General features: G+C 61.4%; 48 protein-coding genes and 1 tRNA gene (2 of these 49 running past the window's edge). 19 read left to right on the top strand and 30 right to left on the bottom strand.

The annotated features are described in order from the left end of the window. Positions 1-544, top strand: partial view of a phosphoglycerate dehydrogenase gene (serA, locus tag RHE_RS17650; RefSeq protein WP_011426679.1) — the 3' portion only. It extends 1,052 nt beyond the left edge of the window; 544 of the gene's 1,596 nt are visible here — the last part of the coding sequence; the start codon falls outside the window, past its left edge; the stop codon is at positions 542-544. Positions 545-624: 80 nt separating this feature from the next. On the opposite strand, the gene RHE_RS17645 is transcribed toward serA, so the two are convergent. Next, entirely contained in the window at positions 625-891 is a 267-nt protein-coding gene (locus tag RHE_RS17645; protein ID WP_011426678.1) for a hypothetical protein, read from the bottom strand. A 496-nt stretch (positions 892-1,387) separates the two neighbouring features. Here RHE_RS17645 and mnmA point away from each other — a divergent pair, with 496 nt between their 5' ends. Together mnmA and RHE_RS17635 are read left to right on the top strand one after the other, a co-directional pair. Then, the gene (mnmA, locus tag RHE_RS17640) at positions 1,388-2,587 is read left to right on the top strand and encodes a tRNA 2-thiouridine(34) synthase MnmA (protein ID WP_042118981.1); all 1,200 of its coding nucleotides are present in this window, start codon (positions 1,388-1,390) and stop codon (positions 2,585-2,587) included. Positions 2,588-2,723: 136 nt separating this feature from the next. After that, positions 2,724-2,800: transfer RNA gene (locus RHE_RS17635), tRNA-Met, on the top strand. A gap of 426 nt (positions 2,801-3,226) precedes the next feature. On the opposite strand, the gene RHE_RS17630 is transcribed toward RHE_RS17635, so the two are convergent. The 7 genes from RHE_RS17630 to pobA all read right to left on the bottom strand — a co-directional run bounded on the left by RHE_RS17630 (position 3,227) and on the right by pobA (position 10,306). Beyond that, a complete protein-coding gene (locus RHE_RS17630; RefSeq protein WP_011426676.1) occupies positions 3,227-4,054 on the bottom strand; it encodes a VCBS domain-containing protein in 828 nt (275 codons plus the stop codon). A 330-nt stretch (positions 4,055-4,384) separates the two neighbouring features. Then, a complete protein-coding gene (locus RHE_RS17625; RefSeq protein ID WP_011426675.1) occupies positions 4,385-5,101 on the bottom strand; it encodes an ABC transporter ATP-binding protein in 717 nt (238 codons plus the stop codon). Further along, positions 5,082-5,846, bottom strand: coding sequence for an ABC transporter ATP-binding protein (locus RHE_RS17620; RefSeq protein ID WP_011426674.1), 765 nt, complete (start codon positions 5,844-5,846; stop codon positions 5,082-5,084). The genes RHE_RS17625 and RHE_RS17620 overlap by 20 nt, the downstream gene beginning before the upstream one ends. Further along, positions 5,843-6,847, bottom strand: coding sequence for a branched-chain amino acid ABC transporter permease (locus tag RHE_RS17615; RefSeq protein ID WP_011426673.1), 1,005 nt, complete (start codon positions 6,845-6,847; stop codon positions 5,843-5,845). The genes RHE_RS17620 and RHE_RS17615 overlap by 4 nt, the downstream gene beginning before the upstream one ends. A gap of 1 nt (position 6,848) precedes the next feature. After that, complete coding sequence (locus tag RHE_RS17610) at positions 6,849-7,712, bottom strand: branched-chain amino acid ABC transporter permease (protein ID WP_042118979.1); 864 nt, start codon at positions 7,710-7,712, stop codon at positions 6,849-6,851. Positions 7,713-7,778: 66 nt separating this feature from the next. Next, positions 7,779-8,951: an ABC transporter substrate-binding protein gene (locus RHE_RS17605; RefSeq protein ID WP_011426671.1), complete on the bottom strand. Its 1,173-nt coding sequence runs from the start codon at positions 8,949-8,951 to the stop codon at positions 7,779-7,781. 185 nt (positions 8,952-9,136) lie between these two features. Beyond that, positions 9,137-10,306 (bottom strand): 4-hydroxybenzoate 3-monooxygenase, encoded by a 1,170-nt coding sequence (gene pobA / locus RHE_RS17600; RefSeq protein WP_042118977.1) that lies wholly within the window; start codon positions 10,304-10,306, stop codon positions 9,137-9,139. A 118-nt stretch (positions 10,307-10,424) separates the two neighbouring features. Here pobA and RHE_RS17595 point away from each other — a divergent pair, with 118 nt between their 5' ends. Continuing rightward, positions 10,425-11,315: a helix-turn-helix domain-containing protein gene (locus RHE_RS17595; RefSeq protein ID WP_011426669.1), complete on the top strand. Its 891-nt coding sequence runs from the start codon at positions 10,425-10,427 to the stop codon at positions 11,313-11,315. Positions 11,316-11,363: 48 nt separating this feature from the next. On the opposite strand, the gene RHE_RS17590 is transcribed toward RHE_RS17595, so the two are convergent. The 4 genes from RHE_RS17590 to RHE_RS17575 form a co-directional block, all read right to left on the bottom strand. After that, positions 11,364-13,751, bottom strand: a complete 2,388-nt coding sequence (locus tag RHE_RS17590; RefSeq protein ID WP_011426668.1) for a phosphoketolase family protein — start codon at positions 13,749-13,751, stop codon at positions 11,364-11,366. A 71-nt stretch (positions 13,752-13,822) separates the two neighbouring features. After that, entirely contained in the window at positions 13,823-15,001 is a 1,179-nt protein-coding gene (locus RHE_RS17585; RefSeq protein WP_011426667.1) for an acetate/propionate family kinase, read from the bottom strand. Positions 15,002-15,155: 154 nt separating this feature from the next. Beyond that, on the bottom strand, positions 15,156-16,727 hold the full coding sequence (locus RHE_RS17580; RefSeq protein ID WP_011426666.1) for a putative bifunctional diguanylate cyclase/phosphodiesterase: 1,572 nt from the start codon (positions 16,725-16,727) through the stop codon (positions 15,156-15,158). A 425-nt stretch (positions 16,728-17,152) separates the two neighbouring features. Then, positions 17,153-17,707 carry a histidine phosphatase family protein gene (locus RHE_RS17575; protein ID WP_011426665.1) on the bottom strand — a complete coding sequence of 185 codons (555 nt, stop codon included), beginning with the start codon at positions 17,705-17,707 and terminating at the stop codon, positions 17,153-17,155. Positions 17,708-17,937: 230 nt separating this feature from the next. On the opposite strand from RHE_RS17575, the gene RHE_RS17570 reads away from it, so the two are divergent. The 3 genes from RHE_RS17570 to RHE_RS17560 all read left to right on the top strand — a co-directional run bounded on the left by RHE_RS17570 (position 17,938) and on the right by RHE_RS17560 (position 19,619). Next, complete coding sequence (locus RHE_RS17570) at positions 17,938-18,147, top strand: CbtB domain-containing protein (RefSeq protein ID WP_011426664.1); 210 nt, start codon at positions 17,938-17,940, stop codon at positions 18,145-18,147. Between the two features lie 114 nt (positions 18,148-18,261). Beyond that, on the top strand, positions 18,262-18,996 hold the full coding sequence (locus RHE_RS17565; protein ID WP_011426663.1) for a CbtA family protein: 735 nt from the start codon (positions 18,262-18,264) through the stop codon (positions 18,994-18,996). Beyond that, positions 18,996-19,619, top strand: coding sequence for a hypothetical protein (locus RHE_RS17560; protein WP_011426662.1), 624 nt, complete (start codon positions 18,996-18,998; stop codon positions 19,617-19,619). The genes RHE_RS17565 and RHE_RS17560 overlap by 1 nt, the downstream gene beginning before the upstream one ends. On the opposite strand, the gene RHE_RS17555 is transcribed toward RHE_RS17560, so the two are convergent. After that, positions 19,604-20,266 (bottom strand): sulfite oxidase-like oxidoreductase, encoded by a 663-nt coding sequence (locus tag RHE_RS17555; RefSeq protein WP_011426661.1) that lies wholly within the window; start codon positions 20,264-20,266, stop codon positions 19,604-19,606. The genes RHE_RS17560 and RHE_RS17555 overlap by 16 nt on opposite strands. Before the next feature lie 114 nt (positions 20,267-20,380). Here RHE_RS17555 and RHE_RS17550 point away from each other — a divergent pair, with 114 nt between their 5' ends. From RHE_RS17550 to RHE_RS17525, 6 genes are all read left to right on the top strand, one after another. Continuing rightward, positions 20,381-22,246, top strand: coding sequence for a sensor histidine kinase (locus RHE_RS17550; protein ID WP_338060902.1), 1,866 nt, complete (start codon positions 20,381-20,383; stop codon positions 22,244-22,246). Continuing rightward, positions 22,243-23,577, top strand: a complete 1,335-nt coding sequence (locus RHE_RS17545) for a sigma-54-dependent transcriptional regulator (protein WP_011426659.1) — start codon at positions 22,243-22,245, stop codon at positions 23,575-23,577. The genes RHE_RS17550 and RHE_RS17545 overlap by 4 nt, the downstream gene beginning before the upstream one ends. 248 nt (positions 23,578-23,825) lie before the next feature. Further along, entirely contained in the window at positions 23,826-24,809 is a 984-nt protein-coding gene (locus RHE_RS17540) for a tripartite tricarboxylate transporter substrate-binding protein (protein ID WP_011426658.1), read from the top strand. Between the two features lie 205 nt (positions 24,810-25,014). Further along, positions 25,015-25,476 (top strand): tripartite tricarboxylate transporter TctB family protein, encoded by a 462-nt coding sequence (locus RHE_RS17535; protein WP_011426657.1) that lies wholly within the window; start codon positions 25,015-25,017, stop codon positions 25,474-25,476. Between the two features lie 9 nt (positions 25,477-25,485). Beyond that, positions 25,486-26,991, top strand: coding sequence for a tripartite tricarboxylate transporter permease (locus tag RHE_RS17530; RefSeq protein WP_042119327.1), 1,506 nt, complete (start codon positions 25,486-25,488; stop codon positions 26,989-26,991). A 199-nt stretch (positions 26,992-27,190) separates the two neighbouring features. After that, on the top strand, positions 27,191-28,360 hold the full coding sequence (locus RHE_RS17525) for a M20 aminoacylase family protein (RefSeq protein WP_011426655.1): 1,170 nt from the start codon (positions 27,191-27,193) through the stop codon (positions 28,358-28,360). Positions 28,361-28,450: 90 nt separating this feature from the next. On the opposite strand, the gene RHE_RS17520 is transcribed toward RHE_RS17525, so the two are convergent. Beyond that, a complete protein-coding gene (locus tag RHE_RS17520; RefSeq protein WP_042118972.1) occupies positions 28,451-30,223 on the bottom strand; it encodes an SLC13 family permease in 1,773 nt (590 codons plus the stop codon). Positions 30,224-30,649: 426 nt separating this feature from the next. Here RHE_RS17520 and RHE_RS17515 point away from each other — a divergent pair, with 426 nt between their 5' ends. The 6 genes from RHE_RS17515 to RHE_RS17490 all read left to right on the top strand — a co-directional run bounded on the left by RHE_RS17515 (position 30,650) and on the right by RHE_RS17490 (position 37,919). Then, on the top strand, positions 30,650-32,191 hold the full coding sequence (locus RHE_RS17515) for a UbiA family prenyltransferase (protein ID WP_042118970.1): 1,542 nt from the start codon (positions 30,650-30,652) through the stop codon (positions 32,189-32,191). A gap of 9 nt (positions 32,192-32,200) precedes the next feature. Next, on the top strand, positions 32,201-32,632 hold the full coding sequence (locus RHE_RS17510) for a GtrA family protein (RefSeq protein WP_011426652.1): 432 nt from the start codon (positions 32,201-32,203) through the stop codon (positions 32,630-32,632). A gap of 7 nt (positions 32,633-32,639) precedes the next feature. After that, complete coding sequence (locus tag RHE_RS17505; RefSeq protein ID WP_011426651.1) at positions 32,640-33,962, top strand: FAD-binding protein; 1,323 nt, start codon at positions 32,640-32,642, stop codon at positions 33,960-33,962. Next, entirely contained in the window at positions 33,959-34,708 is a 750-nt protein-coding gene (locus RHE_RS17500) for an SDR family oxidoreductase (RefSeq protein ID WP_011426650.1), read from the top strand. The genes RHE_RS17505 and RHE_RS17500 overlap by 4 nt, the downstream gene beginning before the upstream one ends. Next, positions 34,642-36,339, top strand: a complete 1,698-nt coding sequence (locus RHE_RS17495) for a hypothetical protein (RefSeq protein WP_011426649.1) — start codon at positions 34,642-34,644, stop codon at positions 36,337-36,339. The genes RHE_RS17500 and RHE_RS17495 overlap by 67 nt, the downstream gene beginning before the upstream one ends. Positions 36,340-36,425: 86 nt before the next feature. After that, a complete protein-coding gene (locus RHE_RS17490; protein ID WP_406867029.1) occupies positions 36,426-37,919 on the top strand; it encodes a hypothetical protein in 1,494 nt (497 codons plus the stop codon). Here RHE_RS17490 and RHE_RS17485 read toward each other — a convergent pair. The 16 genes from RHE_RS17485 to RHE_RS17410 form a co-directional block, all read right to left on the bottom strand. Further along, positions 37,898-39,067 carry a glycosyltransferase family 87 protein gene (locus RHE_RS17485; RefSeq protein WP_011426647.1) on the bottom strand — a complete coding sequence of 390 codons (1,170 nt, stop codon included), beginning with the start codon at positions 39,065-39,067 and terminating at the stop codon, positions 37,898-37,900. The two genes, RHE_RS17490 and RHE_RS17485, sit on opposite strands and share 22 nt — an antisense overlap. Positions 39,068-39,427: 360 nt before the next feature. After that, positions 39,428-41,215, bottom strand: a complete 1,788-nt coding sequence (locus tag RHE_RS17480; RefSeq protein ID WP_011426646.1) for an adenine deaminase — start codon at positions 41,213-41,215, stop codon at positions 39,428-39,430. After that, entirely contained in the window at positions 41,212-42,132 is a 921-nt protein-coding gene (locus RHE_RS17475) for a nucleoside hydrolase (protein ID WP_011426645.1), read from the bottom strand. Before RHE_RS17475 ends, RHE_RS17480 begins: the two co-directional genes overlap by 4 nt. Positions 42,133-42,136: 4 nt before the next feature. Next, positions 42,137-43,162: an ABC transporter ATP-binding protein gene (locus RHE_RS17470; RefSeq protein WP_011426644.1), complete on the bottom strand. Its 1,026-nt coding sequence runs from the start codon at positions 43,160-43,162 to the stop codon at positions 42,137-42,139. After that, a complete protein-coding gene (locus RHE_RS17465; protein WP_011426643.1) occupies positions 43,155-43,934 on the bottom strand; it encodes an ABC transporter permease in 780 nt (259 codons plus the stop codon). The genes RHE_RS17470 and RHE_RS17465 overlap by 8 nt, the downstream gene beginning before the upstream one ends. Then, a complete protein-coding gene (locus RHE_RS17460) occupies positions 43,931-44,758 on the bottom strand; it encodes an ABC transporter permease (RefSeq protein ID WP_011426642.1) in 828 nt (275 codons plus the stop codon). The genes RHE_RS17465 and RHE_RS17460 overlap by 4 nt, the downstream gene beginning before the upstream one ends. A gap of 62 nt (positions 44,759-44,820) precedes the next feature. Next, complete coding sequence (locus tag RHE_RS17455; protein WP_011426641.1) at positions 44,821-45,843, bottom strand: ABC transporter substrate-binding protein; 1,023 nt, start codon at positions 45,841-45,843, stop codon at positions 44,821-44,823. 1 nt (position 45,844) lies between these two features. Beyond that, positions 45,845-46,888, bottom strand: a complete 1,044-nt coding sequence (locus RHE_RS17450) for a LacI family DNA-binding transcriptional regulator (RefSeq protein WP_011426640.1) — start codon at positions 46,886-46,888, stop codon at positions 45,845-45,847. Positions 46,889-47,051: 163 nt separating this feature from the next. Next, on the bottom strand, positions 47,052-48,488 hold the full coding sequence (locus RHE_RS17445) for an efflux transporter outer membrane subunit (protein ID WP_011426639.1): 1,437 nt from the start codon (positions 48,486-48,488) through the stop codon (positions 47,052-47,054). A gap of 151 nt (positions 48,489-48,639) precedes the next feature. Further along, positions 48,640-51,750: an efflux RND transporter permease subunit gene (locus tag RHE_RS17440; RefSeq protein ID WP_011426638.1), complete on the bottom strand. Its 3,111-nt coding sequence runs from the start codon at positions 51,748-51,750 to the stop codon at positions 48,640-48,642. 47 nt (positions 51,751-51,797) lie between these two features. Beyond that, positions 51,798-53,009, bottom strand: a complete 1,212-nt coding sequence (locus tag RHE_RS17435) for an efflux RND transporter periplasmic adaptor subunit (RefSeq protein ID WP_011426637.1) — start codon at positions 53,007-53,009, stop codon at positions 51,798-51,800. Between the two features lie 154 nt (positions 53,010-53,163). Next, the gene (locus RHE_RS17430; protein WP_011426636.1) at positions 53,164-53,766 is read right to left on the bottom strand and encodes a TetR family transcriptional regulator; all 603 of its coding nucleotides are present in this window, start codon (positions 53,764-53,766) and stop codon (positions 53,164-53,166) included. Between the two features lie 109 nt (positions 53,767-53,875). Next, positions 53,876-54,820: a phosphoribosylaminoimidazolesuccinocarboxamide synthase gene (locus RHE_RS17425; protein WP_011426635.1), complete on the bottom strand. Its 945-nt coding sequence runs from the start codon at positions 54,818-54,820 to the stop codon at positions 53,876-53,878. Between the two features lie 85 nt (positions 54,821-54,905). Continuing rightward, positions 54,906-56,648, bottom strand: a complete 1,743-nt coding sequence (locus RHE_RS17420; protein ID WP_011426634.1) for an SLC13 family permease — start codon at positions 56,646-56,648, stop codon at positions 54,906-54,908. Positions 56,649-56,787: 139 nt separating this feature from the next. Next, on the bottom strand, positions 56,788-57,483 hold the full coding sequence (locus RHE_RS17415) for a phosphoribosyltransferase (protein WP_011426633.1): 696 nt from the start codon (positions 57,481-57,483) through the stop codon (positions 56,788-56,790). A gap of 14 nt (positions 57,484-57,497) precedes the next feature. After that, positions 57,498-57,671 carry the end of a pseudouridine synthase gene (locus tag RHE_RS17410; protein ID WP_042118966.1) on the bottom strand. 630 nt of this gene lie beyond the right edge of the window, so the window shows 174 of its 804 coding nt (coding positions 631-804); its start codon lies off the right edge, out of view; its stop codon occupies positions 57,498-57,500.

The raw sequence follows: 57,671 nt of genomic DNA, 5'->3' as shown, positions 1-57,671 counted from the left end.
AATCGAAATCCTCTATGATGGTGTGACCGCCAATATGAACACGCGAGCACTGACGAGCGCGGTTCTTGCGGGCCTGATCCGCCCGCAGGTCGCCGACGTCAACATGGTTTCTGCGCCGATCATGATCAAGGAAAAGGGCATCGTGCTTTCCGAGGTCAAGCGCGACAAAACAGGCGTCTTCGACGGCTATATCAAGCTTACGGTGACGACCGAAAGCATGACACGCTCCGTCGCCGGCACGGTGTTTTCGGATGGCAAGCCGCGCTTCATCCAGATCAAGGGCATCAATCTCGATGCCGATGTCGGTTCGCACATGATCTACATCACCAATACCGACGTCCCCGGCATGATCGGCTTCATCGGCACGACGCTCGGCACCGCCGGCGTCAATATCGCCAACTTCCAGCTCGGCCGCGACAAGCAAGGTGGCGACGCCATTGCGCTGCTCTATGTCGACGGCGAGGTGGAGGATGGCGTGCTCACGCAGTTGACGGCGCACCAGGCGATCCGCCAGGCAAAGCTGCTGACCTTCAACATAGACTGAGATTTCCTCCTCCCAAGGAAACAGGGAAAACCCGGCGCCGGAAACGGCGCCGGGTTTTCTGCGTCAGCAATGGGTATATTTCAGTGAGGCAAGTGCTTGCGGCGGACGATCTTGGCGAAACGGGCTCTATCGTCGTCAGCCTTGGTGCGATGAAGGAAGGCCCGCCTGCTGCCGTCGAGACCATGGAAGAATTCGTCCCAGGAAATCTCCTCCTGCGTTTCCGAGGAAAAATCGACGCAGACGGTTTCGCTGTCGGTCGCGTCCTTGATACGGGCGGGATGGCCGCCTCGCTCTTCGATCCAGTGTCTGATCCTGTTGTAATCCGCCGTCGTGCCGAACCTGGCCATGAAACCCTCCGCAGCATTCGATTGCGACATTGATCACCCCAAACGCATGATCGAAAGAATAGTTCCATAGGGCGATAATTATTCGCTCAACGATTTCCGGTTGAACTGATGCTCAAGCATTCGTTATTTTGAGAACGGCGCCCGCAGCCGCATAATTCGCATGGCTGGAAGGAGGATGTATATGAAACGCTATTCATTCTCGATAATCGGACTGGCGCTCATGACCGCTGTCATCGGCAATCCAGGTATCGCATTCGCCTGCAACAAGCTGATCGGCACCTGAGCCGCACCCCCGCTTTCAAGGCGTGGCCTCGGCCGCGCCTTTCCTTTCTCACCGGCGAAACGATCGGCGGCCCGAAAGCCGCCCCTTGCGTCCAGATACAATCCTTTCTATATCGGTCGCTGATTGGAAGGCGGCCGATCCCGCCTGATACGGCAATCCGCCGCAATTGCAGCGCAAGGGCGGATTATGAGCGCGCAGAATTTGGCACCACCGTTGAACACACTGGATTTTGACAAGAAGCCGGAAGAGACCCGCGTCGTCGTCGCCATGTCGGGTGGCGTCGACTCCTCCGTCGTGGCCGGCCTTCTCAAACAGCAGGGTTACGACGTGCTCGGCATCACGCTGCAGCTTTACGATCATGGCGCCGCCGTTCATCGCGCCGGCTCCTGCTGCGCCGGCCAGGATATCGACGATGCCCGCCACGTCTGCGAGACGCTCGGCATTCCGCATTATGTGCTGGATTACGAGAAGCGTTTTCGCGAGACGGTGATCAATCCTTTCGCGGAAAGCTATGTGGCCGGCGAAACGCCGATCCCCTGCGTCTCCTGCAACCAGACCGTCAAGTTTGCCGATCTTCTGGCGACGGCCAAGGAGCTTGGTGCCGATGCGCTGGCGACCGGTCACTATATCCGTTCGCGGCCGAACCCCTCGTCTGAACATCCCGGCCGCCGCGCGCTTTTCCGCCCGGCCGACGCCGACCGTGACCAGAGCTATTTCCTGTTTGCTACGACGCAGGAGCAGATCGACTATCTCCGCTTTCCCTTAGGCGGCCTGCCGAAGGCCGAGACGCGCCGGCTCGCCGAGGAGATGGGCCTCGTCGTCGCCAAGAAGGCCGACAGCCAGGACATCTGCTTCGTGCCGCAGGGCAAATATTCCGACATCATCACCAAGCTGAAGCCGAATGCGGCGTTGGCCGGCGAGATCGTACATCTCGACGGCCGGGTATTGGGAAGCCATGAAGGCATCCTGCATTTCACCATCGGCCAGCGCCGAGGCATCGGCATCGCCACCGGCGAACCGCTCTACGTCGTCTATCTCGATGCCCGCTCGCGCCGCGTCATCGTCGGGCCGAAGGAGGCGCTGGAAACCCACCGCGTCTATCTGCGCGACGTCAACTGGCTGGGCGACGAGACGCTTGCGGAAGCAGCGTCCGGCGAAGGCTTTGCCTGCTACGCCAAGGTCCGCTCGACCAGGGCGCCGGCGCCGGCCGTGCTGCATGTCGATGCCACCGGCACCTATGTCGACCTGACGATCGGCGAGGCGGGAATCGCCCCTGGTCAGGCCTGCGCGCTTTATTCCGCACCCGGCGACGACGCCCGCGTCTTCGGCGGCGGTTTCATCGAGCGCTCCGAGCGCGAACCCTCGGCCGAGGCCTCGCTCAAGGCTCTCTTGGCTAGCCCCGTCGCCGCCTGAAACCGATGGGAGAGGGCGGCCGGCCAAGCCCAGCGTTTTTCTCTATCATGCGCTTGACACAAAGCCGAAGCGCACCTTATAAGCCGCTCATCCCACGAGCCCGCAGCGCTTCGCGAGCAGGTATCGTTTGGCCAGTGGCGGAGTAGCTCAGTAGGTCAGAGCAGAGGAATCATAATCCTTGTGTCGGGGGTTCAAATCCCTCCTCCGCTACCATTCTCCTTCATTGCAGAATTTGCGACTCTAGCGGCCATTTGAGCCTGTTCCGGCGGGCACCGTAGCATATTCTGCGCCAAACGTGGTGGCGAGAAGACAAAACAGTTCAGCCTCAGAATCTCCGCTACGCCGAGAACAGCTATCTGTAGAGTGCCAAATGCAATATAGGCATTTTCATCGCGTAAAGATGGGATGCGGCAGCGATAATAACAGCCCATACGGCTAGCGAGAACATGACCGCCGCTAACTTGATCCCGACTGACTGCATCATTTCCTCCATCCCAGCGTAATCGTGCTCCTCCGCACGATCGAAGGCTAGCAGGGTGTAGGTCGATCAGCTATCGCAAGAAATTGCTACCGGATAGCCGCTACGAGGCGCTGGGAAAGACGGAAAGCTTTCGGGGACACGACGCTTCTCCCTATTCCTCAAACGACAAAGTAAAAATTGTCGTATTGCGCGCCATAATAATCAGGCCCGCTCGTTTCGGTGATGACGGGCTCGGTGTCGAGCACGAGATAGTCGATCTGACCATAGGCGCTGAGATCAATCGCTTGCGGGTCATGAATGCTGTCGGCGGTCACGTTGACGGTAACCAAGAACACGGTATCGCCGTTCAGCCTACCTTCGATCGTCAGAACGTTGTCATAGTCCGATGTGCCATTAGCCACGCTGAATTGCTCGATCTGGAAGGTGCCGCCATCGGCGGCCTGGATGGGTGTCCAGAAGACGCCGCCCGACAGATAATGGTTGCCGTCGGCTTCCTTTTGTATCGCTGCATCGTCACCATCGTGCCAGGCGCCCCAATCGAAGCCCTTGTAGCCTGTGGGGAAATCATATTTGCCGACATCCTCGAAATTGACGAAGATGTCGCCACGCTCCGGCAGGTCGACAGCGATATTGAGCAAGCCGAAGTCGGTGGCGCCTTTGCCGTCCGAGATCTTGAAATTAAACTGGTCGAGGAGTTGATCTCCCGGGCCGAGCGCTGATACCACCGGATTGGAGTGATCGAGTTCATAGGTGTAGTAGCCGTTGGAATAGACGGTCAGCGTGCCGTACTTTCCCTCGATCGTCGTCGTCGTGGCCGGTCCGTCCGGATTGGCCGGTTGCGGAATTCGCTGCCCGTTCACGAAGTTAAGACGGACAAGATCTCCGTCGGCATCCGTGGAACCGTCCAGGATGTTGCCGTCAACCGGCTTGTCGATATCGAAAATGGGCTGGTATACGTCCGCTGCGACCGGCTTGTGGTTTGCCATTTCTACCTCCCGTCTGAAGTTCTGTTTAAGCATGCAACTCTATCGGGTGCTTGGCAACGGGATTTTGACGGGCGTCAGATCAGTTCAGCCTGCCAATCCGACAGACGCAATTTGTCTTCGCTCAAGATCCAGTAAAGGGACTGACGCCGGCGTCTATTTCCTTAGAAATGAATATTTATGACCTGTCTTACGCTGATGCCGCTTTGGGGAATGCGGTTTTTTCTGCCCGTTCAAGCTTTCGATCAATTTCGGCCAGCAGAAATATTTCAGGCAGCGAATAATGCCAGGCTCATGATGACGTCATCATGAGGATAACCGGCATTAATTGCTTCAATGCAGGCCGCCCACTCCGAGCAAGGTTTCGACGGCTTCGTGGTCCTTGGATAGGTCCGCCGGCGTTCCCGCCCAGGCCAGCCGCCCTCGTTCGAGAATGACGACCTGATCGGCGAAATCGAGCGCACTCTGGATGCGCTGCTCGACAAGAAGGATGGTCATGTCGCCTGACTTGGCGAGTCCGGCGAAGGCTGCCATCAGTTCCTCGCAGATAACGGGGGCGAGACCCTCGAGCGGTTCGTCGAGCAGCAGGACCGACGGGCGGCCGAGAATAGTGCGGGCCGTCGAAAGCATCTGCTGTTCGCCGCCGGAGAGCTGGTTGCCGAGATTGCGGCGGCGCTCCTTCAGGCGCGGGAACAGCGCATAGGCTTCCTCCAGCGCCGTCTTCGGCCGCGCCTTCAAGCCGACGAAAAGGTTCTCTTCGACGGTCAGCGTCGGGAAGACGCAACGTGTCTGGGGCACATAGCCGAGACCCTTGTGCGCGCGTGTTGCGCTTGGTGCTGTTGTGACGTCCGCATCGCCAAGGGTGATGCGGCCCTCGTAGCGTCTGGTCTGGCCGGCGAGCGTTGCCAGCAGCGTCGTCTTGCCCATGCCGTTGCGGCCGAGCACGGCGAGCCTTGCGCCTGCCGGCACGGCGAAAGAAATGTCTTCCAACACCCGCGTCGGCCCGTATCCGGCCGACAGATTTTCGACCTCAAGCGACAGGGCTGGCATTGGCATAACTCCCGAGATAGGCCTCGCGCACACGCGCATCCCTGGTGACGTCTTCAGGCCGGCCATTAAAGATGATCGCGCCGGCCGCCAGCACTATGACACGTTTGGCAAAACGAAAGACAAGATCCATGTCGTGTTCGATCATCAGCACGGCGAGATCGGCGGGCAGATCGGCTAGCGCTTGCTCGATGCGGCCGGTATCGCTTTGCGGGACGCCGGCTGCCGGCTCGTCGAGCAGCAGCACCTTCGGCTTCAGCGCCAGCGCGACGGCAAGTTCGAGAAGCCGCTGTTGCCCATAGGCAATCTCGCTGACCTTGCGATGCATCAGCGGCGTCAGTCCGAGCTTTCCCAGGAGGTCGTCGATCTCGGCCATGACGTCGGGCATCGAAAGGAAATTTCCGAACATGTTCCAGGTCTTTCCGTCCCGCTGAAGAACAGCGAGCCCGACATGTTCGGCCGGCGTCATGTCCTGGAAAAGCCGCGTCACCTGAAAGGATCGGACGAGGCCGCGTTTGACCCTGCCGATCGCATTGACCGCCGTCACCGTTTCGTCGCCGAGGCGGACCTCGCCGGAATCAGGGGGGAGATTGCCGGTGACGAGGTTGACGAAGGTAGTCTTGCCGGCGCCGTTCGGGCCAATCAGCGCGACGCGGTCGCCGGCCGCCATCGCCAGCGAAACGTCGTTGGTGACGGCAAGGCCCCCGAAGGCTTTCCGCAGATTTGCGACTTCGAAGACCGGTTTCATGAGCGCTGCTCCTTGCGGCGGCCAATGAAGGTTGCGGCTGTTCCGTAAAGCCCTTTCGGTGCGAAGAGCACGACGGCGATCAAGAGCGCACCGACCATGGTCAGCCAGTGGAAGGGATTGGCGGCCGAGACATAGTCCTCGAAGAGCATGAAGATGATCGTGCCGGACAGCGCCCCGAAGAGAGAGCCGGTGCCGCCGAGCACGAGTATGACGAGCGCTTCTGCCGACTGCGTGAAGGACAGGCTGTCCAGACCGACGACCTGCGTCGATATCGCGTTCAAGGCGCCGCCGACCCCGGCAACCGCGCCCGAGATGGTGTACATCCTGATGAGTGCGCCCTTCGGCGAACCACCCATGGCGCGGATACGCAATGGGTCCTGCTTGATGGCGCGGCAGAGCATGCCGAAGGGTGAACGCACCAGTAATCTCAGCAGCACGAAGACAACAAGCAGCAGCGCCGTTCCGAGAAAGAAGGCGGTGCGGCCATAAAGATCGAATTCAAAAAAGCCGAGGACCGGGTCGGGCGCGATGCCGGAAAGTCCATCACTGCCTCCTGTCCATGAGGAGGCCTTGTTGGCGAATTCGTGGAAGAGGTGGATGAGGGCAATCGACAGCACGAGCTGCGGCAGGCCATGCGCGCGCAGAATGATCGCGCCGCTGAGCAGCCCGGAAGCCACGCCGCCGGCAATGCCGGCAAGCAGCATCAGCAGCGGGTCATTGATGCCGTAATGCGCCGACAGGATGCCGGCGGCATAGGCGCCGGAGCCGAACAGGGCGGCATGGCCGAGCGTTGCAACGCCGCAATAACCGGTCACCAGATCGAGCGAGAGCGCGAGCAGCGCGATGGTGATCATCCGCGTCAGAAGCGCGAGATTATCAGGGAAGGCGAAATAGCCGATGGCGGCAACGGCGATGATCACGATAAGGCTGGCGAGATCGCGGCTGACATAACCGCGCCGATGCTGGAGACGTCCGTTTTCGTTGTTCAACACAAGCGCCATCTCACTTCGCCCTCCCGGCAAGGCCGCGCGGGAAGACGCAGATGATCGCGATCACGGCAAGATAGAAGAAGAATTCCCCGAACTCCGGCATCAGATAACGACCCGTCGTATCGATCGCGCCGAGCAGTAGGCAGGCGATCAACGCGCCGGGAATGGATCCGGCGCCGCCGACGGAGACGACAACCAGGAAGGTCACCATGTAGCGCAGCGCATAATAGGGCTCGACCGGCAAGAGTTCGGCACCGACCACGCCCCCGAAGGCGGCAAGCCCGACGGCGATGGCAAAGCTCACCGCATAGATGATCTCTGTGCGCACGCCGAGTGCCGCCGCCATCGCAGCGTCATCGACGGAGGCGCGCAGCTTGACGCCGAAGCTGGTCCTTTCGATCGCAAACCAGAGCGCCAGCGCCACGGCGAGGCCGCACAGGATGGCAAAAAGCCTGTGAACGGGAATGGTGCGAAAGCCGAGATCGGCCGAACCCTGCAGCGCCGCGGCAAGCGGTATGGTCTTCAGTGTTGGTCCCATCAGGTAATTAGCGATGCCGATGATGCAGAAGGTGATGCCGATCGTCATCAGCACCTGGATCAGTTCCGGCGCGCCATAGATCCGACGATAGAGGAAACGCTCGAGAGGAATTGCAATGATGATCGTAGCGACCACGGCGGCGATGACCGCCGCCGCATAACCAAGGCCGAGGTCACGTGCGACATAGGAGGCGACATAGCCTCCGATCATCGCGAAGGCGCCGTGAGCGAGGTTGACGACACGCATCAGCCCCATGGTGACGGAAAGGCCGATTGATATCACGAAGAGCACCATGCCATAGGCTAGGGCGTCGACGGATATGCTGAAGACTGTCTGCATGGAACTACCTGATTGAATGCGACGGGCCTGGGGTTGCAAGTCCGCCGCATGTTCTGACGCCCGATGTTACTTGGCCGCTGCCAGGCCCGGATCGCCCTGCTTCTCGAAGGTCTGGACCTCCTTGTTGATGTAGGTCCCGTCGTCGGCCTTGGCGACTTCGCGCAGATAGATGTTCTGCGTGATGTGGCGGCTTTCCGGATCGATCGAAACCGGGCCGCGCGGGCTCACCCAGGCAAGGCCCTTCACCGCATCGACAGCCTTTTCAGCATCCTGCTTGCCGCCCGTCGCCTCGATCATCTTGTAGATGACATACATGCCGTCATAGGCGCTGACTGCGGGGAAGGAGAGTTCGGCCTTGTTGCCGATCGCCTTGGTGGCCGCCTCGACGAAAGCCTTGTTCTCGGGAGAATCGTGCGACACGGCATAGTGGAAGGTCGTCTGAATGCCGAGCGCGGCGTCACCGAGCGCCGGCAGGTCGGATTCCTGCGTCAGGTCGCCCGGTGCGAAGAACTTGATGCCGGCGGCCTTCAGACCGTTTTCGTTGTAAGCCTTGACGAAGCCGAGGGTCGTCGGTCCGGATGGCAGGAAGGCGAAGACGCCCTCGGCGCCGGAATCCTTGATGCGCTGCATGATCGGGCTGAAATCGTTGGTCGCAAGCGGCATGCGGATCGCCTCAACCACCTGGCCGCCGGCCTTTTCGAAGCCGGTCTTGAAGGCATTCTCGGCGTCGATGCCGGGGCCGTAGTCGCTGACAACCGAGATCGCCTTCTTGACGCCGGCGTCGAAGGCGACCTTGGCGATCGGCGTCGAGGTCTGCCAGGTCGTGAACGAGGTGCGCACAACAAGCGGGCTCTTGGTGACGATCGCCGAGGTGGCGGCGTTCATGATAACCATCGGCACGTTGCCCTGCTTCAGGATCGGCGTCACCGCCATGGCGTCGGGGGTGAAATAGAAGCCGGCGAGATACTGGACCTTTTCCTTGACGATCAGTTCCTGCGCCAGCGCCTTGGATTGGGCCGGGTCGGCCTGCGGCACGTCGCGGTAGACGATCTCGACCGTGTCGCTGCCGACCTTGCTGCCGTTGACAGCCATATAGGCGTCGATGCCGGCCTTGAAGTTCTTGCCCTGGAGCGCGAAGGGACCGGAGAACGGCCCGATGACGCCGACCTTGATGGTGTCGGCATAGGCGCTGGTGCCCATAACAATTGCCGCAGCGGCGGCCAGAAACAGCTTCCTCATTCTTCTCTCTCCCTTTTCGGCGTACTCCAGCGCCTTATTGAATTTCAGGTTAGCTTGTCATGCGAAATGGTGATGTAAAATGAAATAAATCCCCAAACACATGATTTGCCGGTTATGGTTCTGTGCGTCATGACCTCTCGCTGTTCGCCGCGCGTATGCGCAGCTTTCATCCCTCAATCTTCCTGTCAGAACGGCAATCCCACGTAGTTTTCTGCGAGTACCATGGAGGCCGCACGGGAATGTGTGAGATAGTCGAGTTCGGCCTCCTGGATCTTCTGATCGAAGTCGCTGGTATCGGGAAACCGGTGCATCATCGTCGTCATCCACCAGGAAAATCGCACGGCTTTCCATACGCGCGTGAGCGCCGTCTGCGAATAGGCGTCGATGCCGCTGTCGGAGCCTTCGCGGTAATGCTCGAGGAGCCCGCCGAACAGGTAGTGGACATCGCTTGCTGCAAGGTTCAGCCCTTTGGCGCCGGTCGGCGGCACGATATGGGCGGCGTCACCGACGAGGAAGAGCCGGCCGAAACGCATGGGCTCAGTGACGAAGGAGCGCAAAGGAGCGATCGATTTTTCGAAGGATGGGGCGGTCGTTAATGCCTCGGCGTGATGGGCCGGCAGGCGCCGTCGCAACTCGTCCCAGAAGCGATCGTCGCTCCAGTCTTCGATCTTCGCGTCAAGCGGGCACTGGATATAGTAGCGGCTGCGGGTGGCCGAGCGCATCGAACAGAGCGCAAAGCCCCTCGGGTGGTTGGCGTAGATCAGTTCATTGCTGACCGGCGCCACGTCGGCAAGCAGGCCCAGCCAGCCGAAGGGATAGACCTTCTCGAAACTCCGGACCGCCCCTTCGGGAAGGGCTCGTCGACTTGTTCCATGAAAGCCGTCGCAGCCGGCGATGAAATCGCAATCGATGCGGTGGCCGATGCCATCCTTCGTGTAGGTAACGAAGGGCGAGCCACCGTCGACATCATGTGGGGCCACATCGGCGGCATCATAGATCGAAAGTGAGCCACAAGCTTCCCGTCGCTGCATGAGATCGCGCGTCACCTCAGTCTGCCCGTAGACGGTCACGCGCCTGCCGGTCAATTCGTGAAGATCGATGCGATGGTCGCGGCCGTCGAAGGCCAGCGAGAAGCCGTCGTGCGGCAAGCCTTCGGCATGCAATCTTGCTCCAGCTTTGGCCTCGTCCAACAGCCCGACAGTGCCTTCCTCTAGCACGCCGGCGCGGACGCGGCCGAGGATATAGTTCTTGCTCACGCGGTCGAGGATGACGTTGTCGACTCCAGCTTCGGTCAGAAGCTGACCGAGCAGCAGGCCGGATGGCCCCGAACCGATGATGGCGACCTGGGTTCGCAAATTCTTCCTCCCTTGCATTTTTGCGTTTTGTCAGATTCTGCCGCGCCGCCATTGCCGCAACAATGGACATTCCGCCCTAAAAATTGCATTTATCGAACATTGGTACGGGAGGAAGCCGATGAGCAGGCATATACCTACCTACGAGCTCTATGGCGAAAATACCGGTCGCTCGCCGGAATTTTGGCTGCATTGCGAGACAATCCGCTCCCGCAGCAGCCTGCATCATTGGGAGATTCGGCTTCACCGCCACGAGAGCTTCTTTCAGATATTATACATCGAAGCCGGCTCCGGCGATGCGATCTTCGGCAAGAGGAGCCATGCCATCCGTCCGCCGGCGGTCATAACGGTACCCCCTGGGCTCGATCACGGCTTTCGCTTCTCACGTGATATCGACGGCCTCGTGATCACTATATTGAGGTCCCATCTCAGCCACCCGCCCGGCGAGCGAAGCCATCTCGGCGAGTGGTTGGCGATGCCGCGTCTGACGCCGCTCGATCCCGATAATGCCGAGGCTGCCTATGTCATGCAGACGCTGAGGCGGCTCGGCGACGAGTTCGAAAACCGCCGCGGTGGCCGCAACGAAGTATTGGCTGCCTATGTCGGGCTGGCGTTGCGGCTGACGGCGCGGATTTCGCATGAAGGACATGCGCAGGAGCTTCCGTCAAACGAGAACGAGCGGCGGATGGTGATGCTGGACGAACTGATCCAGCAGCATTTCCGATCTCACAGACCGGCTTCCTTCTATGCCAAGGAACTTGGCGTTTCGTCGACGCATCTCACCCGTATCGTTCGCTCCATGACGGGAAACACCCCGCATGAGCTGATCGCCGGGAAACTGATCGAGGAGGCGAAGCGCCAGCTCGTCTTTACGATCGGCAGCGTTCAGGAGATCGGATTTCGCCTCGGCTTCGCTGATCCGGCCTATTTCTCGCGCTTCTTCCTGAAATATACCGGCGAAACGCCGCGGATCTGGCGGACAAACGAAAAAGCTCGGCTTGAACGGGCATAGGTTCCGGCATTCGGTCATCTGACATCGCATGCGTCAGTCGCAGATGTCTCACGCGGCCGGCCACGTCCAGTTCCGCACCTCCGGCATGTCCTCGCCGTATTCCCTGACATAGTCGTGATGTTCCGCGAGCTTGCCCTGGAAGGCGGCAAACGCGCCTTTCGCCTTCTCCTTCAGGCCCGGCACGCGCTCGATGGCTTCGATGGCGAGATGGTAGCGGTCGAGTTCGTTGAGGACGGTCATGTCGAAAGGCGTGGTCGTAGTACCTTCCTCGATAAAGCCGCGGACGTGGATGTTCTCGTGGTTGGTGCGCTTATAGGTCAGGCGGTGAATGAGATAGGGATAGCCGTGATAGGCGAAAATGACCGGCTTATCAGCGGTGAAGATCGCGTCGAAGGCCTCGTCGGAAAGGCCATGCGGATGCTGGTCCCTGGATTGCAGTGCCAGGAGGTCGACGACATTGACGGTGCGGATCTTCAGCTCGGGAATGGCCGTGCGCAGAAGATCGACGGCGGCGAGCGTTTCCATCGTCGGGACATCGCCGGCGCAGGCCATGACGAGATCGGGCGAGATCGTGTCCTCCTCGTTGCTTGCCCAGCGCCAGATGCCGATGCCGGCCTCGCAATGTTTCACCGCCTCCTCCATCGACAGCCATTGCGGCTCCGGCTGCTTGCCGGCGACGATGACGTTGACGCGATCATAGGTGCGCAGGCAATGATCGCCGACCCAGAGCAGGGTGTTGGCGTCCGGCGGCAGGTAGATGCGGACGATGTCGGCCTTTTTGTTGACGACGAGGTCGACGAAGCCCGGATCCTGGTGGCTGAAGCCGTTATGGTCCTGGCGCCAGACATGCGAGGTCAGCAGGTAGTTCAGCGATGAGATCGGCTTCCGCCATTCGAGCTCGCGTGTCACCTTCAGCCATTTGGCATGCTGGTTGAACATGGAATCGATGATGTGGATGAAGGCCTCATAACATGAAAAGAGGCCGTGCCGGCCGGTCAGCAGGTAACCCTCCAGCCATCCCTGGCAGAGATGTTCCGAAAGCACCTCCATGACGCGTCCATCGCGAGAGAGATGGACATCATATGGTTCGATATCCTCCATCCAGACACGGTTGGTGACGTCGAACACGCTGCCGAGGCGGTTCGATTCCGTCTCGTCGGGGCCGAAGATGCGAAAGTTTGCCGCCTTGGCGTTGAGCTTCATCGTGTCACGCAGGTAATGTCCGAGGATCTCCGTCGATTGGGCGACGACGCTGCCGCGCTTGCCGACGTCAACCGCATAGTCGCCTATATCGGGAACATCGAGCTCCCGGCGCAGCAACCCGCCGTTGGCATGTGGACTGGCGCCCATGCGGCGCTTGCCGACGGGCGCCAGCGCCCGCAGGTCGGCGTTCAGGCGGCCCTCGTCATCGAACAGATCTTCGGGATCGTAGCTTCGCATCCAGTCCTCGAGAATCTTGCGATGGCCTTCATTCTCGCGGCAGTTGGAGACCGGCACCTGGTGGGCGCGCCAGAAACCTTCCACCTTCTTGCCGTCGACTTCTTTCGGACCGGTCCAGCCCTTGAGGCTGCGCAGCACGATCATTGGCCATCGCGGGCAGCCCGCAGCAGCCTTGCTGCTGCGGGCTTGCTCCTGGATTTCGCGGATGCGGTCGAAGACCTGGTCCAGCGTCGCTGCCATCTGTTGATGCATGTCGCGAGGCTCATGGCCGTCGACGAAAAACGGCTCGTAGCCGTAGCCTTCGAAGAGACGTCGGAGGTCGTCGTCGTTGGCCCGGCCGAGAATGGTCGGATTGGCGATCTTGTAGCCGTTCAGATGCAGGATGGGCAGAACGGCGCCGTCGCGGGCGGGATTGAGGAACTTGTTGGAATGCCAGCTGGCGGCGAGCGGCCCGGTTTCGGCCTCGCCGTCACCGACGATGCAGGCGACGGTGAGGTCGGGATTGTCGAAGGCGGCGCCATAGGCATGGACGAGGGCGTAGCCGAGTTCGCCACCTTCATGGATCGATCCCGGTGTTTCCGGCGCCGCATGGCTCGGAATGCCGCCGGGAAAGGAAAATTGGCGGAAGAGCCTGCGCATCCCTTCGGTGTCTTCAGAAATATCGGGATAGATTTCGCTGTAGGTGCCTTCGAGATAGGTGTTGGCGACCATGCCCGGCCCGCCGTGACCGGGGCCGCATATGTAGATGATGTCGAGATCGCGGGCGCGGATGACGCGGTTCAGATGCGCATAAAGGAAGTTGAGGCCCGGTGTCGTGCCCCAGTGGCCGAGCAGGCGGGGCTTGATGTGCTCTGACTTCAGCGGCTCGCGCAGCAGCGGATTGGCAAGCAGGTAGATCTGGCCGACCGAGAGATAGTTGGCCGCCCGCCAATAGCGGTCGATCAGGGTGAGTTCAACATCGGTCAGGGCGGCGGCGGTCGAGACATGCTTTTCCATGGGCTTCTCCCGTTCGAAAACGCGTTCAACGTCAGTTCTAGCCATTAGCGCCAGCGCGCCATTGATCTGGATCAGCGGGCGCGAAGAACGGACAGCGCCTCGTCGGCGATCACCTGTTCTTCGTCCGTGGCAACGACATGGGCGGCGATGCGGCTTTCCCCGGTGCTGATCGTGAAACTGTCGGCGGCGTTGGCCGTTTCATCGATCGAAAGGCCGAGCCAGAACAGGCGTTTCGCCACGCCGGCGCGGATTTCCGGCTGATGCTCGCCAATGCCGGCGGTGAAAACGACGGCATCAAGGCCGCCGAGGGTTGCCGCCATACGGCCGATCTCGCCGGCAATGCGCAGCGTGAACAGATCGATCGCCTGGCGCGCTTCCGGCCGGCCGTCCGTCAACAGATCGCGCGTATCGGCGCTGATGCCGGAAACACCGAGCAGGCCTGAGCGGTGATAGAGCAGATCCTCGATCTCACCCAGGGATCGTTTTCTCTCTCCTGCCAGGTGCAGGATCACGCCGGGATCGAGGCAGCCCGGGCGTGTCGCCATCGGGATGCCGTCGAGGGTCGAAAAGCCCATGCTGCAATCGCGGCTGATGCCGTCTTCCATCGCACAAAGGCTGGCGCCGCTGCCGAGATGGGCGACCACAGCCTTTGCCGCATGCGGCGCCTTGCGCGCGAGTTCACTGGCGATGAACTTATAGGAAAGCCCGTGGAAGCCGTAACGCTTGATGCCCTCCTCATGCAGGGAACGGGGTATGGCGAGGCGGCGAACGAGATCGTCCTGCGTGGCGTGGAAGGCCGTGTCGAAGGAGGCTGTCTGAACAAGATGCGGCTTCAGGTGACGGAGCGCGCGGATGAAGCGCAGCGCTTGCGGTTGGTGCAGGGGCGCGAGCGGGATCAGCGCTTCGATCCCATCGGTGGCGGCGTCATCAAGCGCGACGGCGCTCGTGAAGCGCTCGCCGCCATGGACGACGCGGTGGCCGACAGCGACCGCGGCAGCCATGTCGAATTCATCGGCGAGAAGCGCGAAGGTCTCGTCGATGACGCCGTGCAGATCGTCCGTCACCTCCGCCTTCAGCGGCATGTCGAATGTCTGCGATCCCCTGGTCAGGCCAAGCGAGAGCGGCTCGGCGCGGAGATCGATGACGCCCCTTCCGAGGTGTCGTGCTACGGCGCCATCGATCGAGAAGACGCCGACCTTCACAGTCGATGAGCCGGCGTTGAAGGTCAGGAGGAGGTCGGTGGATGACATGTCTTCAGAGACTCCGCACAGTCGTCACGATGACCGAACTTAGCGCCGAAACTCCCGCTGGAAAGGCATGGCCGCCGGTGCGCAACATGCTGACGGTGCGTGGCGGCCGAGAGGACGCCAAAGCTTGGGGCAGTTTTGTTGAATTACGCTAGGGTCAGGCCGTCGACGCCAGATTGGCGTTGCGATCGCGGATGAAGATGCTTGCCTCGGCGGCGGATATCGCCTTGCCGAAAAGATAGCCCTGGCCTATGTCGCAGCCAAGCTGCAGCAGGAAGGAAAGCTGGCCATGCTCCTCGATACCTTCCGCAGTCGTCTTGATATTGAGGCTTCGGCCGAGGCCAAGCATGGCGCGGACGATTTTTTCCTGGCGTTCGTCATCGCGATAGGTGGCGATGAAGCTTTTGTCGATCTTGATCTTGTCGAAGCGGTAGCGGGCGAGCTGGGCAAGGCTCGAATAGCCTGTGCCGAAATCGTCGAGGGCGATCTGAATGCCGGCCGCATGCAGCTCTTCGAGAATGACGGCGGCGATAGCGGGATCCTGTATCAGCGCGTTTTCGGTGATCTCAACTTCCAGCCGTTGCGGCGGCAGCCGGCTTGCCGAAAGGACCTTGAGGATGCGGGATGTCAGCAGCTTGTCTTCCATCTGCACCGGCGAAACGTTGAAGGACAACATCACCTGCTCCGGCCAGGTCAGCGCATCGCTGCAGGCCTGAGCGAGAAGATCCTCGAACAATGCGGTGATCATGCCGGTTTCCTCAGCGATGCCGATGAAGACCGGCGGCGGGATGTGAATGCTATCCTCACCCGTCCAGCGCGCGAGCGCCTCGAAACCGCAGAGCTGACCGGTCTTCAGATCGATCAGCGGCTGATAGAAAGGTTTGATCGCCTTGTTGGCGATTGCGGCGCGCAGCCGGGTTTCCAACGAGGCGCGTTCGGTCACCCTGTCCTGCATCGAAGCTTCGAAGGCGAAATAGTGGTTGGGTCCCCGTGATTTCGCCTCGTACATTGCAAGGTCGGCGCGGTGGGCGGCGTCGTCCAGCGGCTCGGCTCCTTCGGCCCAGCGATCGTAGCCAACACTGGCGCCGACCTCGACGGCAAATCCATCAATATGGATGGGCCGGGTGACCGCCTGGATGAGTAGTCTGGCAAAACGCTCCTCGCGCTGCGCCGTCAGAGCGAAGGCGACGACGATGAATTCGTCGCCGCCGAAGCGGTAGACACAATCGGCATTGCCGAGGGCGCAGATGCGTCTGGCGACCTCGATCAGCAGGACATCGCCGCCCTTGTGACCGACGAGGTCGTTGACTTTCTTGAAGCCGTCAAGATCGACGGAGAAGATGGTGACGTTCTGGTCCCATTCCTCGACCTCGGCCCCGTCGTTTCTGGTCGGCCGCGGGAGGCTCTTGCGCTCGAAGGCGTAGCGATTCGGCAGCTTGGTCAGATGGTCGTGGGTCGCGGTCCAATCGGCTTTCGCCTGAGCTGCGTCGCGCACATCCATTTCCTTGCGCAGGTCGGCGATGCGCAGCACCGAATAGACGAAGCTCATGGCGCCGGCGATGCCAAGCCCCAGAACGAGCTTGTCGGCGCCGTAGTCGCCGAAGCCGGTCATGAATGAAACCAGGCCGTCGTCGAACCGCAACAGCGTAGCGAGGAGCCAGAGGGTAATACCCAAACCGACGATCGACATGCATTGCCTTCCGGCTCTGCTCTGGAAAAACACCGGCATTATGCCTTCTCCATCTCCACCCGCGTCGAGATATCACAAAAGTCTGAAATGTTCGTTGAAACCAGAAGGCGAATTTTCAGACGGTAGCAGCTAGTCGCTGCCGCCGGTGGAGGCGCATCGCTTTGTCAGCGAAAGGGGAGCGGGGTTATAAAAGACACGGAAGAAGACGAAGGCGAGCGTGCTGCCGCATGCTCGCCCTTTCTCGTGCTTCAGGCGGTGACGATCAGCAGCGGAACGCTGACGATGAGACCGGCCAAAACCATGAACGTGGCGAAGCGCATCAACCGCAGGCGCCGCGTCCGTTCTCCACTCCAATCATATGTCATTCTTCCATCTCCTTGGGACAAGGAAGTAGTCCCCGCAAGACCGGGTTCAACAGGGATGACGCGATTTGCTTGTGTAAGGCTGGATAAAATGAGGAATCGCTAATGCTGGAAGCGAAGAGCCCAGCGGCTTCCGCTGCTGGTCATGCGAAGGATGGCAAGTGGCTCGACGTCGCTCAGCCAGAAGGAGGAGGGTGGCGCCTGAAGCACATGCGCGACTGCAACCCGGATGACGGCCGCGTGGCTGATTGCGATCACGTGACCGCTTTGGGCGGACTGGGCATCCATCCAGCCAGCGACGCGCTTTCGCAGGTCGAGAAGACTCTCGCCGCCGTGCGGGGCCACCCCCGGCTCGGTCATCCAGGCCATGAGATTTTCCGGCTCTTCCGCCTCGATCGCCTCGATCGATCTGCCAGCCCAGCGGCCATGGTCGCAATCTCGAAGCCACGGATCAATTTGCGCTTTGAGACGGAGCGCCTCAGCCGTCTGGCGGGCGCGCAAGGCGGGGCTTGTGACAATACGATCGGCGTGGGGCAGGGCGGCGATTCTGCCTGCTTCTTCCACTGCCTTTTTTTCCAGCGGTTCGTCGAGCGGAAACAGGGCTTTGCGGTTCGCCGCCGTCGCGCCGTTACAGATCCAGGTGAGGCGCGTATTCACGGCGTTCTGATCTCCGAGGATGGGGTGGGGACGGGGTTGCCGGCTTCGTGAAGTTTCGTTGACAGTCCCTTCGGCGTGCAGATATAACCGTGCTGTTGCGGGTTTGGAAGCCGGTGGAAATCCGGCGCGGTCGCGCCACTGTGACCAGTGTGTCGAAAGCTCTTCACGCTGGAAGTCAGACCCTGCCGCACAACACTCTTTCGACTGAACGCGTCATTCCGGAGGAATACATGTCTGACACCACTTTCGCGCCCGTTGCGGCGCCGGCCCCGATCCCGGTTGGCGAGATCCTTCCCTGGGCGATCTTCGGCGGTCTGCTGATGCTCATCGTTCTTTATTTCGTCGGCACCGAGGAAGGCGCGATGGCGCTGTTCAACGGCATGTATGTGCACGAATTCGTGCATGACGGCCGCCATCTCCTCGGCTTTCCCTGCCACTGAGCGCATCGCGATCTTTCGGATTCGCTTCTCGCGCTTTAGGTCTTTGTTTTACGCATGTCGGTATCGCAAAAACCGCTGCATACTTTGCGCGACATGCTTAGGGGGAATACTGACATGGTTGGAAAGCTCCTGCTTCGCGGCATGCTCGCGGGCCTGATTGCTGGCATCCTCGTTTTCGCTTTTGCGCATATCTTCGGCGAGCCGCTGGTCGATGCGGCAATCGCCTTCGAGGAGGCGAGCGCCCAGGCGACGGGCGAAACTGCCGAACCTGAAATCGTCAGCCGGGCCACACAGGCCGGTCTCGGCCTTTTCACCGGCGTCATGGCCTACAGCATCGCCGTCGGCGGGCTTTTTTCGCTCGCCTTCGCCTTCGTCCACGGCCGCTTCAGCAGCCTTTCGCCGCGCGGCACCTCGGCCGTCATCGCCATTGCCGCTTTCGTGGCGGTCGTTCTGGTTCCCGGCATCAAATATCCGGCCAACCCGCCGGCGGTCGGCAATCCCGATACGATCGGCGTCAGGACCGAACTGTTCTTCCTGATGATCGCGGTTTCGCTCGCCTCGCTGGTTGCCGCGATCGCGCTGTCGCGCCGCCTTGGCGATCGCTTCGGTCTCTGGAACGGCGCGATCATTGCCGGCATCGCCTATCTCGTCTTCATCGGCTTCGTGCTTTATCTGCTGCCGCCGATCAACGAGGTGCCCGAGAATTTCTCGGCGATGGTGCTCTGGCGGTTCCGCAGCACCACGCTCGGCATGCACGCGATCCTTTGGACGACGCTCGGTCTTGTTTTCGGAGTGCTGGCAGAAAGGCCTCTTGCCGCCAAAAGCGGACTGCTGCCGACGTTCCGGTGATGCGGCATATCGGCAGGCTTGCTTTTCTCGGTCTCATCGCGAGCCTGTTGCCAGTGTTTATCGGAAATGCCCTCGCCCATGGGAGCAGCTCTGGCGGCTCCCATGCCGGGCTCGATATTCCGGCAATTTCCCACGGCGAGATGGCGGTCATTTCGGAGTATCGCAGCAGCATCAGCATGCTGGCGTCAAGGGCGGCCGATACGAACGAACCGTTCCGGCGTGTCCTGAACTACTCGGAAATCCAGTATTCCTATTGCCTCTGGGGACGGATGCCGGGCAGTGTGACGGACGAGGAGAGCCCGTTCAACGAATGCGCCCATGCTTATCTCGCGGCGACCAAAGCCTTGCTGATGGCGATGCGTGAGATGCCGCGGGAGGCAACTGCGGCGGGCCAAATCATCTCGGCCATCGACGCCGAGATGGCGGGCCGCGGACTTGCCTTCATTACCTGCCAGTTCAGCGGCGAGGCGTTCAATACCGCCAATATCGTCAAGCCGAATTGGAGCAAGGTGCCGCTTCATCCTGCCAGCATGGTCTCACTGACAGGGTTGGCCGCGCTGTTCGGTCTTGCCGTTCTTGCACTACGCCGCTTCCTTCGGCCGAAGGCTCAGTCGTCGGAATAGCGCTGCTCGCGCCACGGATCGCCATACATATGGTATCCGTTCTTTTCCCAGAAGCCGGCCTCGTCGGCGGCGATTAGCTCGATGCGGCGCAGCCACTTGGCGCTTTTCCAGAAATAGAGATGCGGCACGACGAGCCGCATCGGGCCCCCGTGCTCCGGTGTCAGCGGCAGGCCTTCCCATGATGTCGCGAGGATCGCATCATCGGCGGCGAAATCGGCAAGCGGCAGGTTGGTGGTGTAGCCGTCATAACTTGTCAGCATGACGTAGGCCGCTTGCGGTTTCGGCATGGCGCGATCCAGCAGATCCCGCGTCGAAACGCCTTTCCAGTTGTTATCGTAGCGCGACCAGGTGGTGACGCAGTGGATGTCGCTGACCCTGGTGCTCTGCCCGATCGCCTGAAAATCGCCCCAGGTGAGGGTGAGTGTCGTTTCGACGAGGCCGCGCACTTCAAGCCGCCAACTCTCGGTTGAGATGACCGGCTGCTGGCCGAGATCGAGCACCGGCCAGTTCTTGACCAGGTGCTGGCCGGGCGGCAGGCGCTCGGCTTCGGGCCTAGTGATGCGGCCGGTCAGGAACTTGCCCTCTGACGCCCAGCGGCGCTTGGAGCTGGTAAGCTTGCTGTCGACGGGCGTCTGGTCGTCGCTCATGAACGGGTCTCCTTGCAGCGCAACAATAGGACATCCGCCCCCGCCGAGTGTCAAGTTTCGGCGAGCCCTTGGAAATCTTCGCTTGCCTCATTAAACTGGGCCGGCGGGTATGCCTTGCTGGGGAGTGAAGGCAGAAGGGAGGAGCCGGATCTGTCTTCGAGATATCGTGCGATAGCGGCGCTGCTGCTGGTGCCGCTCGTCATTTTCGCCTTCTTCACCTATGGGAGCGCGATTGCGACGCGCGCCTATCTGCAGGAGGCTTCGGCCCAGGCGGGAACGGCGCTGCGCCTTGCCGTCTCAGCGCTCAGCGGTCACCTCAACCGCTATGAGGCGCTGCCGGCGCTGATCGCCGATCACGACGATATCAAGGAACTGGTTAGTGCGCCGGACGACATGGCGCTGCGTGATGCAGCCAATCTCTATCTCAAGGAGATCAACGGCCTTTTAAAATCCTCCGACATCTATGTGGTCAAGCCGGACGGGGAGACGATCGCGGCGAGCAATTACGATGGACCGGGGAGCTTCGTCGGCCAGAATTTCAATTACCGGCCATATTTCCAGGAAGCGATCGAAGGCCGCCAAGCGCGGTTTTATGCTCTCGGCACCACATCGCTAAAGCGCGGCTACTATTTCTCTGCTCCGATCAGGGTCGGCGCGGATATTCGCGGTGTCATCGTCTTCAAAGTCGATATCGACATGATCGAATCCTCCTGGAGCGGTGGCGAATACAAGATCTTCGTCTCCGATCCCGAGGGCATCATCTTCATGTCCGGCAGCCCGGAATGGCTCTATGGCGCGATCCTGCCGCTGACAGCGGATCGTATTGCCCGGACCGAGGCGTCGCGGCGCTATGCCAATGCGAAGCTGACGACGCTGCCGGTGACGCGCCATCGCTTCGAGCCGCATGATCTGATGACGCTGGCGAGCGATCGGGGCGCAAGCGAATATCTGGTGCTGTCGCATTACATGCCGGCCGAGGACTGGACGGTGAATGTGCTGATGGAAACGAGCTCCATCCGCGCCCAGGCGCGCACCGCGCTTGTCGCCGTCTTTCTCATCCTTTGCATCGCCGGCCTCGCTGTAGCGGTCATTCGCCAGCGGCGGGCGCGATTGGCCGAGCGCATGCAGATGCAGGCAGAAGCGCGGGGCGAGCTCGAGCGGCGGGTGGAGGAGCGCACGGCCGATCTTGCCCGGGTCAACAGCCGCATCGAGGAGGAAATCGCCGAGCGGCGTGTGACGGAGCAGCAGCTTCGCCAGACCCAGGCCGATCTCATCCAGGCAGGTAAACTCGCCGGGCTCGGCCAGATGTCGGCTGCCCTCTCGCATGAATTCAACCAGCCGCTCGCCGCTGCCAAGACTTATACGGACAGCGCCGCCGTCCTGATCGACCGCGGCCGGACGGAGGAGGCGCGGGATAATATAAGGCGGATCGGCGGGCTGATCGACCGCATGGCCGCGATCAGCCGGCACCTGCGCAACTTTGCCCGCAAGCCGAACGAGAAGCTCGGGCCGGTTTCGCTCGATGAGGCGATGCGCGATACGCTGGAGATCATCGCCTGGCGGCTGAAGGCGGCGGACGCCGAGCTCCGGCTCGATCTCGGAACCCGGCCGCCGGTGGTGCGCGCCGGTTCGGTCCGGCTGCAGCAGGTGCTGGTGAATGTGATCTCCAATGCCGCCGATGCGGTGGAAGGGCTGGATGACAGGCGCATCGAGGTTTCGGCCTTCGAAGAAGCCGGCAAGGTGGTGCTGACGGTGCGTGACCATGGGCCTGGCGTGCCGGCGGCAATCGCCGAGCGTATCTTCGATCCCTTCTTCACGACCAAGGGTGTCGGCAAGGGGCTCGGCCTCGGGCTTTCGATCTCCTATAACATCGTCAAGGATTTCGGCGGCAGCCTGACGGCTGCCAATCATCCCGAAGGGGGCGCGGAGTTCCGCATCGTACTGCAGTCGGCAGTAGGGATGCCGGAGGCGGCGGAATGAACGATGCGAAGATCCTGCTCGTCGACGACGAGGAAGAATTGCGCCGCTCGACTGCGCAGGCGCTGGAGCTCTCCGGCTTCAGCGTCGAGACTTTTTCGAACGGCGACCATGTGCTGGAGCTGATCGGCTACAGCTTTCCCGGCGTCGTCGTCAGCGATATCCGCATGCCCGGCATGGACGGCATGACCTTGATGCAGAAGATCCGTGAGATCGATCAGGAGGTGCCCGTTATCCTCGTCACCGGCCACGGCGACGTCCAGCTTGCGGTCAAGGCAATGCGTGAGGGCGCCTATGATTTCATTGAGAAGCCGTTCACGCCTGAAATGCTCGCCGGCGTTATCCGCCGGGCGATGGAGCGGCGCGGTCTCGTGCTCGAAAACCGGCTGCTGAAGGCGGTCGCCGGCAAACGCGACGATATCGAGGCGCGGCTGCCGGGGCGCACCCAGGTGATGGTGGATCTGCGCTACCGCATCCGCGCGATCGGCGCCAGCGATGCCGATACCCTCATCGTCGGCGAGACCGGGGCGGGCAAGGAGGTCGTGGCCCGCGCACTTCACGATATCAGCGCCCGGGCGAGCCGGCCGTTCATTGCGATCAATTGCGCCGCCCTGCCGGCAAATCTGATCGAGAGCGAGCTCTTCGGCCACGAGGCCGGCGCCTTTCCCGGCGCCGTCAGGCCGCGTTACGGCAAGTTCGAACATGGCCGCGGCGGCACCATCCTGCTCGACGAGATCGGCTCCATGCCCTTCGACCTGCAGGCGAAGTTCCTGCGGGTGCTTCAGGAGCGGGTGATCTCCAGGCTCGGATCGAACGAGGTCGTGCCGCTCGACGTGCGCTTCATCGCGACCAGCAAGGTCGATCTGGAGGCTGAAGTGGCCGCTGGCCGCTTCCGCGCCGATCTCCTCTACCGACTGAACGTCGCAACGCTGCATGTGCCGTCGCTATCGCAGCGGCGGGCGGACGTTCCGCTGCTCTTCCTGCAGCTGGTGCGGGAAGCGGCCGCCCGCTACGGCCGCGACGAGGTGGCCGTGCCGCCGGAGGTGATCTCCGACATCGCCCAACGCGACTGGCCCGGCAATGTGCGCGAGTTGAGGAATGCCGCCGATCGTCTGGTCCTTGGGCTCGACAATGGCGGACGGCAGGCCGAAGAGGCAACTGGGCTTGCGGAGCGGGTCGCCGAATTCGAGCGGGGGATTATCGCCAGCGCGCTGGTGGCGCATGGCGGCAGCCTCAGGCCGGTTTACGAATCCCTCGGCATCTCCCGCAAGACCCTTTACGAAAAGATGCAAAAATACGGCCTCGATAAGCGGATGCTGACTACCGAAAGCTGACTTTGGGTCTCTGGTGTATTCTCCGGGGCAATGGTGCTGTAGCCCTGGACCGTCGCGTGTTGGGTGGAAATCCACCCATCGCCTATGCCGTTTGTTTCCAAATCAACCCATGCTGCATTGCACTGCCGGAGAATCGTCTTGCGGAAGTGACGGTAATGATTGCGGCTCGATTTCTGCCGGCGGCAAATAGGTGATCGCCGGCGCGGAGTATGTGTCGGCGGGCTTGCTGTTTCATCAGGGAGGAAACGATGAAAATCCTGAAGGCCGTGCTCGGCCTGACCGCGGCTGCCGCGGTTTCTCTTCTCGCCGGTGTCGCTTCGGCGCAGACCTATCCTGAGCGCACCATCACCATGGTCGTCCCCTTTGCGGCGGGCGGCCCGACCGATACCGTCGCACGCCTGGTGGCTGAATCCATGTCGAAGGATCTCGGTCAGCAGATCGTGGTCGAAAATGTCGGCGGCGCCGGCGGCACGCTCGGCGCCGGCCGTGTGGCGAATGCCGATCCCGATGGCTACACGGTCCTGCTGCACCATATCGGCATGGCGACAAGCGCCACCCTCTATCGCAAGCTCGCCTATGACACGCTCGGCGCCTTCGAATATGTCGGCCTCGTCACCGAGGTGCCGATGACGATCGTCGCGCGCAAGGATTTCGAGCCGACCGATCTCAAGGGACTGATCGATTATGTCAAGGCCAACAAGGACAAGGTGACCGTCGCCAATGCCGGCATCGGTGCGGCTTCGCATCTCTGCGGCATGATGTTCATGAGCGCCATCCAGACGCCGCTCACAACCGTTCCCTATAAAGGGACCGGTCCGGCGATGACGGATCTGCTCGGCGGCCAGGTTGATATCATGTGCGACCAGACCACCAACACGACGAAGCAGATTAAGGGCGGCACGATCAAGGCCTATGCGGTGACCTCACCGAAGCGCCTCGACGTGCTGAAGGATGTACCGACGGCTGTCGAAGCTGGACTGCCGGGCTTCGAAGTCGGCATCTGGCACGGCATCTACACGCCGAAGGGTACGCCGGCCGCGATCAACGAGCGCCTGTCGAAGTCGCTGCAGCTGGCGTTGAAGGACCCGAATGTCGGCGCCCGCTTCGCCGAACTCGGCACGGCGCCGTCTTCCGATGCAGATGCAACGCCTGCTGCTTTGAAAGCCAAGCTCGAAAGCGAGATCGCCCGCTGGAAGCCGGTGATCGAGGCTGCCGGGGAATATGCCGACTAGTCGTGAGGGGGTACCAGCCCTCTCTCCCCGCTGGGAAGAGGGGGACGTCCCATGTGTAGGCTGCATCCGCCGCAATGTCGTGGCTGTCGAAAGACGGGAAGAGCGTGCCGCGAGTCTTCTTCTCCCCTGGGGGAGAAGGTGCCCGGCAGGGCGATGAGCGGGCGCCACGGTACGACATCAACCATCTCCAATTCCAGGAGACACCATGAAATCCATCAGTCTCGATAGTACCAATGCGATCTGTGGCGCGCTTTTCGTCGCGACCGGCGCCTTCTTTGCCTATCAGTCGGTCGGGCTCGACCTCGGCACGGCATTGCGCATGGGCCCCGGCTATTTTCCGTTCATCCTTGCCTGCGCGCTTATGCTTCTCGGCGCGATCATCTTCATTCAGGCGCTGCGTGTGGAGGGGGAGCCGGTCGATCCCTTCGCCTGGCGCGGCATGCTCTTCATTCTGCCGGCTCCAGTCTTCTTCGGATTGACAGTGCGCGGGCTTGGATTTGCGCCGGCGCTGTTCTTCACCGCCTTCATCGCCTGCTTTGCATCGCGCAAGATGAATATGGTGTTTGCGATCATCCTGTCGCTGCTGCTGACGATCTTTTCGGTCGCCGTCTTCAGCTATGGGCTCGGACTGCCGTTCGAGCGTTTCGGCCCCTGGGTCCGATTCTAGGAGGCAATGGTGGATCTTTTCAGCAATCTCGCGCTCGGCTTTGCCACGGCGGCAACGCTCGACAATCTTCTCTTCTGCCTGATCGGCGTGCTGCTCGGCACGCTGATCGGCGTGCTGCCCGGCATCGGCGCCACGGCGACGATCGCCATGCTTTTGCCGATCACCTTCCAGCTCGAGCCGGTCTCCTCGCTCATCATGCTCGCCGGCATCTATTACGGTGCGCAATATGGCGGCTCGACAACGGCGATCCTCATCAACATGCCGGGCGAATCCTCCTCTGCCGTCACCGCGATCGACGGCTATCAAATGGCGCGCAAGGGCAGGGCGGGGGCGGCGCTGGCGATCGCAGCGCTCGGCTCGTTCTTCGCCGGTACGGTCTCGACCTTTCTCGTTGCGATCTTCGCGCCGCCGCTGACCGACATCGCGCTGCAATTCGGATCGGCTGAATATTTCTCGCTGATGATCGTCGGCCTCGTGTCCTCGATCGCGCTGGCGCATGGTTCTGTCGTCAAGGCGCTGGCGATGGTGGCGCTCGGGCTGCTGCTCGGCCTAGTCGGCACCGATATCTATACCGGCACGCCGCGTTTCACCCTCGGCATCCGTGAATATGCGGACGGGCTGAATTTCGTGGCGCTCGCTGTCGGCGTCTTCGGCGTCGCTGAAATCCTGCGTAATCTCGAGGGAGAGTCGACACGCACGGTGCTGATGGCCAAGGTATCGGGGCTCTTGCCTTCGCGCCAGGAATTCAAAGAGATGATCGCGCCCATCATTCGAGGCACCGCGATCGGTTCGGCGCTCGGTATCCTGCCGGGCGGTGGGGCGATCCTCGCTTCCTTTGCCTCCTATACGGTGGAAAAGCGCTTGTCGAAAACGCCGAAGGAATTTGGCCAGGGCGCGGTCGCTGGCGTCGCAGGGCCGGAATCGGCCAATAACGCCGGCGCGCAGACCTCGTTCATTCCGCTGCTGACGCTCGGCATTCCGGCCAATCCCGTCATGGCGCTGATGATCGGCGCGATGATCATCCAGGGCATCGTGCCGGGACCGAACGTCGCCACCGAGCAGCCGGCGCTGTTCTGGGGCATCATCGCCTCGATGTGGATCGGCAATCTGATGCTCGTCATCCTCAACCTGCCGCTGATCGGGCTCTGGGTGAAGCTGTTGACTGTGCCTTATTACGTGCTCTTCCCCATCATCATGGCCTTCTGCTCGATCGGGGTCTACAGCGTCAATTCCAACGTCTACGACCTCTATGCAGTCGCCTTCTTCGGTCTCATCGGCTATGTGCTGGCCAAGCTCCGCTGCGAGCCGGCGCCGCTGCTGCTCGGCTTCGTGCTAGGGCCGCTGCTGGAGGAGAATCTCAGGCGCGCCATGATCCTGTCACGCGGTGACCCCAGTACCTTCATCACGCGGCCGATCAGCGCCACGCTTCTGGCAATCGCGGTCGCCGTACTGATTGTCGTTTTCTTGCCGAGTGTGAGAAAGAAGCGCGAAGAGGTATTCGTCGAAGAAGCATAGAGCATGGTGCCGAAAGTGTCAGCGGATTTCGGACGACATCATGGTCTAAGTCTTTAATTGAGAAGAGGATTCAGATCGTAGGCCCAGCCCGGAATCATCCTGTTCAGGGGTTGAACTTGCGGACTGTTTGATCAACAAAGGATGAACTGACGCGGGCGCCGATCGGGCGCCCGTTTCGCATGAAGGGGTATCCAGGCCCATGAGCATTCCCGCTCGGATCGAGGACGATCTGCCGTTCCTCTCCGCGTTGCGCCGCGATCTACACGCCCATCCTGAACTCGGTTTCGAGGAGGAGCGTACCGCCGCTATCGCCGCCAAGCTCCTCGAGGAGGCCGGCATCACCGTGCATCGCGGACTTGCCGGCACCGGCGTGGTCGGCACGCTGCAGGTCGGCAATGGCACGCGCAGGATTGGGCTCAGGGCCGATATGGATGCGCTCGCCATGCCTGAAATGGCGGAGCGGCCCTATAAATCGACAGTGCCAGGAAAGATGCATGCCTGCGGCCATGACGGCCATACGGCAATGTTGATCGGCGCCGCGCGGTATCTGGCGGCGACGCGGGATTTTTCCGGCACGGTGCATTTCATCTTTCAGCCGGCAGAGGAGGGCCGCGGCGGTGCAAAGCGCATGGTGGAGGAGGGGCTTTTCCGGCTTTTCCCCTGCGATGCCGTCTATGGTCTGCACAATATGCCGGGGCTTGCGGTCGACGAGATCGCCGTGGTCGAGGGACCGCAGCTTGCCTCCTCCGACAGCTGGCGCATCACCTTTCGCGGCATCGGCACGCACGGCGCAAAGCCGCATCTCGGCCGCGATCCGATCACGGCCGCCGGTACTTTCCTGTCGTCGCTGCAGACGATTGTCGGCCGCGTGGTCGATCCGCTGCAGCCGGCCGTCGTCAGCGCCTGCTTCGTCCAGGCGGGTGATTCCAAGGCACTGAATGTCATTCCTGACACGGTGGAGATCGGTGGAACGGCGCGGGCCTATTCGCCCGAGGTGCGTGAGCAGCTGGAAACCGAGATCGGACGATTGGCCAGCGGAACAGCCGCCATGTACGGCATATCAGCCGACTATCGTTTCGAACGGCGCATCCCGCCTGTCGTCAATGACGAGGACGCGACCGCCCGGGCGCTGGCCGCCGCCGGCTCCGTCTTTGGTGAAAAAGTGCGGACGAGTTTTCCGCCGTCGACAGCCGGAGATGACTTTGCCTTCTTCGCGCAGAACGCGCCGGGTTGTTATGTCTGGCTCGGCAATGGCCCGGCAATGGACGGGGCGCTGCATCACAATCCAGCCTATGATTTCAATGACGGGGCGCTTGGATATGGAGCGGCTTACTGGGTGACGTTGGTGGAGCAGGAATTGAAGGCTTAAGCGGTATCCCTGCTCCGTTTTCGCTATTTGCGGCGATGAGGCAATCACGTTCGACAAGCATGACTTCATAAGTGAGATGTCGTTCCCACACTACTTGACAGGCCAGACAAACAGCAGCGCCGGCACGCTAACGAGAATGATCAACGCCGACAGCGGCAAGCCGAGACGCGGATAATCGGAAAACTTGTAACCGCCCGGACCGAAGACGAGCGTGTTGCATTGATGGCCGACAGGCGTGAGGAAGTCGCAACCTGCGCCAATGGCAACCGCCATCAGGAAGGCTTCCGGTCTGAAGCCTAGACCCGTTGCAAAGCTGGCGGCGATCGGCGCCATGACAAGGACCGTCGCGGCGTTGTTGAGGAAGGGTGTGACCGCCATGGCGGTCACCAAGATCAGGCCGAGCGCACCCCAGGCCGGTAGATTCATCGCCGCCCCACTCAGCCAGCGGGCGATCAAGTCGCTGCCACCGGAGGTGCGCAACGAATCCGAGACGGGAATAAGGGCCGCGAGCATCACCAGTATCGGCCCATCTACCGATTTATAGACATCCGCGAGCGGGATCGCCCTGAAAACAACCATGCCAAGGGCAGCTGTGAAGAAAGCCACCGGAACCGGAGCCAGACCGACCGCGGTCGTTGCCATCGCGAGGGTCAGGATGAGAAGCGGAATGAAGGCGCGGCGGCGGGTCCCGAGCAACACCTCACGCTGGGCGAGTGGCAGCAGGCCAAAATCCTGCAGTACGGCTCTCAGGCTTGCCCGGTTGCCTTGCAGGAGGAGGACATCGCCGGTGCTGAGTGTCAAGCTTCCCAGCCGTTCCTTGAGGCGTTCACCGCGCCGGCTGATCGCCAGCAGGTTGACACCGCGCGTGTAGGAAAGCGCCAGTTCTTTGGCTGAAAGGCCAGCGAGTGATGATTCCTGACTGACGATTGCCTCAAGCGAAATGATATCCGCTTCCGGATGGACGCCTTCTGCCAGAGGCTTGCCGGAAAGTTTCAATTTCCCCTGGGACACGATGCGGTCTATCGATGCCGAGGGACCTTCCAGCATAACGATATCGTCGGAGCGGAGCGTGAGATCGGGGAACGCAGCCATTCTGGTACCGCCGCGCAGCACGGCTGTGGCTATGACCTCACCGTCACCGAGCTTCAGCAGGTCGCTCAGTGCCTGGTCAAGCAGCGTTGACTGGTTCGTGATTGCGACTTCGCTGGTGTAATTTTTAATTTCGATTGCATCTTCGATCGAGTTGTTCTGCATGGTGCGGCTTGGCACCAACCAGTGGAAGAACAAGAGGAAGGTGATGCCGACAACCGTGAGAACACCGCCTATCGGCGTGAAGTCGAACATGGTGAAGGCGGCTCCCGTCATCTCCTCCCGCAGCCGCGACACGACGATATTGGGTGAGGTGCCGATCTGCGTCATCAATCCGCCAAGTAAAGCAGCAAACGACATCGGCATCAGATATTTTGAGGGAGAGGCACCGGATTTTTTCGCGAACTTGAAGGCGACCGGCATCATGATAGCAAGCGCGCCGATATTTTTGATGAAAGCAGAAAGCATCGCCACCGCAATCATCAAGAGCGCAAGCTGCGTGTAAAGCGTGTTCAGATTCGGGAAGAATCTCTTGATGGCCGAATCCACAATGCCTGACCGCGCTACGCCCGCGCTGACGACAAGCGCGCTGCCAACGATGATGACGATGTCATCTGAAAACCCGGAAAACGCTTTCTCCGGTGGCACGATGCCGGTTGCGACCGCCAATACAAGCGCACAACACGCGACAACATCATAGCGGAAGCGATCCCACATAAAGGCTGCCATCATGAACGCGATGACAGAAAATGCGATTATCTGTTGCGTTGTCATACGGACCTGGGACCGGGCTGGGATGTCGCCCGGCAGCCGAGCGGAAGAGGATATGCAGAAACGCTGTAATGTTGCGCAAGTTCCTGGGCACCACACTTCAGGGGCTTCGAACTTCGGATCCGGCATCTGCGGGTAGCCTCGACAGACCTGCTGCCTGAAGTCGCATCATCCCACCTCTGAGCTCTCCAAGGATGATGGCTGAAATCTCGCCTTCGCGTGAAAATTTGGCGGGCGCAAACACGGCATCGGTGGCATGGTCGGCGAGAGTACAATTTCTCCGAGAATGTTCTCCCGGCTGCGTCGAAAAACTCAACCTTTGATAACCTTTTTGCAGACGGCAGCACCTCACCCATTTTGATGATGGAACCAAACTGCTTAGCCGTGGTTCGGCGGGCTTTCACGGTTTCGAAGCATAAGGGAAATCCTTTGAACGAGCTGCATCATGAATTCCAGCTGCGAAGAGATTTTCTGCCGAGAGCCGAGGAGGACAAGTGGCCTCAACCTGGACCCGCGGCTTTGCCGGTGGACAGTCCACCGGACCTGCAGATATCGCTGTCGCCCCGCCCGTTAGTGGTTGATCTCGACGGCACCCTCGTTCGATCGGACCTGCTGATCGAAACGGCCTTCTCGGAGCTTAGCCGTCGGCCCCTTTCCATCGTCGATTTCGTCAGGTCGCTCTCCGCCGGAAAAGCATGTCTAAAGCACCATCTTTCTCAACCAGAGGATTTCGATCCGGCTATCCTTCCTTACGACGCGGAAGTGCTGAAGGTTATCAAGGCCGCACGGGAGGAGGGACGATCGGTTTATCTCGCTTCTGCAAGCCACGAACGCCTGGTTTGCACGGTTGCCGACCACCTCGGCCTTTTCACAGGCTGGTTTGCAACGAACGAGACGATGAACTGTGTCGCCGAGGTGAAGGCGGCAAAGCTCGTCGCCGCCTTCGGGGAGGGAGGCTTCGACTATATCGGCAATGACCCGGCCGACCTGTCAGTCTGGCGCCACGCCGCGAAGTCTTATGCCATAAGGACATCGGCGGCAGTTGCGCGAGAGCTTTCGCGCCAATGCGACAACGTCGAGCATCTCAGGCACGACAAACCGACATGGCGGATTTGGGCGCGCTCGTTGCGGGTGCATCAATATGTCAAGAACGGGTTGGTCTTTATCCCGCTACTGACAAACCAACTCTTTGACCTCCATAGCCTTGCGAATGCCGGCTTGGCTCTGGTGGCCTTTTCGCTTTGTGCCTCGGGCGTTTATCTCCTGAACGATCTGATCGATCTGCAGGACGACCGGCGCCATAAAACCAAATGCCGCAGACCCCTTGCCTGTGGCGAGATCCCGCTGTTGCACGCTCTGTTGGCAATCCCGATCCTGCTTTTTCTGTCGCTCACCGTGGCCGCCATGGTGTCACCCGTCTTCGTGCTCGTCCTCGCGGGCTATTTCGCCTTGACCACCGCCTATTCTTTCTTCCTCAAGCGGAAGATGATCCTGGACGTGGTGGCTCTCGCCTCTCTTTACACCACGCGGGTGATCGGCGGCGCTGCCGCTGTCTCCGTGTGGCCGTCTCCCTGGCTGCTTGCCTTCATGATGAGTTGGTTCCTCTCGCTGGCTCTGGTGAAGCGATACACCGAGCTCATTTCACGCCGCGCCGCGCATCTGCCGGACTCCAGGAGCCGCGACTACAGGAAGGCCGATATCGGTATGGTGGGTGCCCTGGCAGCTGGAGCGGGAATGAATGCGCTGACGTTATTTGCCCTCTATGCCGCAAGCGACAGTGCCCAAGACATCTACGCTCGGCCAGCTATGCTGTGGTTGGCCGGGCCGATCCTTGCCTGCTGGATTGCCCGCATCCTCATGCTTGCCCACCGGGGGCAGATGCATGACGATCCAGTGGTCTTCGCAATCAAGGACAAGGTCAGCCTCGCTACGCTCGGCATCGCCGGCGTACTTGTCATTGCCGCAATGTGAGGTGGCCGAATGGCTCGTCAGTCCTTAGAGCGAAGCATTTCAGCGGGCCTCGCAACCCGCTACCTTGCCTTCGCCATGCTCTCCACCGCCGCCAACTTTACCGTCCAGGCTGCTGTCATGCAGGTGGCGCCCTCGCCGAACCTTATGCCATCGATGCTTGCAGGTACCGCTGCCGGCTTCGGCTTGAAATACGTCCTCGACAAAAAATGGATCTTCTTCGACGGCTACACGTCGCACGGCGACGAGATGCTCAAGGTGGCGCTTTACGGCCTGTTCAGCGTCCTGACGACGCTCATATTCTGGGGGTTTGAAATTGCTTTTTGGACGGTGTGGAAGACGGATCTCGCTAAATACACCGGCGGGGCGCTCGGCTTGGCGATCGGCTACATCTCCAAATACGCATTGGACCGGAAATTCGTCTTCAAAACGGAGGAGGCGTAACAAACTCATGGAGGGCTGGGGACGCTATCCTCGCCATGAGAGCCAGGCAATCGACTGCCGGCTCCCGGGAGCGCTTGCAGGCACCGTCGCCGCTCGCGCGGGGCTGATCGGGCGCGGAAATGGGCGCTCATACGGTGACGCGGCGATTGGCGAGCACGCCACCCTGATGTGTCGAGGACTGAGCCGGATGCGGAGCTTCGATCCCGCCAATGCCACACTGACCGTGGAAGGGGGCGTAATGCTATCGGACATTCTGCGCTCGTTCGTCCCGAGAGGCTATTTTCCGCCTGTAGTACCGGGCACGAAATTTGTCACAGTCGGCGGGATGATTGCCTCTGACGTGCACGGCAAGAACCACCATCGTGATGGCGGGTTCGGTGACCATGTCAGCGAGCTCAAGCTGGTGATGGCCGGCGGAGAGACCCTCACCTGTAGCCCCACGCGCAACTCCGAGCTTTTCTTCGCGACGGTCGGCGGTATGGGCATGACCGGGATCATTGCGGAAGCGACTTTCCGCTTGCGGCCGATCGAATCCGGCTGGATCGCGCAAAAGACGATGGTTGCCGAGAACCTGGCCGACGCTTTGAAGGCGTTGCAGCAGACCGAGGATGCTACCTATTCGGTCGCCTGGATCGATAGCCTTTCGCAAGGCTCATCCCTTGGACGCTCGCTGATCTTTGCCGGTGAACATGCGACGCTGGACCAGGCCGGCGGCATGCCGGACGCCGGTCGCTTTGCAGCAAAACACGCGGGGAGTTTTTCACTGCCCTTCGATCTGCCGCAATGGGTGCTCAGCAAAACAAGCGTAGCAGCCTTCAACGAGCTCTATTTCAGGGCGGGAGTGCGAAAGGCGGCCAAGACGTCCCTGGTTCACTGGGATAAATATTTCTTTCCACTCGACAGCATCCTTGAATGGAACCGGCTTTATGGCAGGCGGGGCTTTTTGCAGCATCAGTGCGTGGTTCCTGCCGAGGACGCGCTGGCAGTGCTGAGCGGCATTCTCGAGCGCTTCGCGCGCTCGGGAAAAGGTTCCTTTCTTGCCGTTCTGAAGAAGCTCGGGGGCGGGAGCGGGCTGCTGTCCTTTCCTGCGCCGGGCTACACGCTCGCACTCGACCTTCCCGTCACGCAGGAGGTGTTCCGGCTGCTCGACGAAATCGACGAGCTGGTTGTCAAGGCAGGGGGGCGGCTCTATCTCGCCAAGGATGCACGACAGTCACGTCACACATTCGAGGCTGGCTACCCCCGGCTGGCTGCGTTCAAAGAGCTACGCAAGGTAACGGGCGCCGATCGTCACTTTAGTTCCCGCTTGGCAAAGAGGCTCGGCATATGAAGGCGATCGGCAAGACACTGCTCCTGATAGGCGGGACATCGGATATCGGTCGCGCGACGGCGCTGATCTATGCCGAGGCGGGATGGGACGTGCTTCTCACCGGACGAAAGCGCTCCGCCGTACAACGCGAGGCCGACGACATCAGCGCGCGAACCGGCGCTAATGTTCTGGTTCACGAACTCGACATCCTCCTTACAAGCCGCTTCGAAGATTTCCTGGGCGTCGTTTCGCCTCTGCCCGACACGGTAGTCTGTGTCGTTGGCGAACTGGGCGAGCAGTCTCGCGCGGAACGGGAACTCGAGCACGCCGCCATGATCATGCGGACGAACTTCGAAGGACCGGCTTTGCTTCTTGGCCTTCTGGCGGAACGTTTTGCGGCGAGAGGATCAGGTTCCATCGTCGGCATAAGCTCCGTCGCCGGCGACCGCGGACGCGCGTCCAACTATGTCTATGGCGCCGCCAAAGCCGGGCTGACCGCCTTTTTGTCCGGCCTGAGGAACCGGCTGTCCGGGTCCGGGGTGCGCGTGCTCACCGTGAAGCCGGGTTTCGTTCGGACACGCATGACGCATGGCATGAAGCTCCCGCCGCTTCTCACTGCCGAACCTCGGGAGGTTGCGCAGACGATCTTTGCTGTCGCCGAGGGAAGCAGAGGCGGGGACGTCGTCTATGTCAGACGAATATGGCGACCGCTCATGACGGCGATCCGGTCAATCCCGGAGCCGATCTTCAAGAGGTTGCGGCTGTGACGGAACCAGGCAATCACGCCGCTTACGCGGCCATCGGAACGGGAACAGGTGCCAGCAAGCGACCGGCGGCGAGGATACGGCGGTTGCTGTCGGCGGAAGGCGCGATCATTCTAACAGCATTGGCCTGTGCGGCCATGCTTGCCTTGCCCGGAAGGACCATCAACGCCGCCTTTATCAATGACGTGCTGGTCTTTATCGACGGTGCGCACCGCATCACGTTCGGTCAGGTGCCGAACCGCGATTTCCACACGGCGCTCGGGCCACTCGTCTTTTATCTTCCGGCGGCTGGATACCAACTGACGGGGAATTTCGGCGCTGCCATACCGGTCGGAATGGCTATCGTTGTCGTCGCCTTCATCCCGGCGATGATCCGCATTCTTGTGTCTCGCCTCAAGCCGTCATTGGCGGCCGCGCTCGGCATATTCCTCATTCTTATCCTCGCGGCGCCGATCAATCTCGGCAGTTCCATCTGGTATCCTTCCTTTGCGATGTTCTATAACCGCATCGGTTGGGTCGCGCTCGGCCTGCTGCTGGTGATGTATCTGACGCCGCAGCCTGGGCGCGGGCGCAATGATGCCGCCGACGCTCTTGCCGCCGTCTTTCTTCTGCTTGTCTCGTTCTACACCAAGGCGACCTACGGGCTCGCCGGGACCACCTTTCTCGTCGTCATCCTATTGGATCGACAGCAGCGCCGCTGGATCATGGCCGCCCTGCTGCTGACAGGCTTGGCCATGATCGCCATCGAGTTCTTCTGGCGCGGAACGGTTCAGCACATCGAGGATCTGCGGGCGGCGGCGCGTGTCAGCGGCGGCCATGATGTCGCCAGCATCCTGAAGAACCTGCGTGAAAACCTTTCCGACCTCATCGTGTTCGCGGCCTTCGCCTTAGCCGCCATCTGGCAAACCCGCAGCTTCCGAGATTTTCTCTTCTCTGGGTTTTGCATGGGCGCTGGCTTGGCGATCATCAATCAGAATGCTCACAGCTGGGGCATCATCACGCTCTACTGCGGCGCAGTCGTTCTGACGCAGAAAGCCGCCTGGCTTCAGCAAGGCGATGAAGGCAGAACGGCGGGAGGCTTGCCTCTCCCTGCCGGCGCTCTTTCGCTGCTCGCGGCCTTATACCTGTCGCCGCCGATCGTACATCACGCCGCGGCCCTCATTCTGCATACATCGCTTGCGGCGGACAAAGCTGGTCAGTCGCTCGGGCTGCCACGTTTTGACGATGTTCGGGAAATCGATCCGCCCGGCGGCGAACCTGACTTCATAAGGCGCTATCTCGACGATATCATAAGCGGGGGAGCGCTGCTGCAGGCGTTGCCCGTACCAGCCGAGCGCGTTTTCGTTCTTGATTTCGTCAATCCCTTTTCAGCCGGGCTCGGCATTCGCCCGCCTACCGGTGACACCGCCTGGTTTCACTGGAACCGCAATATCAACGAGAGAGCCTATATCCCACCGGAAGTGCTCTTTGCAGATGTAAAGATCGTCATGGTGCCTAAAACAGGAATCAACAGCCTGCCGCTGCAGGCGCTGTATGGCCCGTTTCTTTCGGCCCGGTTCGAGATCGTTCAGAAGACATCGGAGTGGACGATCTATCAGTGGCGTCAGGCGAAGGCGCAAAGCGAGGTGCAGTGACTGAGACAGAAAGGTCGGTGCAAGCGGGAAACGGCGCATCGCTCCCGGCTTCACGGTTGAATTGGTCGCAGGCTGTCATCTTCGGCATGGGCTTCATTCTCGCTTGCCTTCTCGCTCTCCCCGGCCGAACGGCGACGACCAAATACGTCAACGACCTCTTTGTGTTCCTGGATGGTGCTCACCGGATCGCACGTGGCCAGGTGCCGAATGTCGACTTCCATTCGCCACTCGGGCCGCTGACATTTTACATTCCCGCTGCAGGCTATGGCTTGTCGGGCAATATGGGCGGTGCGATGCCGGTTGGAATGGCGATGGTGGTTTTCCTACTCGCGATCATTGCCGCGGAAATCGTGGGCAGCCGGATGCATGAGGCGTTCGGACTGCCGCTTGCGATCTTCCTGCTCTTGATAGTTGCGGCTCCCGCGAATCCGGGCGAGCGGATAGGGGAGTTGAGCTTTGCCATGTTCTACAACCGGATCGGATGGGCGTCTCTTGGCTTTCTTATGGTGATGTATCTGCCTCGGTTGCGGGCCGCCGGGAGTAGCAATGCCGTCGATGCCATATGCGCCAGTTTCCTCGTGTTGCTGATGCTCTATACCAAGATCACCTACGGCGTCGTCGGGCTTGCCTTTCTGCTGTTCATGCTTGCCGATCGTCGCCAGATCGGTTGGGTGACGCTGGCGCTCGGGATGGTTAGCGTCAGTATTGTCGGGGTCGAAATCACCTGGCGCGGCGGGTTCAACTACCTTGCTGACCTCGGCCTTTCGGCCAAAAACAGCGGCAGCCTTCTGGCGTTGGCGGCCCTCGGTCACTTGGTGAGGAACAATCTCGCCGACCTTCTTGTCTATCTGGCGGTCGCGCTCACCGTTCTCAGCCTGGCGCCGAGTTATCGGCATCTTCTCTTCATCGCCTTCTGCGGCACAACCGGAATCCTTTTGATCGGGCAGAATTTCCAGACCGTCGGCATTCTGACGCTGGGTGCAGGCGCTGCCATCATCACGGAAAGCCTCTTTCGCGCCAAACTGCTCTCCCGATACGGGAAGGCGCGGTTCGCCCTGCCGCTACTCCTAGGGTTCCTGTTATTGCCTGCCGCCGTCGGCAACGCCGCATCGCTCGCAATTCATGCCTATTACTCTGCCGGAGGCCGAGGCAAGCCGATCCCGCTGCCGGCCTTTTCCGAGATCAGGCTCGTTGAGATGTGGAGTGCCGGCCAATACGAATATTTCGAGGGATACAACAGGACATTGGCTGATGCTTCGGCCGCCCTGTCGCAACTGATGTCCGCTGACGAGCGCGTCGCGGTTCTCGATTTCGTCAATCCCTTCTCCGCCGGCCTGGGGCTGACGCCGCCGGTAGGCGACAGCGTGTGGTATCATTGGGGGCGAACTCTTGGACCGGATGATCATCCGGCCGCGGAAGAGATGTTCGCTGACGTTGACCTTATCCTCGATCCGAAATGGCCGATCGAAATCTGGACGGGTAACGGGCTGCGCGACCTCTATGCCCACTATATCGCCCGCCACTATGTGCTGGTACGGGAGACGGCTGATTGGCGCATTTATCGCAGAAAGGCTTCCTGAGCCGGTGCGGTCTGTTGTTTCAGCTCCGCGGTGATCAGGCCGATGAGCATTAGCACGAGCGCCCAGGCGTAAATGGATCCTGCCGTCAGCTGGTTCAAGCGGGAAGCCCCAAAGTAACCGAGTATCACGGGGACGGGGATTGCCAGTGCTGCTGCCGCCAGCCATGCCCACGGGCGCTGCCAATGATGTAACAGCACGGGTAGCAGGAAGAGCGTGTAGTGGATCCATCCGAGAGGCGAAGCCAGCAGCGATGCCAACAGCGCGAAGCCACTCACTGCGACGACCAGCGGACGACGAAAAAAGGCCCACCCTGCTAGTCCAAGCAACAACAGAGCGGCAAGGACCGTGCCTGCGGCCGGAACTCCGGCGCGGGCAGCAAGGCCCGCAAACGACGCGTTGGTCAGAAAAACAGCCCGGTCGCCGTCTGACGCGACGAGGCGCAGCCAATCGACGTAGATTTGCGGACCGAAGACGACCAGCGGGATGGTGGCTATGACTGCCGCAATAGCCACCGACACCAGGCCCGTAACGCGATGGCCGGCAAGAAAGAGCAGCACCGGCCACACTGCGAAATTGGGCTTCATCGACATCAGCAAACCGATCATGATGCCGGCGAGTACGCCATCGTCCTTTTCCAGGCTGAGCCAGGCCACGACCGCGATCAGCACAAACGGCATATAGACTTGACCAAGATAGAGCGTGTCCCAGAAGCCAGCCAGTGCAAACGCCCAGATTGCCAGCAGCGGGAGCTCCAAGCCGCCGCTATAGCGTCGCAGCAGCAAAGCGACCGCGGCGATGTAGCTGGCGATCGAAATCATCCACCAGATACGAAGCGATTGCACCGGCTCGAGTAGGCCGAAGGTCTGGAACAGGAGTGCCGAAATCGGTGGATTGAGATTTGGATTCCATGATTCAAATCCGGGAAAGACGACATGAGGCGTAAGCGGCGGGTAAATGCCATAGGGATCCAATCCTGCAGCGGCCGCGTGACCCGACGCGACGAAGGCGCCGAAATCCCACAGGCCATGATCTGAAACGACACGCGGAATTTCTCCCGTGATGATCCACAAGGACATGAGGGCAAGACCTGCGGTCGCGGCCAGCTTGAGCAGCCTCCATGGCGGCCGATTGGTGGCATCATTGTCCATTTGACGCCCCTCTCGATGTCCCCGATCATGACGAGCGGTGGCGTCATACGCTCTGGGTGCTCGCTGCGGCCTCGTCACCAACTATCACCATTTGTCGTGCACGTTGCGGAATGGCCCTGCTGCGTCATCGCAATCCGATTGCTCCGTCTATCTTCGACGCTTGCTAACTCTCTCTTGATGCGGATGTTCCCGGCCGGTCCGCGGCAGCGCGGCCGGGCACGGCCGTCGCGACTTACGACAGTTTCCTGATGGTGCTGTAAATGATGTTGCGCTTGCATTTCCATGCAAGTCTGGCTCGACGACTTGGCACAGGGTTCGCGGGGCTCTCGTGGCTTCGCTTTTTGAGCTGGGCGCCCCGGCCTAGAAAATTTCCAAGACGGGACTTTCCAGCACCTTTCCTGTCGTCACATCCGCAATCCCCCGGTCCGTCTGGTGCGGACCGGCATTGCAGGCCAGCGTTGCGCCGAAGCAGGCCTTGAAGACGCGGTAGGGCGGTTTCCAGTCGACGATTTTGTCCATGGCCTTGCGGATATCGGAAAAGGCCGAAGCCGTGTCTTTCAGCGATGCGTCGGTGACCAAGCCGGAGAGCGGCAGCGGCAGGATCGCCTGGATTGCGCCGTCCTTGGCGACCGCCAGGCCGCCGCCGGCTTTGATGACGGCGTTGGCGGCGAGCGCCATGTCGCGCGCATCGCCGCCGAAGACGGTGAGGTTGTGGCTATCATGCGAGACGGTGGTGCAGAAGGCGCCGCGCCATTCGCCCCAGCCGGTGAGAAAGCCGATGCGCGGAGTGCCCCCGGCCTTTCCGTGGCGATGGGCGACGGCGATCATGGCGCTCCCGGCCGGCGGCACGACGAAGCCGTCTCGGATCTCGGTTTCGGCTTCGCCCCATTGCGTGAAGCGCGGGCGGTCGATGGTGGCGATGCGGACGCGTGCGCCCTTCGCAGGGACGCGGAAATCACTCTCCGTCAGCGGCGGTAGCTTGGTGGAGTTGATGAGCGGTGCCGTATCGAGCGGTTGAACGGCCGCCTCCATGCTGCCGTTGCGGGCGACGATGCGGCCGTCTGATATGACGAGGCGTGCTCGCAATTCCGTGAGATCCTCGAAGAGAACGAGATCGGCGCGGCGGCCGGAGGCGACAAGGCCGAGATCGGACCGTTTCAGCCGCTGAGCGGCGTTGAAGGTCGCGGCGCGCAGGGCCCATTCCGGTTTCATGCCGTAGCGCACCAAGCGGCGGGCGACCTCATCGAGGCCGCCGCTTTGGTAGAGTTCATCGGGAAAGACGTCGTCTGTGCAAAGCGTAACGGTGGCGGGCAGGTGGCCGAGACCGTTCAGCACCTCGACGAATTCCTGCAAGAGATGATCGTGAGAGCCGCGCAGCTCGATCGTCAGGCCAGCGGAAAGCTTGGCGGCGAGATCGGCGCCGGAGGTGAGTTCGTGGTCGGAGGTGACGCCCGCTGCCATGAAGGCGTTGAGGTCCGCGCCGGTGAGGCCGCGGGCATGGCCACAGACGAGCTTGCCGGAGGCAAGGCCTGAGTTGACGATGGCGCTCATGCGCGGATCGCCGTCGATGACGCCGCGCATGTTCATGACTTCGGCAACGCCGCCGACGGCAGGCGAACGCAGCATTTCGGCGATGACGGCGGCATCGAAATCGGCGCCGGCAAGTTCCAGGCCCGGCGCCGAAGGTACACAGGAGGGAGCGAGCAGGATCATGCGCAGAGGCAGGGTGCGCGCCGCCTCGATCGCCCAGCGTACGCCGTCGAGGCCCTGGACGTTGCCGAATTCATGCGGATCCCAGACGACCGTCGTGACGCCGTGCGGCAGCACGGCGCTTGCATATTCCGCCGGCGTCACCATCGAGCTTTCGACATGCATATGCATGTCGATCAGGCCCGGCGTCAGGATGCCGCCGGTCGCATCGATGATTTCGACCGCGTCCGTGCGGCTCGCCGGGGCATGGACGCTGGCGATGAGCGCGCCGACGAGGCCGATGTCGGCTTCTCGGATCAAACCCGTCACCGCATCGAGCAGCCGGCCGCCGGTGATGAGCATATCGAATGGGGCATCGCCGCGGGCGGCGGCAACGGCCCGGGCGCGCAAGGCTGGATCGTTGAGATCGAAAGGTTCTTGACGAGCAATGGCGTTCATCTGCGGGCCTCATTGATCAGGGCGGCGAGAATGATGGTACGCGCCTTCCCGACGTCGATATCGGCGGCGAATTGGGCGTTGAAGGTCGCATGCGTGGCGCGGACCTCGACGACGGTGCGGCCACGGGTGAGGGCGCCCTGCAGTTCGACGTCGATGCGCGCGGGGCGGAAGCTGACGATATCGGGGGCGACGAAGGCCACGGCGGCGGAGGGATCATAGATCGCCATGCCGGGACGGCCGCGGCTGGTGCCGATGCTGATATAACCGGCGAACATGTCGGCGATCAGTTCGGCATTATTGCCGCCGGCATTGCGCACCGGCTCGACATCTTCGGGCCGCGCCAGCACCTTGCGGCAGAGGTCTAGATCGACCATGCGCAGTGGCAGGTCATGGGCGATGACGATTGCCAGCGCCTCGGGATCGGCGAGTGCGTTGAACTCGGCAGAGGCCGTGTGGTTGCCTGATGTGACGCCGCCGCCCATCCAGACGAGGTCGGTGATGCGGGCGGCAAGATCGGGGCGGGCGAGCGCCACGGCGGCGATATTGGTGAGTGGGCCAAGCGCCAGGATGCGGTGGGGTCCGTCGCCTTCGAGCCAGCGGCAGAGCGCGGTGAAGGCATCGCTCTCGGCAAGGGCAGGAGCTTTCGGCAGGCTCTTGCCTGACGTCGGGATGCCGGTTTCGCCGAGGATCGCCAGGGCGGTTTCGAGCTTGCCGAGAACAGGTGCTGCACGACCGGTATGGATCGGGAACGCCCAGCCGAAGGCGCTGGCGGTGCCGGCGGCATTCGCCAGCACCTGCGGCAGCGGCGCATTACCGAAGACCAGCGAGACGCCGTCGATTGCATATTCCGACTGCGCCACCACCAGAATGGCGGCGATGTCGTCGAAGCCCATGTCGGTATCGATCCACACACCCATGATGTCACCCGAAGCGCTTGAGGTTGGCCGCGCCGGCGACCGGCAGATCGAAGGCGAGCGTACTGCCGATCTCGTGCGGCGGCAGGTTCGCGTCGATCTCAGCCTTGATCGGCCCAAGCGGCGTTTGGAGGAGGTATTCGCGTGTATTGCCGGCGAAAGACGTGCCGTGCACCGTACCTTGGAATGGACCGGAGCCGAGGGTCACCGTGCGCGGGCGCCAGGCCATGCCGGCTGCAGCTTGCGGCGGCGGCTCGGAGAGTGCTGCCGGGCCGTTCGGCGTCACAAGCTTCCCATCTTTCAGTGCGAAGATATTCTCGAAGCCGACGAAATCGGCGACGAAGGCGGAGACCGGATTGTTATAGATCTCTTCCGGCGTGCCGATCTGTTCGATGCCGCCGTTCAGCATGACGACGATGCGGTCGGCGAGCGCCAAGGCCTCAACCTGGTCATGGGTGACGAAGATCATGGTGACGCCGGTCTCCTTCTGCACGCGCTGCAATTCCGCGCGCATTTCCAGGCGAAGCCGGGCGTCGAGGTTGGAGAGCGGTTCGTCGAGCAGCAGCACCTTCGGCTCCATCACCATGGATCGCGCCAGTGCGACGCGCTGCTGCTGGCCGCCGGAGAGTTCGGCGGGCTTGCGGCCGGCGAAGCTGGTGAGGCCGACGGATTTCAGGCCGGCGCCGACGCGGGCATCGAGGTCCGCGCCGGAAATGCCCTTGAGACGCAGGCCGAAGGCAACGTTCTCGTAGACCGTCAGATGCGGGAAAAGCGCGTAGGACTGGAAGACGAGGCCGACGGCGCGTTTGTTGGCGGAGACGCGGGTTATATCGGCGCCGTCGAGACCGATGCGGCCGGAAGCCGGCTTCAGCAGGCCGGCAATGGCGCGCATCGTTGTCGTCTTGCCGCAGCCGGAGGGGCCGAGAAGAGCGACGAGCTCGCCCTTGGCGATCGCAAGGTCGAGATCCCTCACGGCGACCGTATCACCATAGCGAAGCGTCAGCTTGTCGAGCTGGAGATAGGAATCAAACATAACGCGAGAATCCCAGGAAACGTTCGGCGAGGAAGACGATGCCGATCGAGAGGAAAGCGAGAAGGGCGGAGAGCGCCGCAATGGATGGGTCGTAGGTGGTTTCCATATAGCCCAGCATGTCGATCGGCAGGGTTCGGACACCTGGGCCGGAAAGGAAGAGCGAGACCGGCACTTGATTGAAACTGGTGACGAAGCCGAGGATGAAGGCGGCCAGGATGCCGCCGCGGATATTCGGCATCACCACGCGGAAGAAGGCGCCGAGCCTGGAGGAGCCGAGTAGGACGGCCGCCTCCTCGATATCCGAGCGCAGATTGTCGAGGCTCGCCGAAACGACGCGCACCGCATAAGGCAGCACGAGGGCCGCATGGGCGAAGAAGAGCGTGAGCGTGATGTTGAAGCCAAAGGGCACGACGAGATAACGCAGCAATGCCAGGCCGACGATGATGCCGGGAACGATGATCGGCAGCGAGACGATGGTGCGGACGGTCTCCGCCGCAGGCAGCCGGTAGCGCGACAGGGCGTAGGCGGCGGGGATGCCGAGGACGAGTGCTGCGAGCGTTCCGAAGACGGCAAGGAACATCGACATGGCGAAACTGTCGCGGAAGCTTTCGATGGTGAAGACCTTCATCACCCAGCGCAGCGACAGGCCCTGCGGCGGAAAGGCCAGCGTATCGCCCGCGGAAAGCGAGGCGGCGATGATGATCAGGAACGGACCGATCAGGAAGACGAGCAGCAGGAAGAGCACGACAGGCGAAAAGAGACGGATGCTCATCTGCGGCTCCTCGCGGTCGCTAGCCGTTTCAGCAGGATATTGGCGGCAAAGCTCATGACGATCAGAATGAAGGCGATGACGCTTGCCGAGACGAAATCATTGGCGACGGAAACCTGCTGGTACATCAGCGTTTCGAGCATCAGCACCTTGGAACCGCCAAGTACGGCGGGTGTGATATAAGCCGTCAATGAGCCGGTGAAGACGAGGGTACCGCCGACGACGAGCCCTTCACGCGTCAGCGGCAGGACGACCTTCCAGAAGACCTGGAACCAGTTGGCGCCAAGCACACGGGCGGCGGGGATCGCATCCTTCGGCATGTTTTCCAGCGCGCTGATCAGCGACAGGATCATCAGCGGCAGGAAGAGTTGCAGCAGGCCGATGAAGACGGCGGTTTCGGTGAAAAGCAGGCGCAGCGGGTCGGCGCTGAAACCGAGACCCGTTATTGCCTGGTTGACGATGCCGGTGCGGCCGAGAATGACGATCCACGCATAGGTGCGCGCCACCGGCGAGATCATCAGCGGCAGGGTGACCAAGCCGACCATGCGGCCTTTGCCGTTCGCCGGCAGGTTGACGATGGCAAAGGCTGCGGCGTAGCCGATGACGGCCGAGACGGCGGTGACTTCGATGGCGAGCCGAAAGGAGCGCAGGAAAACGGTGCGGTTCAGCGTCTCGGAAAAGAAGCCCGTGTAGGCCGACAGCGTCCAGGCGCCGCCGGCACGAAAACCCTCCGACAGCAGGATTGCGACGGGCAGCAGGAAGACCACTGTCGCAAAGACGGCTGCCGGCAGGGCAAGCGCCAGGGCTTCCGCGCGGTTCTGGAACATGATGTGCCTTTCCGGGAGAGGAGATGGCCCCGGCGAGCGGCCGGGGCGGGTTCATGCGGGCTCTACTGGCCGACCTTCTCGTTCCAGGTCTTCAGCCAACCGGCGCGGTTGTCGAGGGCGATGGCGGAAGGGATCAGCTTGAGGCTCTTGGCCGTTTCCTCGCCATAGGTGAGGTTGCCGGCGGCAGCTTCGGAAAGCTTGACCTCGCTATTGGCGGGGCTATCGATCAGCTTTTCGGCGAGCTTGGTCTGGATCTCGGTCGAAAGCCAGAAATCCATGAACTGCATGGCGAGATCCTGGTTTTTCGAACCCTTGGTCAACACCAGCACGTTCATGCCGCCCGTCTGTCCCTCCTTCGGCGTTGCCCAGGCGACGGGAAGGTCGAGCTTGGTGAAGCCGGCCCAAGAGAAACGGCCGATGGGGGCTGCCCAGATTTCCTCCTGCTGCATGAGCTGCACGAGCTGCGAGGACTTTTCGTAGAAAGTGACGATGTCGTCCTTCTTCTCGCCCAGCGCCGCGATCGGGCCTTGCAGATCAGGCGTATCTTTGCCGAGCGACAGGCCCAGCATATACAGCGCCGGCGGGCCCTGATTGGTGGTGACATTCGGGAAGGCGACATGGCCGACATATTCCGGCTTCAGAAGATCGGCCCAGGACTCGATCTTCATCTTGTCGGAACGATAGGCGATCGACGTGGCATAGAAAGTATAGCCGACGCTCATGCCGTCGCCGTTGGGATCCTTGGCGACGTCGTAGAGCTTGTCGAAATTGGCAAGTTTCGTCGTATCGATCTTGTCGGTCAGGCCGGCGCGCGATGCCGCAAGCGCATCCGCCATCGAAACGGCGGCGAGATCGACCACGGGATTGGCCTTGTTCGCCTCCATCTTGGCCAGCCGCTCGACGCTGTTGCCGGTCTCGACCACCAGCTTGCAGCCGCATTGGGCTTCGAACGGATCATAGACCAGCGTCTTGAAGTCGTCCTGGGCGAAGGCATAGACGGAAATAGTCAGTGTCCGTTCGGCTGCGGAGGCGGCAAACGGCCACAGTGCGGCGAGCGCCGCCGACACCATGAGAGCTTTTTTCATCTTACATGTTCTCCATCTCTGAGGTTTTTGGTGCCGGACTCGCAGGCCCGGATGATTGGCGGACAATCAGCTGCATTGCGACGCGTTCGATTTCCGCGGTAACGAGCACGCCTTCCCGGGCGTGGCTTTTTCTGATGGTATCGGCCAACGCCGACACGGCAATCCCGGCAATTCTATCCATGTCCATTCTGACCGTCGTCAGCGACGGTGTGACAACAGGCGACCAGATGAGGTCGTCAAAGCCCGTGACGCTGACATCGCCGGGAACGCTGATGCCGGCCTGCTGCAGCTCGGTCAGCGCGCGTAATGCCTGCAGATCGGAAAGAGCCGCGAAAGCGGTGAAACCCTCCCTCACCTTCTCGGCGAGGCCGAGCGGACAGCCGCTGCCGCCATCCTGCTCCACCTTCCCGATCCACAGCGTTTCGGAATGCATACCCGCGTCCATACCGGCGCGAATCCCGTCGGCACGGTCGTTCTGAACGCTGGATTCCTGGTTGTTGCCGATGATGAGGATGCGCTGGTGGCCGAGGTCCGCGAGATGGACACCTATTTCGCGGCCGCCCTGCCAATGGTCGGCGGAAACGGTGTTGCCTGGCGTCGAGGGGGTGTCGATGAGAGCGACTGGGCAAGCGGCGGACGAAATGCGGGTGGCGCGGCGGGGAATAATGACCATGCCGTCGACGCCTCGTTCGACGAGACGATTGATCGCATCGGTCTGGGCGGCAGCATCGCCGCGGGAGTCGGCGATCAGCACGCCGTAACCGGCGGTGGAGGCGGCAAATTCGATCGCCTGTGCGATCTTCGGGAACAGAGGATTGGCGATATCGGCCAGTACCAGGCCGAGAACGCCACTGCGGCCGGTCCTGAGCGCGCGGCCGGCCTGGCTCGGGACATAACCTAGTTCGGCGGCATGTTCGCGGATCCGTTCGACCAACTGGCCGGAGACCCGGCCTTTACCGGAAAGCGCATTGGAGACTGTGGCAATGGAGACGCCGAGCGAAGTCGCTATCCTGCTGAGGTTCGGTCCGGAGCGCGATGAAGCCATGTCTGGAGCATTCTGATTAATCGTTTAATCAGTCCTATAGCAGCTCTTTCTGCTTGTCGAATCCAAATTCGCCCGGTGCGCGATTATTCGGGGATTTTGTCCGGCGTGAAAAAACCCCGCGAGGCGATCGCGGGGTTCGTATTCCGGAAAGGCGAAATGCCGATCAGCTCTTGGCCTTTGCCGGCGCAGGCGTCACCGGTGCTGTGGTCTTGCCGCCGGGCGCGTAGCCGCCGCCGACCGCAATATTCAGCGAGACATAGTCCTTGGCCATCTGCTGGACTGCCTGGGCAAGGCTCGCCTGGGCAAGCGAAACCTGGCGCTGCGCATCGAGAACGTCGAGCAGCGAGGAGGCGCCGTCCTTGTAGGATGCGGTCGACAGTTCGAGCGTTTCCTGAGTGGTCTTCACTTGGGCCTGTAGGGCTGCGACCGTGCGAGCGTCGCGGCGGACAGCCGCGAGTGCGTTCTCGACCTGTTCGACCGCAGTCAGCACGGTCGACTTCCAGTTGAGGTAGGCGGTCGCGGCAGTGGACTGCGCCGACTTAACGTTGGCGCGCAGACGGCCGCCATCAAAGATCGGCAGGTTGAGGGTCGGACCGAAGGACCAAGGGGTCAAGTCGCCATGGATGCCGCGCTGATTGATGTAGGACGGCGAAATCGAGCCGCTGAGCGAGATGCTCGGATAGAGCTGCGCCTCGGCAACACCGATATTGGCCGTTGCGGCGGCGAGATCACGCTCGGCGACGCGAATGTCGGGACGGTTGCGGATCAGGTCTGCCGGAATGCCCGAGTTGATGCCGCCACGGAAGACCGGCTGGCCGCGACCCTTCAGCAGCTCGTCGACCAGGGCCGAGGCCGGCAGGCCGAGCAACGTGGCGATGTGATGGGCTGATACCCGGATGTTGGTTTCGAGGCCGGGAATTTCGGCGAGCGTCGACTGTACGAGGCCTTCGGCCTGAACGACGTCGAGACGCGAGGCGGCGCCGGCTTCAAGCTGGAACTTGGTCAGTTCGTAGGTTTCTTGACGCGACTTCAGGTTTGCCTTCGAAAGCGCCAGGCGCTGCTGATAGTAGCGAACGTCGATGTAACTGGAAACGAGATCCTGCACGAGGGTCAGCTTGGCGACATCGGCAGATGCGTAAGCGGAATCGAGCGAGGCAAGCGCGCTCTCGGTGCTGCGCTTATAGAGGCCGAAAAGATCGAGCAGCCAGCTCAGCTGGACGTCGCCGGCAGTGGTGTTGCGCGTGTCGAACTGCGTGCGCAGCTCGCCCCTCTGGCCGCTGACCGTGTGCGAGCCGCCGACCGTCAGGTTCGGGAGGCCGCCGGCACCGGCGGTGGTGACGTTGGCGGAGGCCGCATTGATGCGTTCGATCGCCTGCTGGACGCTCAGGTTCTGGTCGAGCCCAGCCTGGACATAGCCATTCAGTTTTGGGTCGTTGAAGGCGGTCCACCAGGCAGCGGTAGCAACGTCGCCTACACTCTTTGTCCCGCCTTCTCCGAACTTGGCGGGCAGCGGCATTTCAGGAGGAGCATGATCCGGGCCTACAACACAGCCCGACAGTAATAACAATAATGCCGGTGTGGCAAAACGAAGAGATACCATTCATTTCTTCCTGTACTCGAGCAAGTCAATTCTTGTCCGAAGCTTCATGCTTCACTATCGGCCGCCGCGCCTCGTTCTACCAATAACACCCACTCCGAAGCAGTCGGGCGCAATGTAGCAATCGGAACAGCATTATCACAGTGCATTTATATCACACTGATGCCGCATTTTTGCCGCGTGTGGCAAAGATGCGTCGGATCACAACGAAAAAGGACGGCACAAAGAAAATTCCGAGCATCGTCGCCGCGAGCATGCCGCCGAGAACGCCGATGCCGATGGCATTCTGCGCCGCTGAGCCCGCGCCTGTCGCGACCGCCAGTGGCACGACGCCCAGAATGAAGGCGAGCGAGGTCATGATGATCGGCCGCAGGCGCAGTCTCGCAGCCTCCAGCGTCGCCTCATAGAGTCCCAGTCCGCTTTCCATCCGGTCCTTGGCGAATTCGACGATCAGGATCGCGTTCTTCGCCGCGAGTCCGATTGTGGTCAGCAGGCCAACCTTGAAATAGACGTCGTTCGCCTGGCCAAAGAGCGTTGCCGCCGCCAGCGCGCCGAGAATGCCGACAGGCACCGCCATGATCACCGAGAAGGGAATCGACCAGCTTTCATAAAGCGCTGCCAGGCAGAGGAAGACGACGAGAACGGAAATCGCATAGAGTATCGGCGCTTGTGAGCCGGAAAGGCGCTCCTGATAGGAAATGCCTTGCCAGGCGACCGTGTAGCCGCCGCCGAGCTGTTCGGTCAGCGCTTCCATTTCATTCATCGCATCGCCGGAGGATACGCCGGGAGCGGAGGCGCCATCGAGCGGGATGGCGCTGACGGCGTTGAAACGGGCAAGCGAGGGCGCGCCCTTGACCCATTCGGTTTTGGTAAAGGCGGAGAAGGGCACCATCTCGCCTGAATTGTTGCGGGCGTACCAATGGTTCAGATCGTCCGGCTGCATGCGGAAGGGTGCGTCGCCCTGGACATAGACCGGCTTGATCTCGCCGTTCAGCGTGAAGTCGTTGACATCGCGGCCGGTGAAGATGATCGACAGCATCGAATTGACCGAGGCGATGTCGACGCCCATGGCGCCGATCTTTTCCTGATCGAGCACGATGCGCATTTGCGGCTCGACTTCTTTGTTGCTGCTGCGCAGCGCCACGATCTTACCCGAGCTGTTGCCCATCTGGATCAGCCGCTTGGAAGCAGCCGTCAGCGCGTCGTTGCCGTGGCCGCCGGTATCGACGAGATACATGGAAAAGCCGCTCGACACGCCGAGGCCCTGAATCGCCGGCGGCAGGAGCGCGAAGACCTGTGCCTCGCGCATCGCAAAGAAGCTGCGCAGCGCCCGGTTGACAACCGACTGGGCGCTCAGATTTGGATCAGTGCGCAGCGAAAAATCCTTGAGCTTGGTGAAAACGATGGCGCTGTTCTGGCCGGAGCCGTTGAAGCCAAAGCCGAGTGCGCCGAAGACGGATTCGACTGCATCCTTCTCATTCTCGCGATAATAGTTTTCCACTTTCTCGACGACGGCCTGAGTCTGCTGCGTCGTCGAGCCTGGCGGCGTGGTGACGATGGTCAGCAGCACGCCCTGATCTTCCTGCGGCAGGAAAGAACTCGGCAGCCGGGTGAAGAGGTAGGCGCAACCGGCGCCGACGAGAAGGAAGACCAACATGACGCGGATCGGCCGCTTCAGGAGATAGCCGATGGTCCTGACATAGCCCTTGGTCGAGCGCGTAAAGTTGCGGTTGAACCAGTCGCCGACGCGGTGTTTTCTGTGTTCACTGACCGGCTTCAGCATCGTGGCGCAGAGTGCGGGTGTCAGCACGATCGCGACGAGCGCCGACAGCAGCATGGCCGAGACGATGGTGATCGAGAACTGGCGGTAGATGATGCCCGTCGAACCGCCGAAGAAGGCCATCGGAATGAAGACGGCGGTGAGCACGAGCGCAATGCCGACGATGGCCCCCGTGATCTCGCCCATCGATTTCTCCGTCGCTTCGAGCGGCGAAAGCTTCTCTTCAGACATGATGCGCTCGACATTTTCGACGACGACGATCGCGTCGTCGACGAGCAGGCCGATCGCCAGCACCATGGCGAACATTGTCAGCGTATTGATGGAATAACCTGTCGCCGCCAGCACTCCGAAAGTGCCGAGCAGCACCACGGGAACGGCAATGGTCGGGATCAGCGTGGCGCGCAAATTCTGCAGGAAGACGAGCAGCACCACGAAAACGAGCACGATTGCCTCGATCAGCGTATGCACGACCTTCTCGATAGACAATTCCACGAAGGGTGTCGTGTCATAGGGATAGGTGATCTTCACGCCTTCCGGCAGAGTGCGGCCGATGACGTCGAGTGCGGACCGCACGCGGGCGGCAGTATCGATCGCGTTGGCGCCGATGGCGAGGTTGACGGCAAAACCACTCGAAGGCAGGCCGTTGTAGCGCGAACTGCCGCCGTAGCTTTCCTGGCCGATCTCGATGCGCGAGACATCGCTCAGGCGCACGGTCGCACCGTCCTTTTCGACCTTCAGGATGATGTGCTCGAAGTCGGCGACGGTGGTGAGCTGGCTTTGCGCGGTGATGGTGACGTTGAGCTGCTGACCGGGGGTGGTCGGCTGGGCGCCGAGCGAACCGACAGAGACCTGAGTGTTCTGCGCCTGGATCGCCGCGGTGACGTCGCTCGGCGTCAGCTGGTATTTCACCAGCTTGAAGGGGTCGAGCCAGATGCGCATGGCGTATCCAGAGCCGAAGACGTTGATGCTGCCGACGCCTTCCAGGCGCTGAATCTGGTCCTCAATGGAGGTCGACATGATGTTGCCGAGATCGACCGAATTGCGCTTGCCATCGGTCGAAACGAGTGAGCCGACGAGGAGGATGCTCGAGGTCGAGCGCGTCACGCTGATACCGGCATCGATAACGTCGCCCGGAAGCTGCGACTGGACCAGCTGCAGCTTATTCTGCACCTGGACTTGGGCGATATCGGGATCGATGCTGGTTCCGAAGGTGAGCTGGATGCTGGCCGATCCGGTCGACGAGGTCGAGGTCATGTAGGTGAGGTCGTCGAGGCCGGTCATGCCGTCCTCGATGATCGTCGTGACCGATTTTTCAACGGTCTCGGCACTGGCGCCGCGATAGGTGGCGTTGATGCGCACCGTGGTCGGGGCGATGTCGGGATATTGCGAAATCGACAGCGTGAAGATCGCCAGCAGGCCGGCGAGCATGATGGTGATCGCAATGACCCAAGCGAAAATCGGACGTCGGATGAAAAACTTGGCCATCGGTTGTTCCTGTGCGGCTGAGACGGTGACGATGCGGCTCGCAGCGATTATTTCGCTGCGGGCTTCTCAGCGTCACCGGCCGCGGCCTGCTCGGCAGGCACGACCACGCCGTTGTCGTTGATCTTCATCGGGACTGGTTTCACCGGCATGCCCGCTGTTACCGATTGCAGGCCGGTGACGATCAGCTGATCGCCGTCCTTGATGCCGTCAGTCACCAGCCATGAATTGTTGGAGGGCGAGCTGTTCTCAAAGGCGCGGGTTTCGACCTTGCCGTCGGCGGAAACGAACTGCGCCGTCAGTCGGCCGTTGGCGTCGCGGCTCGTTGCCAGCTGCGGCAGCGCATAACCGGTTTCGGCGCCGAGCTCGACCGTGGCGCGGACATACATTCCGGGCAGCACGATACGATCGGGATTGGGAAAGAGCACACGGATGATGAAGGTACCTGTGGTCTCGCTGACCACCTGCTTCGACATGTCGAGCTTGCCTTGCTGGTTATATTCCTTGCCGTCTTCAAGAATCAGATGGAAAGCGACGCTCTCCGCGCCCTTGATATCGCCGGCGGCCATCGCATCGCGCAGCCTCAGGAGGTTGGTGCTCGATTCCGTCAGGGAGATATAGATCGGATCGAGCTGGCGGATCGTCGTCAGCGCTGTCGTCTGGTTGGCCGAGACGACGTTTCCGACATTATAGGCGGTCTGGTCGATGACGCCGTCGAAGGGAGCGACGATCTTCGTGTGGTCAAGGTCGATCTGCGCGGCGGAAAGGGCTGCCTTTGCCGACTCGACCTCGGCCTTCGCCTGAAGAAGCGTCGTCCTGGCTGTCTCGTATTCGATCTGCGTGGCGCCGCTGCCGACGAGGCGCTGGTAGCGTTCGAGATTGCTCTCAGCGCTCGGCACGCTCGCCTCGGCCTTGGAGATGGCCGCCTTGGCCTGCTCGACGGCGGCGATGTAGGGCGCGTCCTCGATCTGATAGAGAAGGTCGCCCTTCTTGATCTCGCCGCCTTCCCTGAACGCGATCTCGCGGATGATGCCGCTCACCTGCGGCCGGATATCGGCCGTCTGGAAGGATTCGGCGCGGCCGGGAAGGATCGTGGTGATAGGGAAACTACCCTTCTTCAGCGTGACCACGCCGACCGGCGCTGCCTGCTGCGCAGCGCCCGCACCGCCACTGCCGGCGGGCTTGCCGGCGTTATCGCTGCAGGCGCCAAGCAAAGCGCCGGCCACCAGGGCCGAGGAGATGAACAGGGCACGCCTTATCATTCTGAATTCCTCATGCGATGGCATTCGCCTGCGATCCACGCGCTCGGCCGAGCCGAGCTCAGGCTTATAGAAGCGTCAGGATTATTTGGCTTGAAATGCCATTAACCGAGTCTAAGAAAAGCTTTACGAAGTGACGTAAGTCAGCATTCGTCACTTAGCAAGCGTTATTTTGCAGTGCGGCATCGACGAAGCCGACGATTTCCCCGGCCCGGCGCACCAGTGTCTCCTTGTCGTCCCGGACGATGAGGATAGGGTGCAGCACGCAGGCCAACACATCGGCGACCGTATGGGCCGCGCGCTCGGGATCGCGACAATGGTAGCGTCCCTCCGTCATGCCTTTGCGGATGATCTCGCGGAGTTTTTCCTCGATGCGGGCGCGATAGCGCTTGCCGGCTTCGAGTTTGGCCTCGATGGTCGAAACCACCATTTCGAAGATGTACGGGCTCTTCTGGATGTCCTGCAGATGGCCCTCGAGCAGGCGCAGGACGAAGCGCAGCAATTGCTCTTCCGCAGGAATGTCCTGGTCGAGGGGGACGAAACGCTCTGCGGCATTGTCGAGATGGCGTCCGGCGATGGCGTCGACCAGTGCGACCTTGGAACGGAAATGCTTGAAGACATTCGCGGGCGACATGTCAAGCGCGCCGGCGATATCGGCGATCGACACTGCTGCGAAGCCACGTTCGCGAAACAGCATCTCCGCCATGGAGAGGATGTCCTGTCGCGTTTCCTCGGCCTTGCGTCTCGGCCTTCTTACCATCCGTCCCCCGCCGGGCCGCGCCCGGTATACCCCTTTTGCCGATGCTAGCGCTATTCAGCGAAAACTGCCAAGCCGATACAAGGCCGGGAGGCCTTCGCGCGTCTCCTTTTCAGGGGAAAAAGAGGGCGAGGTTGTTGCGGACACGGGCAAGCGGCGTCTCGCCGCTGTTGTCGGCAACAAAGCGCTCACCGGTTATCGCCTCGTAGGCTCTGATATAGACGGCCGAGGTCTGCTCGATCAGTTCGGTGGGGATTTCTGGAATCTCGTCCTTATAAGGGTCGCAGCGCTCCGCCACCCACGCACGGACGAAGTCCTTGTCGAAACTATCCGGACGCTTGCCAGCGGCAAAACTTGCCGGATAGGTTTCGGCAAGCCAGTAGCGGCTGCTGTCGGGCGTGTGAATCTCGTCGGCGAGAATGATGTTGCCGTCACGGTCGGTGCCGAATTCATATTTTGTATCGACCAGAATAAGGCCGCGTCTGGTCGCCATCTCCTGGCCGCGGGCAAAGAGCGCAAGTGCATATTTCGACAAGCTTTCCCACTGCTGGCTGGTCAGAAGGCCTCGCGTGACGATTTCGGCAGGCGTCAGCGGTTCGTCATGGCCTCCGTCGAATTCTTTGCTCGTCGGCGTGATGACGGGTTCCGGGAGGATCTGATTGTCGCGCATGCCATCCGGCAGACGCATGCCGTACATTTCCCGCTGACCCTTCTTATAGAGCGTCAGGATCGAGGTGCCGGTGGTGCCGGCGAGATAACCGCGCACGACGATTTCAACCGGCAGGATGTCGAGCCGCTTGCCGATGACCACATTCGGATCGGGATAGTCGAGCACGTGGTTCGGGCAAATGTCCTTCGTTGCCTCGAACCAGTAACGCGCCGTCTGCGTCAGCACCTGGCCCTTGTAGGGAATACAGGTGAGAATGCGGTCGAAAGCGCTCAGCCGATCTGTGCTGATGATGATGCGGCGTCCGTCGGGAAGGTCGTAGTTCTCGCGCACCTTGCCGCGATAGTAGTTCGGCAGTTCCGGGAAATGGGCTTCGGAGAGGATTCGCACGGCGCTCGACTGTCCTTGTATTTGGCTGATGGCTTCCTGCTCTAGTTTCATTACCGGCGAAGTCAAGCCGAGCCGAAGTATCGCATCACAGCCAGAACAGAGCCAGAAGAAACAGAGAGAGGCCGTAAGTTGCTACGGCAAGCAGCCAGCCGGCCCGCAGGAAGTCGCTGAAGCGGTAGCCGCCGATGCCCATCGCCAGCGTGTTGTTGTGATGGCCGAAGGGCGTCAGAAAATCGAGCGAGGCTCCGACGGCGACCGCGATCAGATAGGCGTCCGGTGCGTGCCGCCCGATCTTTGCAAATTCGAGTGCGATCGGGGCGAGCACGATTGCGACCGTCGCGTTGTTGACGAAGGGCGTCAGCGCCATCGCGAGGAAGAGCATGAGGGCGATGCCGGAAAGTGGATGGTTAACCGGCACGATGAGGCTCAGCCAGCCGGCAATCGCTTCGGCCGCCCCGGTGTTAGCCACGGCCCGACCGATCGGAATCATCGCCGCGAGCATGATGATGATCGGCCAGTTGAGGTCGGCCATCGCCTGGCGGATATTGAGATGATTGAGCAAAGCGAGGACGAGGACGACACCCGCAAAAGCAACCTCGGGATGCAGGCCCGCCGCCGACGCCGCGACGCCGCAGGCAAATAATGCGAAAGGCCGCCAGGTGAGGAGGGCCGGTTCGGCTGAAGCTGTCGGAGCAAGCGGCAGGCACTCGCTTTCCTCCAGCGCTTCGGCGATTGCCGTACGTGGCCCTTCCAGCGTCAATATATCGCCGATCGACAGTTGCAGATCGAGAAAGCGGCCTTCGATGCGCGGTGTGCGCATGGAAAGAGCAGTGACTGCGATGCCGCGATGGTGGAAGACTTCGAGCGAGCTGACGCGCGAACCCACCAGCGTGCTTTCGGGCATGACGACAGTTTCAACCCGGGTAAAATCTGGCGGCTGACCATGCAGATGGGCATCGGCCACCAGGGCCTGTGCGGCGGCAAGGCCGGCAAAGATGTCATCGGCGCCTTCGGCAAGCAGCACGTCGCCCGCGCTGATCATCGACTGGTCGAGCGGGCCAAACACGAAATTGCCGTCACGGATCAGCGCGTGCGGTTTTATAGCGAAGCGGGCTAGACACTCGGAAAGCCGTGTGCCGATCAGCGGCGAAGCATTGGGAATGCTACGTTCGACGACGACGCGACGCGAGCCCTGGGCGAGCGTTGCCGGCACTGCGTCAGGTTCCGGAAACAGGTATCGGACTCGAACGGCGATGAGCAGAATGCCTGCGATTGCGACGGGCAGCCCGACATAGCTGAAATCGAAGAAATGAAAACCCGCACCGGACGTCCTGGCAAGCGCGTCGCTGACGAGCAGGTTGGCCGGCGTGCCGATCAGCGAGACGAGGCCGCCGAGCAGGGCGGCAAACGAGATGGGCATGACGAGCTGACGGCGGGGGACTGACAGCGCCACGCCGAGCCGCAGCGCCACCGGCAGGGTGATCGCGAAGGCACCGATATTGTTCATGAAGATGGAAAGAAAGGCGGCAAGCGAGGAAGCGCCTGATATGACCTTGAAGTTCGATGGTCGTGCGGCCGCGACACGCGCAGCGAGGTTGTCGAAGAGCTTGGCGCGTGCCAGCACCTGGACGATCAGCAGAATTTCGACGACGGTGATAACGACGGGGCTGGCGAAGCCCGCGAAGATGTGGTCGGCAGGATAAAGTCCGAGCGCATAGCCGGCGAGCAGGCCGGCAATGGCAGTCACCTCGATGCGTATGCGCTCGAGCGAGAAGAGAACGAGCATCGCCAGCAGAAGGATCAGCAGGGATGCTTGCTCGAACGACATGGGCGGATCCGGTGTTTCATCGACGGAGGCATGTCGCTTTACCGGAACCGCTGCAGATTTCCGGCTGACAGGCCTTGGGCGGACTGTAGTCGTTCCTCATCTGCTGTACAGAGGCACAGCCGGCAAAGACCGGACAATCTCATGTCTTCGGTCGGACCGAAACCTGCCAGCGGCCCTCGGCATTCCGCTCCAGCACGGGTGTTGCAACGACACCGCGGATGCGCGCGATCCATTGCGGCCCGGCGGCTGCTAGGCTGTCGCGCCAGCGCTCCGATTGCAGCATGGCCGCGCCGATGACGACGGGTTCGATGCCGCAGGTCGTCAGCAGATCAAGGCCCGAGACGATCGAGGCGCCGCTGGAAATGACGTCGTCAATCAGGGCGACGCGCCGTCCGATCAGCAGCGGCAACATGCGCGGATCGATATAGAGGCGCTTGTCCTGTGTCGGCGTGGTGATCGAAGACAGAGGAACCGAGAGTTCGTCGCGGTACCAGAACTTGCGCGAGGTGCCGAGCGGGACGTAGCGGCCGTGACCGAGCTTCTGCGCGACGGCGGCTGCAAGCGTCAAGCCGAGCGTCGGCAGGCCGGCAATGACATCGACGCCCATGGGTCTGATCTTTTCGGCGAGGCCGTCGGCCAACGCGTCGAGGACGGCGAAGCTCGCCTGGTTGACGATCAGCGAAGCGAGAGCGTGATCGCCATCTGCCAACACGCGTATCGGCAGGCGAAGCTGGCGGTCGTCCTCCAGCGTGGCGACATAGAAGGTGGTGAATTCCCGATCCTCGGGAAAGGTGCCGGGCGGATGGATCTCCTGCCAGAAGTCATGCGGCGCCATCTCCGACACATCGGTCAACGTCTCGCCCTTTCCATGCCGGCTCTTCGGCGCAACCCCTGCAATTCTCCCTCGGTCAGCGCACGCACGGCGCCTTTTGGGAGTTCGCCGAGTTCGAGCCCGCCGATTGCGACCCGCACAAGGCGCAAGCATTCGGCCCCGAGCGCCTCCAGCATACGACGGATCTGGCG

Source organism: Rhizobium etli CFN 42 (genome assembly GCF_000092045.1).
In the GTDB taxonomy this organism is placed as follows: Bacteria; Pseudomonadota; Alphaproteobacteria; order Rhizobiales; family Rhizobiaceae; genus Rhizobium; species Rhizobium etli.
Note: the sequence above shows the minus strand (reverse complement) of the source record. Positions and strands in the feature narration are given on the sequence as shown.

Excerpts from the sequence above, each read along its gene's own strand:
- RHE_RS17645 (WP_011426678.1), bottom strand. The coding sequence starts at position 891 with ATGGCCAGGTTCGGCACGACGGCGGATTACAACAGGATCAGACACTGG.
- RHE_RS17630 (WP_011426676.1), bottom strand. The coding sequence starts at position 4,054 with ATGGCAAACCACAAGCCGGTCGCAGCGGACGTATACCAGCCCATTTTC.
- RHE_RS17625 (WP_011426675.1), bottom strand. The coding sequence starts at position 5,101 with ATGCCAGCCCTGTCGCTTGAGGTCGAAAATCTGTCGGCCGGATACGGG.
- RHE_RS17620 (WP_011426674.1), bottom strand. The coding sequence starts at position 5,846 with ATGAAACCGGTCTTCGAAGTCGCAAATCTGCGGAAAGCCTTCGGGGGC.
- RHE_RS17615 (WP_011426673.1), bottom strand. The coding sequence starts at position 6,847 with ATGGCGCTTGTGTTGAACAACGAAAACGGACGTCTCCAGCATCGGCGC.
- RHE_RS17610 (WP_042118979.1), bottom strand. The coding sequence starts at position 7,712 with ATGCAGACAGTCTTCAGCATATCCGTCGACGCCCTAGCCTATGGCATG.
- RHE_RS17605 (WP_011426671.1), bottom strand. The coding sequence starts at position 8,951 with ATGAGGAAGCTGTTTCTGGCCGCCGCTGCGGCAATTGTTATGGGCACC.
- RHE_RS17595 (WP_011426669.1), top strand. The coding sequence starts at position 10,425 with ATGAGCAGGCATATACCTACCTACGAGCTCTATGGCGAAAATACCGGT.
- RHE_RS17590 (WP_011426668.1), bottom strand. The coding sequence starts at position 13,751 with ATGGAAAAGCATGTCTCGACCGCCGCCGCCCTGACCGATGTTGAACTC.
- RHE_RS17585 (WP_011426667.1), bottom strand. The coding sequence starts at position 15,001 with ATGTCATCCACCGACCTCCTCCTGACCTTCAACGCCGGCTCATCGACT.
- RHE_RS17580 (WP_011426666.1), bottom strand. The coding sequence starts at position 16,727 with ATGCCGGTGTTTTTCCAGAGCAGAGCCGGAAGGCAATGCATGTCGATC.
- RHE_RS17570 (WP_011426664.1), top strand. The coding sequence starts at position 17,938 with ATGTCTGACACCACTTTCGCGCCCGTTGCGGCGCCGGCCCCGATCCCG.
- RHE_RS17565 (WP_011426663.1), top strand. The coding sequence starts at position 18,262 with ATGGTTGGAAAGCTCCTGCTTCGCGGCATGCTCGCGGGCCTGATTGCT.
- RHE_RS17560 (WP_011426662.1), top strand. The coding sequence starts at position 18,996 with ATGCGGCATATCGGCAGGCTTGCTTTTCTCGGTCTCATCGCGAGCCTG.
- RHE_RS17555 (WP_011426661.1), bottom strand. The coding sequence starts at position 20,266 with ATGAGCGACGACCAGACGCCCGTCGACAGCAAGCTTACCAGCTCCAAG.
- RHE_RS17545 (WP_011426659.1), top strand. The coding sequence starts at position 22,243 with ATGAACGATGCGAAGATCCTGCTCGTCGACGACGAGGAAGAATTGCGC.
- RHE_RS17540 (WP_011426658.1), top strand. The coding sequence starts at position 23,826 with ATGAAAATCCTGAAGGCCGTGCTCGGCCTGACCGCGGCTGCCGCGGTT.
- RHE_RS17535 (WP_011426657.1), top strand. The coding sequence starts at position 25,015 with ATGAAATCCATCAGTCTCGATAGTACCAATGCGATCTGTGGCGCGCTT.
- RHE_RS17525 (WP_011426655.1), top strand. The coding sequence starts at position 27,191 with ATGAGCATTCCCGCTCGGATCGAGGACGATCTGCCGTTCCTCTCCGCG.
- RHE_RS17520 (WP_042118972.1), bottom strand. The coding sequence starts at position 30,223 with ATGACAACGCAACAGATAATCGCATTTTCTGTCATCGCGTTCATGATG.
- RHE_RS17510 (WP_011426652.1), top strand. The coding sequence starts at position 32,201 with ATGGCTCGTCAGTCCTTAGAGCGAAGCATTTCAGCGGGCCTCGCAACC.
- RHE_RS17505 (WP_011426651.1), top strand. The coding sequence starts at position 32,640 with ATGGAGGGCTGGGGACGCTATCCTCGCCATGAGAGCCAGGCAATCGAC.
- RHE_RS17500 (WP_011426650.1), top strand. The coding sequence starts at position 33,959 with ATGAAGGCGATCGGCAAGACACTGCTCCTGATAGGCGGGACATCGGAT.
- RHE_RS17495 (WP_011426649.1), top strand. The coding sequence starts at position 34,642 with ATGGCGACCGCTCATGACGGCGATCCGGTCAATCCCGGAGCCGATCTT.
- RHE_RS17490 (WP_406867029.1), top strand. The coding sequence starts at position 36,426 with ATGGGCTTCATTCTCGCTTGCCTTCTCGCTCTCCCCGGCCGAACGGCG.
- RHE_RS17485 (WP_011426647.1), bottom strand. The coding sequence starts at position 39,067 with ATGGACAATGATGCCACCAATCGGCCGCCATGGAGGCTGCTCAAGCTG.
- RHE_RS17480 (WP_011426646.1), bottom strand. The coding sequence starts at position 41,215 with ATGAACGCCATTGCTCGTCAAGAACCTTTCGATCTCAACGATCCAGCC.
- RHE_RS17475 (WP_011426645.1), bottom strand. The coding sequence starts at position 42,132 with ATGGGTGTGTGGATCGATACCGACATGGGCTTCGACGACATCGCCGCC.
- RHE_RS17470 (WP_011426644.1), bottom strand. The coding sequence starts at position 43,162 with ATGTTTGATTCCTATCTCCAGCTCGACAAGCTGACGCTTCGCTATGGT.
- RHE_RS17465 (WP_011426643.1), bottom strand. The coding sequence starts at position 43,934 with ATGAGCATCCGTCTCTTTTCGCCTGTCGTGCTCTTCCTGCTGCTCGTC.
- RHE_RS17460 (WP_011426642.1), bottom strand. The coding sequence starts at position 44,758 with ATGTTCCAGAACCGCGCGGAAGCCCTGGCGCTTGCCCTGCCGGCAGCC.
- RHE_RS17455 (WP_011426641.1), bottom strand. The coding sequence starts at position 45,843 with ATGAAAAAAGCTCTCATGGTGTCGGCGGCGCTCGCCGCACTGTGGCCG.
- RHE_RS17450 (WP_011426640.1), bottom strand. The coding sequence starts at position 46,888 with ATGGCTTCATCGCGCTCCGGACCGAACCTCAGCAGGATAGCGACTTCG.
- RHE_RS17445 (WP_011426639.1), bottom strand. The coding sequence starts at position 48,488 with ATGGTATCTCTTCGTTTTGCCACACCGGCATTATTGTTATTACTGTCG.
- RHE_RS17440 (WP_011426638.1), bottom strand. The coding sequence starts at position 51,750 with ATGGCCAAGTTTTTCATCCGACGTCCGATTTTCGCTTGGGTCATTGCG.
- RHE_RS17435 (WP_011426637.1), bottom strand. The coding sequence starts at position 53,009 with ATGATAAGGCGTGCCCTGTTCATCTCCTCGGCCCTGGTGGCCGGCGCT.
- RHE_RS17430 (WP_011426636.1), bottom strand. The coding sequence starts at position 53,766 with ATGGTAAGAAGGCCGAGACGCAAGGCCGAGGAAACGCGACAGGACATC.
- RHE_RS17420 (WP_011426634.1), bottom strand. The coding sequence starts at position 56,648 with ATGTCGTTCGAGCAAGCATCCCTGCTGATCCTTCTGCTGGCGATGCTC.
- RHE_RS17415 (WP_011426633.1), bottom strand. The coding sequence starts at position 57,483 with ATGGCGCCGCATGACTTCTGGCAGGAGATCCATCCGCCCGGCACCTTT.